Source organism: Pseudomonas sp. Marseille-Q1929 (assembly GCF_017316265.1).
Classification (GTDB): Bacteria; Pseudomonadota; Gammaproteobacteria; order Pseudomonadales; family Pseudomonadaceae; genus Aquipseudomonas.
The window spans coordinates 57,672-114,826 of the sequence record NZ_JAFLWU010000018.1 but is presented as its reverse complement, the minus strand read 5'-3'; the positions used below and the strand labels follow the sequence as shown (position 1 = coordinate 114,826).

General features: G+C 62.5%; 51 protein-coding genes (2 of these 51 cut by a window edge). 26 read left to right on the top strand and 25 right to left on the bottom strand.

Annotated elements, in window-relative coordinates; genetic code table 11:
* Window positions 1-419 carry the 3' portion of a hypothetical protein gene (locus J1G37_RS19315; RefSeq protein ID WP_207044575.1) on the top strand. 247 nt of this gene lie to the left of the window's left edge, so the window shows 419 of its 666 coding nt (coding positions 248-666); its start codon lies off the left edge, out of view; the stop codon is at window positions 417-419.
* Between the two features lie 11 nt (window positions 420-430).
* On the opposite strand, the gene J1G37_RS19310 is transcribed toward J1G37_RS19315, so the two are convergent.
* Window positions 431-1,369, bottom strand: coding sequence for a LysR family transcriptional regulator (locus J1G37_RS19310; protein ID WP_207044573.1), 939 nt, complete (start codon window positions 1,367-1,369; stop codon window positions 431-433).
* 109 nt (window positions 1,370-1,478) lie between these two features.
* On the opposite strand from J1G37_RS19310, the gene J1G37_RS19305 reads away from it, so the two are divergent.
* From J1G37_RS19305 to J1G37_RS19295, 3 genes are all read left to right on the top strand, one after another.
* Window positions 1,479-2,978: a CoA-acylating methylmalonate-semialdehyde dehydrogenase gene (locus tag J1G37_RS19305; RefSeq protein ID WP_207044571.1), complete on the top strand. Its 1,500-nt coding sequence runs from the start codon at window positions 1,479-1,481 to the stop codon at window positions 2,976-2,978.
* 236 nt (window positions 2,979-3,214) lie between these two features.
* The gene (locus tag J1G37_RS19300) at window positions 3,215-3,949 is read left to right on the top strand and encodes a hypothetical protein (protein WP_207044568.1); all 735 of its coding nucleotides are present in this window, start codon (window positions 3,215-3,217) and stop codon (window positions 3,947-3,949) included.
* A 51-nt stretch (window positions 3,950-4,000) separates the two neighbouring features.
* Window positions 4,001-4,333, top strand: a complete 333-nt coding sequence (locus J1G37_RS19295) for a hypothetical protein (RefSeq protein WP_242551650.1) — start codon at window positions 4,001-4,003, stop codon at window positions 4,331-4,333.
* Window positions 4,334-4,476: 143 nt separating this feature from the next.
* Here J1G37_RS19295 and J1G37_RS19290 read toward each other — a convergent pair whose 3' ends face one another.
* Window positions 4,477-5,892, bottom strand: coding sequence for an MFS transporter (locus J1G37_RS19290; protein WP_207044566.1), 1,416 nt, complete (start codon window positions 5,890-5,892; stop codon window positions 4,477-4,479).
* Window positions 5,893-5,980: 88 nt separating this feature from the next.
* Between J1G37_RS19290 and soxR the strand changes: the two genes are divergently transcribed.
* Window positions 5,981-6,433: a redox-sensitive transcriptional activator SoxR gene (gene soxR / locus J1G37_RS19285; protein ID WP_124528739.1), complete on the top strand. Its 453-nt coding sequence runs from the start codon at window positions 5,981-5,983 to the stop codon at window positions 6,431-6,433.
* 5 nt (window positions 6,434-6,438) lie between these two features.
* Here the strand turns inward: soxR and J1G37_RS19280 are convergent, their stop codons facing one another.
* The 4 genes from J1G37_RS19280 to xylA are packed head-to-tail and all read right to left on the bottom strand — an operon-like array spanning window position 6,439 to window position 11,486.
* Window positions 6,439-7,575, bottom strand: coding sequence for a sugar ABC transporter permease (locus J1G37_RS19280; protein WP_124528737.1), 1,137 nt, complete (start codon window positions 7,573-7,575; stop codon window positions 6,439-6,441).
* A complete protein-coding gene (gene xylG, locus J1G37_RS19275; RefSeq protein ID WP_207044564.1) occupies window positions 7,576-9,132 on the bottom strand; it encodes a D-xylose ABC transporter ATP-binding protein in 1,557 nt (518 codons plus the stop codon).
* Window positions 9,129-10,121, bottom strand: coding sequence for a D-xylose ABC transporter substrate-binding protein (xylF, locus tag J1G37_RS19270; protein ID WP_017739483.1), 993 nt, complete (start codon window positions 10,119-10,121; stop codon window positions 9,129-9,131). Before xylF ends, xylG begins: the two co-directional genes overlap by 4 nt.
* Window positions 10,122-10,169: 48 nt before the next feature.
* Complete coding sequence (gene xylA, locus J1G37_RS19265) at window positions 10,170-11,486, bottom strand: xylose isomerase (RefSeq protein WP_207044563.1); 1,317 nt, start codon at window positions 11,484-11,486, stop codon at window positions 10,170-10,172.
* A gap of 139 nt (window positions 11,487-11,625) precedes the next feature.
* On the opposite strand from xylA, the gene J1G37_RS19260 reads away from it, so the two are divergent.
* Window positions 11,626-12,795 (top strand): XylR family transcriptional regulator, encoded by a 1,170-nt coding sequence (locus tag J1G37_RS19260; RefSeq protein ID WP_207044562.1) that lies wholly within the window; start codon window positions 11,626-11,628, stop codon window positions 12,793-12,795.
* Here J1G37_RS19260 and J1G37_RS19255 read toward each other — a convergent pair.
* Window positions 12,792-13,505, bottom strand: a complete 714-nt coding sequence (locus tag J1G37_RS19255; RefSeq protein ID WP_207044561.1) for an autoinducer binding domain-containing protein — start codon at window positions 13,503-13,505, stop codon at window positions 12,792-12,794. The genes J1G37_RS19260 and J1G37_RS19255 overlap by 4 nt on opposite strands.
* A 175-nt stretch (window positions 13,506-13,680) precedes the next feature.
* Here J1G37_RS19255 and J1G37_RS19250 point away from each other — a divergent pair, with 175 nt between their 5' ends.
* Both J1G37_RS19250 and J1G37_RS19245 read left to right on the top strand, forming a co-directional pair.
* Window positions 13,681-14,265 carry an acyl-homoserine-lactone synthase gene (locus J1G37_RS19250; RefSeq protein WP_124528725.1) on the top strand — a complete coding sequence of 195 codons (585 nt, stop codon included), beginning with the start codon at window positions 13,681-13,683 and terminating at the stop codon, window positions 14,263-14,265.
* A 12-nt stretch (window positions 14,266-14,277) separates the two neighbouring features.
* Window positions 14,278-14,976, top strand: coding sequence for a lysophospholipid acyltransferase family protein (locus J1G37_RS19245; RefSeq protein WP_207044559.1), 699 nt, complete (start codon window positions 14,278-14,280; stop codon window positions 14,974-14,976).
* Here J1G37_RS19245 and J1G37_RS19240 read toward each other — a convergent pair.
* The 5 genes from J1G37_RS19240 to J1G37_RS19220 form a co-directional block, all read right to left on the bottom strand.
* A complete protein-coding gene (locus J1G37_RS19240; RefSeq protein WP_207044556.1) occupies window positions 14,973-16,238 on the bottom strand; it encodes a carbohydrate porin in 1,266 nt (421 codons plus the stop codon). The genes J1G37_RS19245 and J1G37_RS19240 overlap by 4 nt on opposite strands.
* A gap of 55 nt (window positions 16,239-16,293) precedes the next feature.
* Window positions 16,294-18,702, bottom strand: coding sequence for a glucose/quinate/shikimate family membrane-bound PQQ-dependent dehydrogenase (locus tag J1G37_RS19235; protein WP_207044554.1), 2,409 nt, complete (start codon window positions 18,700-18,702; stop codon window positions 16,294-16,296).
* Between the two features lie 180 nt (window positions 18,703-18,882).
* Window positions 18,883-19,611, bottom strand: coding sequence for a helix-turn-helix domain-containing protein (locus J1G37_RS19230; protein ID WP_124528717.1), 729 nt, complete (start codon window positions 19,609-19,611; stop codon window positions 18,883-18,885).
* 635 nt (window positions 19,612-20,246) lie between these two features.
* Window positions 20,247-21,575, bottom strand: a complete 1,329-nt coding sequence (locus J1G37_RS19225) for an MFS transporter (RefSeq protein WP_207044552.1) — start codon at window positions 21,573-21,575, stop codon at window positions 20,247-20,249.
* A gap of 65 nt (window positions 21,576-21,640) precedes the next feature.
* A complete protein-coding gene (locus tag J1G37_RS19220) occupies window positions 21,641-22,609 on the bottom strand; it encodes a hydroxyacid dehydrogenase (RefSeq protein WP_207044549.1) in 969 nt (322 codons plus the stop codon).
* 299 nt (window positions 22,610-22,908) lie between these two features.
* On the opposite strand from J1G37_RS19220, the gene J1G37_RS19215 reads away from it, so the two are divergent.
* Both J1G37_RS19215 and J1G37_RS19210 read left to right on the top strand, forming a co-directional pair.
* Window positions 22,909-23,583 carry an RraA family protein gene (locus J1G37_RS19215; RefSeq protein WP_207044547.1) on the top strand — a complete coding sequence of 225 codons (675 nt, stop codon included), beginning with the start codon at window positions 22,909-22,911 and terminating at the stop codon, window positions 23,581-23,583.
* Entirely contained in the window at window positions 23,580-24,806 is a 1,227-nt protein-coding gene (locus J1G37_RS19210; RefSeq protein ID WP_207044545.1) for an MFS transporter, read from the top strand. Before J1G37_RS19215 ends, J1G37_RS19210 begins: the two co-directional genes overlap by 4 nt.
* Window positions 24,807-24,834: 28 nt before the next feature.
* On the opposite strand, the gene J1G37_RS19205 is transcribed toward J1G37_RS19210, so the two are convergent.
* Both J1G37_RS19205 and J1G37_RS19200 read right to left on the bottom strand, forming a co-directional pair.
* Entirely contained in the window at window positions 24,835-25,725 is an 891-nt protein-coding gene (locus tag J1G37_RS19205; protein ID WP_207044543.1) for a proline iminopeptidase-family hydrolase, read from the bottom strand.
* Between the two features lie 82 nt (window positions 25,726-25,807).
* Window positions 25,808-26,566, bottom strand: a complete 759-nt coding sequence (locus J1G37_RS19200) for an autoinducer binding domain-containing protein (protein ID WP_124528705.1) — start codon at window positions 26,564-26,566, stop codon at window positions 25,808-25,810.
* Between the two features lie 138 nt (window positions 26,567-26,704).
* Here J1G37_RS19200 and J1G37_RS19195 point away from each other — a divergent pair, with 138 nt between their 5' ends.
* A complete protein-coding gene (locus J1G37_RS19195) occupies window positions 26,705-28,087 on the top strand; it encodes an APC family permease (RefSeq protein WP_207044541.1) in 1,383 nt (460 codons plus the stop codon).
* 43 nt (window positions 28,088-28,130) lie between these two features.
* On the opposite strand, the gene J1G37_RS19190 is transcribed toward J1G37_RS19195, so the two are convergent.
* From J1G37_RS19190 to J1G37_RS19180, 3 genes are all read right to left on the bottom strand, one after another.
* On the bottom strand, window positions 28,131-30,074 hold the full coding sequence (locus tag J1G37_RS19190) for a methyl-accepting chemotaxis protein (protein ID WP_207044539.1): 1,944 nt from the start codon (window positions 30,072-30,074) through the stop codon (window positions 28,131-28,133).
* A gap of 144 nt (window positions 30,075-30,218) precedes the next feature.
* On the bottom strand, window positions 30,219-31,109 hold the full coding sequence (locus J1G37_RS19185; protein ID WP_207044537.1) for a bestrophin family ion channel: 891 nt from the start codon (window positions 31,107-31,109) through the stop codon (window positions 30,219-30,221).
* 85 nt (window positions 31,110-31,194) lie between these two features.
* Window positions 31,195-31,494 (bottom strand): helix-turn-helix domain-containing protein, encoded by a 300-nt coding sequence (locus J1G37_RS19180; protein WP_050558310.1) that lies wholly within the window; start codon window positions 31,492-31,494, stop codon window positions 31,195-31,197.
* 92 nt (window positions 31,495-31,586) lie between these two features.
* Between J1G37_RS19180 and J1G37_RS19175 the strand changes: the two genes are divergently transcribed.
* Both J1G37_RS19175 and J1G37_RS19170 read left to right on the top strand, forming a co-directional pair.
* Window positions 31,587-32,678, top strand: a complete 1,092-nt coding sequence (locus tag J1G37_RS19175; RefSeq protein ID WP_207044535.1) for an NADH:flavin oxidoreductase/NADH oxidase — start codon at window positions 31,587-31,589, stop codon at window positions 32,676-32,678.
* 199 nt (window positions 32,679-32,877) lie between these two features.
* Window positions 32,878-34,995 (top strand): TonB-dependent siderophore receptor, encoded by a 2,118-nt coding sequence (locus tag J1G37_RS19170; protein WP_207044532.1) that lies wholly within the window; start codon window positions 32,878-32,880, stop codon window positions 34,993-34,995.
* 78 nt (window positions 34,996-35,073) lie between these two features.
* Here J1G37_RS19170 and J1G37_RS19165 read toward each other — a convergent pair whose 3' ends face one another.
* Together J1G37_RS19165 and J1G37_RS19160 are read right to left on the bottom strand one after the other, a co-directional pair.
* Complete coding sequence (locus J1G37_RS19165) at window positions 35,074-35,796, bottom strand: FadR/GntR family transcriptional regulator (RefSeq protein ID WP_017739605.1); 723 nt, start codon at window positions 35,794-35,796, stop codon at window positions 35,074-35,076.
* 48 nt (window positions 35,797-35,844) lie between these two features.
* Window positions 35,845-37,581, bottom strand: a complete 1,737-nt coding sequence (locus J1G37_RS19160; protein ID WP_207044530.1) for an IlvD/Edd family dehydratase — start codon at window positions 37,579-37,581, stop codon at window positions 35,845-35,847.
* 194 nt (window positions 37,582-37,775) lie between these two features.
* Here J1G37_RS19160 and J1G37_RS19155 point away from each other — a divergent pair, with 194 nt between their 5' ends.
* The 7 genes from J1G37_RS19155 to araH are packed head-to-tail and all read left to right on the top strand — an operon-like array spanning window position 37,776 to window position 46,119.
* A complete protein-coding gene (locus tag J1G37_RS19155) occupies window positions 37,776-39,098 on the top strand; it encodes an MFS transporter (RefSeq protein ID WP_207044528.1) in 1,323 nt (440 codons plus the stop codon).
* 16 nt (window positions 39,099-39,114) lie between these two features.
* Window positions 39,115-40,104, top strand: coding sequence for an AraD1 family protein (gene araD1, locus J1G37_RS19150; protein ID WP_207044525.1), 990 nt, complete (start codon window positions 39,115-39,117; stop codon window positions 40,102-40,104).
* A 10-nt stretch (window positions 40,105-40,114) separates the two neighbouring features.
* Window positions 40,115-41,695: an aldehyde dehydrogenase (NADP(+)) gene (locus tag J1G37_RS19145; protein WP_207044523.1), complete on the top strand. Its 1,581-nt coding sequence runs from the start codon at window positions 40,115-40,117 to the stop codon at window positions 41,693-41,695.
* A gap of 39 nt (window positions 41,696-41,734) precedes the next feature.
* On the top strand, window positions 41,735-42,598 hold the full coding sequence (locus tag J1G37_RS19140) for an SMP-30/gluconolactonase/LRE family protein (protein ID WP_207044521.1): 864 nt from the start codon (window positions 41,735-41,737) through the stop codon (window positions 42,596-42,598).
* Between the two features lie 39 nt (window positions 42,599-42,637).
* A complete protein-coding gene (locus tag J1G37_RS19135) occupies window positions 42,638-43,642 on the top strand; it encodes a substrate-binding domain-containing protein (RefSeq protein WP_017739599.1) in 1,005 nt (334 codons plus the stop codon).
* On the top strand, window positions 43,639-45,141 hold the full coding sequence (araG, locus tag J1G37_RS19130) for an L-arabinose ABC transporter ATP-binding protein AraG (protein WP_207044519.1): 1,503 nt from the start codon (window positions 43,639-43,641) through the stop codon (window positions 45,139-45,141). Before J1G37_RS19135 ends, araG begins: the two co-directional genes overlap by 4 nt.
* A 9-nt stretch (window positions 45,142-45,150) precedes the next feature.
* Window positions 45,151-46,119 carry an L-arabinose ABC transporter permease AraH gene (araH, locus tag J1G37_RS19125; RefSeq protein WP_124528674.1) on the top strand — a complete coding sequence of 323 codons (969 nt, stop codon included), beginning with the start codon at window positions 45,151-45,153 and terminating at the stop codon, window positions 46,117-46,119.
* A gap of 108 nt (window positions 46,120-46,227) precedes the next feature.
* On the opposite strand, the gene J1G37_RS19120 is transcribed toward araH, so the two are convergent.
* A complete protein-coding gene (locus tag J1G37_RS19120) occupies window positions 46,228-47,376 on the bottom strand; it encodes an aldose epimerase family protein (protein ID WP_207044516.1) in 1,149 nt (382 codons plus the stop codon).
* A 137-nt stretch (window positions 47,377-47,513) separates the two neighbouring features.
* Here J1G37_RS19120 and J1G37_RS19115 point away from each other — a divergent pair, with 137 nt between their 5' ends.
* Window positions 47,514-48,281 (top strand): SDR family oxidoreductase, encoded by a 768-nt coding sequence (locus J1G37_RS19115; RefSeq protein WP_207044513.1) that lies wholly within the window; start codon window positions 47,514-47,516, stop codon window positions 48,279-48,281.
* Between the two features lie 155 nt (window positions 48,282-48,436).
* Here J1G37_RS19115 and J1G37_RS19110 read toward each other — a convergent pair whose 3' ends face one another.
* Together J1G37_RS19110 and J1G37_RS19105 are read right to left on the bottom strand one after the other, a co-directional pair.
* Window positions 48,437-49,033 (bottom strand): glutathione S-transferase, encoded by a 597-nt coding sequence (locus J1G37_RS19110; protein WP_207044510.1) that lies wholly within the window; start codon window positions 49,031-49,033, stop codon window positions 48,437-48,439.
* Between the two features lie 57 nt (window positions 49,034-49,090).
* Window positions 49,091-49,957 (bottom strand): LysR substrate-binding domain-containing protein, encoded by an 867-nt coding sequence (locus J1G37_RS19105; RefSeq protein WP_207044509.1) that lies wholly within the window; start codon window positions 49,955-49,957, stop codon window positions 49,091-49,093.
* Window positions 49,958-50,091: 134 nt separating this feature from the next.
* Between J1G37_RS19105 and J1G37_RS19100 the strand changes: the two genes are divergently transcribed.
* From J1G37_RS19100 to yghU, 5 genes are read left to right on the top strand one after another with little or no spacing between them, the layout of a single operon-like run.
* Entirely contained in the window at window positions 50,092-51,141 is a 1,050-nt protein-coding gene (locus tag J1G37_RS19100; RefSeq protein WP_207044506.1) for an agmatine deiminase family protein, read from the top strand.
* Entirely contained in the window at window positions 51,138-52,019 is an 882-nt protein-coding gene (gene aguB / locus J1G37_RS19095) for an N-carbamoylputrescine amidase (protein ID WP_207044504.1), read from the top strand. Before J1G37_RS19100 ends, aguB begins: the two co-directional genes overlap by 4 nt.
* Window positions 52,016-53,098 (top strand): extracellular solute-binding protein, encoded by a 1,083-nt coding sequence (locus J1G37_RS19090; RefSeq protein WP_207044501.1) that lies wholly within the window; start codon window positions 52,016-52,018, stop codon window positions 53,096-53,098. Before aguB ends, J1G37_RS19090 begins: the two co-directional genes overlap by 4 nt.
* Before the next feature lie 7 nt (window positions 53,099-53,105).
* Window positions 53,106-54,206: an agmatine deiminase family protein gene (locus J1G37_RS19085; RefSeq protein ID WP_207044500.1), complete on the top strand. Its 1,101-nt coding sequence runs from the start codon at window positions 53,106-53,108 to the stop codon at window positions 54,204-54,206.
* Window positions 54,207-54,250: 44 nt separating this feature from the next.
* A complete protein-coding gene (gene yghU, locus J1G37_RS19080; protein ID WP_207044499.1) occupies window positions 54,251-55,084 on the top strand; it encodes a glutathione-dependent disulfide-bond oxidoreductase in 834 nt (277 codons plus the stop codon).
* A gap of 155 nt (window positions 55,085-55,239) precedes the next feature.
* On the opposite strand, the gene J1G37_RS19075 is transcribed toward yghU, so the two are convergent.
* The 3 genes in view from J1G37_RS19075 to J1G37_RS19065 are tightly spaced (at most 19 nt apart) and all read right to left on the bottom strand, a layout consistent with a single transcriptional unit that may run on beyond the window.
* Entirely contained in the window at window positions 55,240-56,166 is a 927-nt protein-coding gene (locus tag J1G37_RS19075) for a sugar ABC transporter substrate-binding protein (protein WP_017735287.1), read from the bottom strand.
* Between the two features lie 19 nt (window positions 56,167-56,185).
* Window positions 56,186-56,965, bottom strand: coding sequence for a TIM barrel protein (locus tag J1G37_RS19070; protein WP_207044498.1), 780 nt, complete (start codon window positions 56,963-56,965; stop codon window positions 56,186-56,188).
* Window positions 56,962-57,155 carry the final stretch of a Gfo/Idh/MocA family oxidoreductase gene (locus tag J1G37_RS19065; RefSeq protein WP_207044496.1) on the bottom strand. 811 nt of this gene lie beyond the right edge of the window, so only the last 194 of its 1,005 coding nucleotides appear in the window; the start codon falls outside the window, past its right edge — the gene reads right to left on this strand; the stop codon is at window positions 56,962-56,964. Before J1G37_RS19065 ends, J1G37_RS19070 begins: the two co-directional genes overlap by 4 nt.

Genomic DNA, 57,155 nt, shown 5'->3' with positions numbered 1-57,155 from the left:
CGGCGACAACCCAGGCTCAAGTCTTGGCCACTAAACCAAGGGTGACATTTCCGTACCTGTTGGCGCTGCCTTTTTTTGGCCTGGGGAAAGTCGATGTCTATGATCAACCCCCCTTTGGCAGAGGGTATTTTCTTCAGCCCATTCCGTTAAATGCAGTCGCTACTGATTTGAAAATCAATATCGTCTATGCAAGCCCTGGGTCTGCCCCGGATAACTTTGGGGGGACGGATATTCCAACGCGGTTTATCTGGGCAGATGCCAGCGCATTGGTCGAGTGGCACTGTTTTGAAGGAGGGGTTCAAGTCGTTAATGTGCTGTCGTTGTTACCGGCGCTTACCAGTGGGCAGATTTCCTCGATTTCAGCCTTTCTGCAAAACTACGGCTTTCAACCACAGAACCTTATGACGATGCCCTATTAAAAGGCCTGGGTTCACCCGACAAATTTGAACCCCTGCGCCAGTTTCTCCTTGAGAAACCCCACCAACGCACTCACCGCTTTCGGCACATGGGGCGAATACGGCCGGATCAGGTAGATCTCATCGGCAAACGCGCCCTTGAGTGTCCAGCCCTTGAGCACCTGCACCAATTTGCCGCTGGCCAGCGCGGCGTGGGCGCTGAAGTCCGGGAGTAGGGCGATGCCCAGGTGGTTGAGGGCGGAATCGCGCAGGGCTTCGCTGTTGTTGGTGGCGAAGCTGCCGGAGATGGGCACGGTGAGGCGTTCGACGTGTTTGTTGCCGCGTTCGAAGGTCCAGGCGGGCTGGTCGGTGCCGCGTGGATAGAACAGGCAGTTGTGCGCGGACAAATCGCCGGGCTCACGGGGTGAGCCGTGACGTTGCAGGTAATCCTGGGTCGCGACCAGCACCGAGCCGGTGTCGCACAATTTCCAGGCCACATGGGTTTCCGGCACCTGGAAGCCGTGGCGCACCGCGAGGTCGTAGCCTTCGGCCGCCAGCGAACTCAAGGCGTCCGACACATCCAGTTGGATGCGCACCTGCGGGTACAGCTGCAAAAATTCCGACAGATGCGGCACCAGTTGCTGACGAGCAAATGCGACTGGTGCTGTCAGCCGTACCAGCCCGCGAATTTCCCCGACCGAGTCGCGTACCGACGAGAAGCTGCGGGCGATTTGCGCGTAGGCGCTGCGCACTTCGCGGGTCAGCGACAACCCGGCATCGGTCAAGCGCACGCTGCGTGTCGTGCGGGTGACGAGGCTTGTACCGGTGGCCTTTTCCAGGTCGGAAATGCGCTGGCTCACCGCCGACTTGCTCACCCCCAAGCGCGCGGCGGCGGCGGTGTAGGTGCCGTGCTCTTCCAGCACCGACAGCCAATGGATGTGGGTCCAGAGCCCTTCGATCTCAGCCTTTTCCATGATTGGATTGTTCGCATAGGTGGACAATAAGTTCAGGATTCTGCTCTGGTTTGGAACAAAGCGAAAGCCTATCGTGTGTCCAACGCTTATCCACCTGGGATCGACTGCCATGACAACTACAATCGAGCACTACATCAACGACCAGCGCGTGTCCCGCGATGATCGTTATCAGGACGTCTTCAACCCGGCCACCGGTGAAAAGACCGGCCGCGTCGCCCTGGCCAGCCGCCAGACCGTGGCCGAAGCGGTCGCTGCTGCCCAAGCCGCCTTCGACGGTTGGGCCGATACGCCGCCGATCCGCCGCGCGCGGGTGTTGTTCGAATACCTGCACTTGCTGCGTGCACGCAAAGACGACCTCGCGCGCATCATCGTGGCCGAGCATGGCAAGGTGTTTACCGATGCCCAGGGCGAAGTGGACCGTGGCATCGACATCCTCGAATTCGCCTGCGGCATTCCCAACCTGCTTAAAGGTGAGTATTCCGACCAGGTTTCCCGGGGCATGGACAACTGGACCCTGCGCCAGCCGCTGGGTGTTGTCGCGGGCGTGACGCCGTTCAACTTCCCGGTGATGGTACCGATGTGGATGTACCCGATTGCCATCGCGGCGGGCAACACCTTCATCCTCAAGCCAAGCCCGACAGATCCAAGCGCCTCGTTGTTCATGGCCGAACTGCTGCGTGAAGCCGGCCTGCCCAAAGGCGTGTTCAACGTGGTGCAGGGTGACAAGGAATCGGTAGATGCCCTGATCGAACACCCGGACGTCAAGGCCGTGAGCTTTGTCGGTTCCACGCCGATTGCCCAATACATCTACGAAACCGGCGCCCGCCACGGCAAGCGCGTGCAAGGCCTGGGCGGGGCGAAAAACCACATGGTGGTGATGCCCGACGCCGATATCGAAAAAACCGTGGATGCGCTGATGGGCGCGGCCTACGGCAGTGCTGGCGAACGCTGCATGGCCATCTCCGTGGCGGTGCTGGTGGGGGATGTGGGTGACAAAGTCATCGCCGCCCTGACCGAGCGCGCCAAGCAACTGCGCATCACCGACGGCCGCGATTTGAAAGCCGAGATGGGCCCGATTGTGTCCCGCGCGGCCCTGGAACGCATCAGCGGCTACATCGAACAAGGCGTGCAGGCCGGCGCCCAACTGCTGCTCGACGGGCGTGACTACGTGCCGACCGAAGCCGGCCTGGAAAATGGCTTCTGGCTGGGCGCGACGCTGTTCGACCACGTGACCCGGGAAATGAGCATCTACCGCGAAGAAATCTTCGGCCCGGTGCTGGCCTGCGTGCGCGTCAGCGACTTCGGCGAAGCCGTGAAGCTGGTCAATGATCACGAGTTCGGCAACGGCGTCAGCTGCTTTACTCGCGACGGCAACATCGCCCGCGAGTTTGCGCGGCGTATCCAGGTGGGTATGGTCGGCATCAACGTGCCGATTCCGGTGCCGATGGCGTGGCATGGCTTCGGTGGCTGGAAGAAGAGCCTGTTTGGCGACATGCATGCCTACGGCACTGAGGGTGTGCGCTTCTACACCAAGCAGAAGTCGATCATGCAGCGCTGGTCGGAGAGCATCGAGCAAGGCGCCGAATTCGCTATGCCGGTCTCCAAATAACCCCAGGTTGTAGAAGAACCAATGTGGGAGCGGGCTTGCCCGCGATAGCGGAGTGTCAGTCAACCTTTTTGGTTCTGATACACCGCAATCGCGGGCAAGCCCGCTCCCACATTTTTTTACCCGTCGCCAGCAGATGCCCCTGCGCCAGGCGCGCGGCGCTTGCCCTACTTGAAGGAACTTGGCACGCTCACCCAGCGAGCGACCACAGTCAAATCAATCAATAGGGAAATGCCACGTTGAGCTGGGTAAAATTCGGAGTATTGCTGGCCTTGCCGGGGGCACTGCTGTCAATCCTGAGCATGTATATGGTTTTCAAGGACGACAACAAACTCGAAGCCGATCTTTCCTATCAGTACGAAAGTGCGCCACGTCTATTCACTGAGCGCTTGGGGGCGATTTCTGAACACCTCAAGTACACGCGTCTATATGACGACATCAAGAATGCCGGCAACGGTGCGCTCAGCCACGAACAGATCAATAAGATCGTTGACCTCAGCCAGGCACCTTATCTGGCTCTAATCGACGCGCCGTTTGAACGAGGGCCCGACAACTACCCCGTCAGGTTGTTGATCACGCTGAAGAACACCGGCAGCAAGGTCATCAAGGAAGTCCACATCAAGCTGCCTGCCAAAGGCATCGTCCAGATCAGGGACGATTCCCGCATCGATACCCTCAAGCCGGACTTGATGAGCAGCGTGGAGATCCCGTCGATTGTGCAAAACGGCGTCTACACGCTGTGGATTTATTTCCAGGGTGATCTGGAATCGCTCAGGGACAAGGACGTACACATCGGCTACAGCGATGGCGTGGCACAGGTTCGAGTCTCTGAGGATGTCATTGGCCTCGACGCGCATATGGCCCGATACGGCGTTTTCTGGTTGGCCGTCCTGACGCTGGTTTACTTGTTGGTCGCCCTCTACATGCTGATTTCGGCTTATAAAGAAGATGAAACCAGCCCTGCGTCACGATAAATGACTTCCCGGCATGGAATGGATCCCTGCCCCCGTTCATTGGAGAACGCTTTGAAAGCAATCATGGGTATCGCCTTGTTGGGCACGTTGCTGGCCGGTTGTGCGCCGTCTTACTCGGTATGGACGAGCGGTATGAACGCGTTCGTCGGCACGCGCTTCGATGCCCATCTCTATGACGACTGCAGTCGCGGCTGTGGCGATTCCTATTGGTCACCGGTCAACAAGAACAAGGTCTATGACCAGGTTGTGAAGGAGGGCGACAGCCAGCGCTACTTCGTGACCTGGATCCGCGACTGTCGATACTCCGTGCTCGTGTCCGGTGAGGGTATTATCCAGTCGTGGCGCTATGAGAATGAAGACCGTAGCAGCTGTTACGTTTTTTGATCGTTCCCCAAATAACCAAAGCCTGTACGCGGTCAAACTGTGGGAGCGGGCTTGCCCGCGATGAGGGCGTGTCAGCCGGCCTGTTTGGTACTGATGCACCGCTATCGCAGGCAAGCCAGCTCCCACACAAGAATCAGCAGCGACTAACCGATCAGTCGAACCACCCGCCTGGCAATCAGCACACCCACCACCGGTGCCAGCGCAAACACCCCAAACAACCACACCGCAGCGCTTGCCGTGCCTTCGATTCCGCCGGGTTCAGTGAGCCCCGCGATGTTCGCGACCATGCCCGCCAGTGCCGCACCAAACGCGGTGGCGAACAGTTGCACCGTGGTAATGGACGCCGAGGCCAGGTCCTGTTCGCCGGCGGGTGCTACTTGGAACACCCGGGTCAACAAGTGCGGCCATGCCAGGCCCACCCCCAGGCCGATCAGGACAAGGGCCACGCAGATCGGCACAAGCGTCTGCGCATCGCCATGGCTTTCGCCAGGCATGAGCAGCGCCAGCGCCAGCATGCCTACAACACCCAGGATCGGCCCGGCCAGGATCGCCCGGCGAACATTCGCGCCTGTGATGCCTGCGCTGGCGATTGACCCCAGCGTCCAGCCGGCCGCCATCAGTGCGGCAAGATAACCGGCCAGCAGTGGCGACTGGTGGTGCAGGACTTGAAGAAACAGCGGCACAAAGATTTCGCCACTGGTGACGGCGACGGCCAACAACGCCATCGTGGCGTACAGCGCGCCAAGTGCAGTGGTCAGCCGAAAGGCTCCAGCGGGCAACAGTCGATGGCGGGCGCGGCTTTCCGTGATGATCAGCAGCCCAGTGAACAGGGCGGCCGCAGCGAGTCCCAGCAGGTTCAGGGGCAGGGTGGAAGAGACGCTGCCGGCCGACACCGACAGTACCGCCGCTGTCAGCAACCACAACTGCGTGATCGGCAACGGTGTGGGCTCAACGCGGTCTGTACTGCGCCCAGGCAGTACGGCGGCGGCCAGCACCGCGAACACCCCGGCCACTGGAATCAAGGACCAGAACGCCGCCCGCCAGAGGCCCAGTTCGGCAAACACGCCGCCCACCGCTGGTCCGACCAGCGTTGCGACACCCCACATCCCGGAGACCAGCGCCATTGCCCGTGGCCACAATCGTTCATCGAATACCAGGCGAATCATCGCGTAGGACAGCGCGAACAAGAACCCACCGCCCAGGCCCTGAACCAGCCGTCCCACCAGCATCACCGGCATGGAAGGCGCAAACGCACAGGCCAACGCGCCGCCGGCGAACACCAGGCTGGCAGCCAGGTAAGCCCCGCGCGGCCCGAGGCGGCCAAGCAAGCGTGCAGACAACGCCGAACCGAGGATCGAGGCGGCGACAAACAGCGTGGTGTTCCAGGCGTAATAGTCGATGCCGCCGATGTCCTCGACCACGGACGGCAGAATCGTGGTGGCGATGTAGACGTTGATCGCATGCAGCACCACGCCGCCTGCCAGGGCCAGTGAGCGTACGCCGTTTGCACCGGACAGCAAGGCAGCCCAGTTGGAGGGAGAGGTTTGCGCTGTGTTCATGGAGACTCCATGTCAAAGGAATGAAGGCTTGCCAGGACAAGCCGACACTCCTTATAAGACCTCATGTATAGATGAGGTCAAGGCGGCTATGGCAGCGAAAATCGATGTGCACATCCCCCTCGGGGTCGGCGAAGTGGCGCGGCGTAGCGGGGTGACCGTGGCGACGGTGCATTTCTACGAAGCCAAGGGTTTGATCCACGGCCAACGTAGCCCAGGCAATCAGCGGCGCTACCACCGTGACGTGCTGCGCCGCATTGCGGTGATCAAGGTGGCGCAGCGCGCGGGGATTCCATTGGCAACCATCAAGGCCGCACTGGAAGAACTGCCATCAGGGCGACCGCTGACGGCCAAGGACTGGACGCAGCTCTCGACGCGCTGGCGAGACATGTTGAATGAGCGAATCAACAGCCTCACGCAACTGCGCGACCAGCTCGACGGGTGCATCGGCTGCGGGTGCCTGTCCCTGGCCGACTGCCCGCTGCGCAATCCGGGGGATCGGTTGGGGCAGGAGGGCGACGGGGCGGTATTATTGGGGCAATAAAACCCTCAGCGTCGTCCGGTGCGCGTACTCACATCCACCCACACCGCCAACACCAGAATGCTGCCCTTGACGATCATCTGCCAGTAACTGTCCACGTCCAGCATCGACATGCCATTGTCCAGGCTGGTAATCACCAACGCCCCCAGCAACGCGCCATACACCGTGCCCGAGCCGCCGCGCATGGAGGTGCCGCCGATAAAACACGCGGCGATGGCGTCCAGTTCGCCCATGTTCCCCGCCGACGGCGAACCCGCCGCCAGGCGCGCGGTGTTGACCAGCCCAGCGAGGGCGCACATCACGCCCATGATGCCGAAGATCCACAACTTCACCGCCTGCACGTTGATACCCGACAGCCGCGTGGCTTCCATGTTGCTGCCCACCGCATACACGCGGCGGCCAAACACGGTCTGGCTGGTGACGTAGCTGAACACCCCGAGCAACACCAGCAACAACAGCACCGGCACGGGAATGCCGTCGTAGCTGTTGAGGGTGGTGACGAACCCGGCGAGCACGGCACCGATCACCGCGACGCGCAGCAGATCCCGCGCCAGCGAGTGCGCTGCCAGACCGTGCAATGCGCGATTGCGTCGTTGTTTCCAGGTCAAAAAGAGCGTCAGCGCAAACAACAAGACGCCCAGCCCAATGCCCACCGAATGCGGCAAATAGCCCTGGCCCACATACACCAGCGACGGCGACACCGGCGCAATGGTCGTGCCCCCGGTGATCCCCAGCAGAATCCCGCGAAACGCCAGCATCCCGCCCAAACCGACGATAAACGACGGGATGCGCAGATAGGCCGTCATATACCCATTGGCTAAGCCAATCATCAGCCCACACAGCGCCACCAGACTCAGGTTGGCCAACAACGGCACGTGATACACCACATCCAGGATCGCCGCCAACCCGCCCAGCAACCCGAGCAATGAGCCCACCGACAAGTCGATCTCACCGCTGATAATCACCAGCACCATGCCGCACGCCAGAATCCCGGTGATCGACATCTGCCGCAGCAGGTTGGACAGGTTGCGCGGCGTGAGGAACCCGCCCTCGGTCTGCCAGCTGAAAAACACCCAGATCACCGCCACGGCAATCACCAGGGCGAGCATTTTGTAGCGGCTGAACAGTTGTTTGACCTGATTCATCTACGCGGTCTTCCGATCATTATTATTGTTGTGGCTGAGCGCGGCGGCGAGCACCTGTTCCTGGGTGAGCCCGGCGTTGATGAAGTCGCCGCGCAGTTGGCCCTCGCCGATCACCAGCACACGGTCCGACACCCCCAGCACCTCGGCCAGTTCCGACGAAACCATGATGATCGCCACGCCTGCGGCTGCCAGCGCGCCCATCAGTTTGTAGATCTCATACTTGGCGCCCACGTCCACGCCGCGGGTGGGTTCGTCGAGGATCAGCACCCGTGGCTTGGCCATCAGCATCTTCGCCAGCACGGCCTTTTGCTGGTTGCCACCGGACAGGCTGGTGATCGGCAGCAACGGGCTGGAGGTCTTCAGGTGCATGCGCGCGATCTGCTGGTCGATGCTGCCCAGCTCGGCTTCGGCATCGATGCGCGTCAGGTGGGCGTAGGTGTCGAGCACCGCCAGGGTGATGTTCTGGCCCACGCCAAGGTCGGGGATGATGCCTTGACGCTTGCGGTCTTCGGGCACCATGCACAGCCCGGCGCGGATCGCCTTGAGCGGCGTGCGCGTGTCGATCACCTGGCCGTCCAGCCACACATCGCAGCTGTAGCGCCCGGGGTAGGCGCCGAACAGTGCCGACACCAGTTCCGTGCGCCCGGCGCCCACCAGCCCGGCGATGCCGAGGATTTCCCCGCGCTTGAGGGCAAAGGAAATGTCGTCGACGCGCTTGCGCTTGGGGTTGTCCACGTCATAGCAGGTGACGTTGCGCGCCTCGAAAATCACCTCGCCGACAGCGTGCGGCTCGGTGGGGTAGAGGTTGCTCATCTCGCGGCCGACCATCTGCGTGATGATCTGCGCAATGTCCATGTCGGCCATGGCCGTGGTCGCGATGTGCTTGCCGTCGCGGATCACCGCGATGGTGTCGCACACCGCCGCCACTTCATCGAGTTTGTGGGAGATGTACACGCACGCCACGCCCTTGGCCTTGAGGCTGCGGATGATGTCCAGCAGCACTTCGATTTCCGAGCGGGTCAGGGCCGAGGAGGGCTCGTCGAGGATCAACAGGCGCGCCTGTTTGTTGAGGGCCTTGGCGATTTCCACCAGTTGCTGGTAGCCGCCACCGTACTGCGACACCGGCAGCGCGACGTTGATGTCCGGCACCTTGAGCTCGCGCATCAGGGCTTCGGCGCGGTGGAACATCGCCGGGTAGTTCATGCGCCCACCCGGCAAGGTCAGCTCGTGGCCCATGAAGATGTTTTCGGCCACCGAGAGGTCGGGCACCAGGGTCAGTTCCTGGTGGATGATCACGATGCCCGCGGCCTCGGTTTCGCTGATGGACTGCGCTCTGAGGGGTTGCCCGTCCCAGAGGATTTCGCCGTCCCAGGTGCCGTGGGGATACACCGCCGACAGCACCTTCATCAAGGTGGATTTGCCGGCGCCGTTCTCGCCGCACAGGCCGATGCATTCCCCCGGCCGCACCTTGAGGTCGATGCCGTTGAGGGCGTTGACACCGCCAAAGGTTTTGACGATGCCGTGCATTTGCAGCAAGTAGTCGGCCATGGCGGTCATTGCCCGGCGATCTGCTCTTTGGTGTAGAACCCGTCCTTTTCCAGCAGGTCGATATTGGCCTTGGTCAGTGGGGTGGGAGTGAGCAGGATGGTGTCGACTTTTTTGCTGCCGTTGTCGTATTGCGAGCTGTAGGCCGGTTTCTCACTGCGCGCCAGTTGCACCGAAAGCTTGGCCGCTTCGGTAGCGATCAGCTTGAGCGGCTTGTACACGGTCATGGTCTGCGTGCCGTCGATCACGCGCTTGATCGCGGCGAGGTCGGCGTCCTGGCCGGAGATTGGCACCTTGCCCGCCAGTTTCTGCGCGGCCAGGGCCTGGATCGCACCGCCGGCGGTGGCGTCGTTGGAGGCGACGATGGCGTCGATCTTGTTGTCGTTTCGCGTGAGCGCGTTCTCCACGATGCTCAGGGCTTCGGTGGGGTTCCATTCCTTGACCCATTGCTGGCCCACCACCTTGATATCGCCCTTGTCGATGGCCGGTTGCAGCACTTTCATCTGGCCTTCGCGCAGCACCTTGGCGTTGTTGTCGGTGGGCGCGCCGCCGAGCAGGAAGTAGTTGCCCTTGGGCGCCGCTTGCAACACGCCGCTGGCCTGCATCTCGCCGACTTTTTCGTTATCGAAGGAGATATAGGCGTCGATGTCGGCATTGAGAATCAGGCGGTCATAGGACACCACCTTGATCCCGGCCTTCTTCGCTTCGGCGACGGCGTTGGTCAATACGGTGGCGTTGAACGGCACGATGACGATCACATCGACGCCACGGGAGATGAGGTTTTCGATCTGCGAGATCTGTTTTTGCTCGTTGGCATCGGCCGACTGCACGAAGACCTTGGCATCGAGTTTTTCGGCGGCGGCGACGAAGTAATCGCGGTCGCGGGACCAGCGTTCCAGGCGCAGGTCATCGATGGAAAAGCCGATCTTCGGGTGCGCCGGGTCAGCCATCACCGGCAGGGCGAGCAGGGCCAGGGCGGTGGCGATCAGTGTGCGTTTCATGGTTTGTGCGTCCTTTTATTGTTGTTGGAAGACTCAAAACAAACACGGTCAGCGATAGATAAAGCGATTGACGATGCCTTCAAGCATCTCCTGTCTGCCGCTTACGGCTTGGGGGTTCAACTCATGGGCAAACGCATGCAGGGCCAGCGACTCCAGGCTGAACTCGCCGGCCAGCACAGCCTGGCCCAACGGCTGCTGCCAACCGGCATACCGCTGGTCCTTGAACTGTTGCAAGCGATCGTTCTGCACCATCGCCGCCGCGCGTTCCAGGGCCAGCGCCAGGACATCCATGGCCGCCACATGCCCGTGGAACAGGTCCACTTCATCCAGGCTCTGGCGGCGTACCTTGGAATCAAAGTTATAGCCGCCATTCTTGAACCCGCCAGCCTTGAGGATTTCATAGGTGGCCAGGGTCATCTCTTCGACGCTGTTGGGGAACTGGTCGGTGTCCCAGCCGTTCTGCGGGTCGCCACGGTTGGCGTCGATGCTGCCGAAGATCCCGAGGGACACCGCCGTGGCGATCTCGTGGTGGAAACTATGCCCGGCCAACGTCGCATGGTTGGCCTCGATGTTGACCTTGATCTCCTGCTCCAGCCCGTACTCGTGCAGGAAGCCGAATACCGTGGCGCTGTCGTAATCGTATTGGTGCTTGGTCGGCTCCTGGGGCTTGGGCTCGATCAGCAGGTCGCCCTTGAAGCCGATCTTGTGCTTGTGCTCCACCACCATGCGCATAAAGCGCCCGAGCTGTTCGCGCTCGCGCTTGAGGTCGGTGTTGAGCAGGGTTTCGTAGCCTTCGCGACCGCCCCACAGCACATAGTTGGCACCCTTGAGCCGCAGCGTCGCATTCATCGCGCTGTACACCTGGGCGGCGGCAACGGCGAACACTTCCGGGTCCGGGTTGCTGGCGGCGCCGGCGGCAAAGCGCGGGTTGCTGAAGCAATTGGCGGTGCCCCACAGCAGCTGGATGCCGGTCTGTTCCTGATGGCGTTCCAGGTGGTCGACCATCTGCGCGAAGTGGTTGCGGTATTCCTTCAGCGAGCTGCCTTCAGGGGCCACATCGGTATCGTGAAAACTGTAATAGTCGATGCCCAGTTTGGAGAAAAACTCAAACGCCGCCTCGGCCTTGCCGATGGCCACTTCCATTGGGTCGCCGCTGCGCTGCCACGGGCGCTTGAAGGTGCCGACACCAAACATGTCCGCCCCCGGCCACACAAACGTGTGCCAATAACAGGCCGCCATGCGCAGGTGTTCGCGCATGGGTTTGCCGAGGATCAGCTTATTCGCGTCGTAGTGACGAAAGGCGAGGGGAGCGTCGCTGTTGGGGCCTTCGAAGCGGACCTTCTCGACACCGGGGAAGTACGGCATGGCGTTTTCCTTATTGTTCTTGGCGGTGGCTCGATACTAGCAACGGCGTTGGCCCCGGCGATTATGAAAATCACCAACGGGTGGTGCGATTTTGCGTGGCGAGGGCTAGTCTGTGGCGACCGGCCCCAGGATAAAAACAATGAAAACCCTACCGCCCGTGCACCGCATTGCCTTGCTGTTCAACGGCAGCAAGATCTACGACCGCGGCATCATCGCCGGCATCGGCAATTACCTGAGCAGCACCCGCGCGTCCTGGGACTTGTTCCTTGAAGAAGACTTCCTGTGCCGCCTCAAAGGCATCGAGCGCTGGCAGGGCGACGGCATCATTGCCGACTTCGATGACCCGCTGATCGGCGAAGCGTTGGCCGGGATCAAGGTGCCGGTGGTGGCGGTGGGTGGTTCTTACGCGGATGCGCGGGCCTATCCGCAGGGCATTCCCTATGTGGCCACCGATAACCATGCCTTGATGAAGCTGGCCTACGAGCACTTGATCGAAGCGGGGCTTACGCGCTTTGCCTGTTTCAGCCTGCCCGAGGCCCAGGCCAACCGCTGGGCCCAGGAGCGCGAGAAAGCCTTCCGCCGCCTGTTGCAACGCGATGGCTTGCACGTCGAGGTCTATCGCGGCCTGGGCACCAGCGCGCCGCTGTGGGACAGCGCCGTCGAGCAACAGATCGCCTGGCTGCAAAGCCTGCCCAAACCCATCGGCATCATCGCCGTCACCGACGCCCGCGCCCGGCAGTTGCTGCAAGCCTGCCTCACCGCCGGCATTGCGGTGCCGGAAGAGGTGGCGCTGATCGGCATCGACAACGACCCGCTGACCCGCACGCTCACACGGGTACCGCTGAGTTCGGTGATCCAGGGCACCGAGACCATGGGCCGCACCGCCGCCGCGCTGCTGCACCAGATGCTGCACGGCAAGCCCTGCGCGGGGGAGCAGATCCTGGTGCCGCCGGATGCGATCAACGTGCAAGCCTCCAGCCTGCATCAACCCTTGGGCGATCCCTACGTGATGCAGGCGCTGCTGTTTATCCGTCAGTACGCCTGCCAGGGCATCAAGACTGCCCAGGTGGCGGCGTATGTGGGCATCTCGCGCTCGTCCCTGGAGTCGCACTTTCGCCTGGTGCGCGGTTGCAGCGTGCATGACGAGATCTTGCGTTTCAAACTCGCCGCAGCCGCCAAAGGCCTGCAGAACCGCGCACTGGCGATTGCCGACATCGCGGCGAGCTGCGGCTTCAAGTCGGCGCAATACCTGCACACGGTGTTTCGTCGCGAGTTTGGGTGTACGCCAGGGGAGTACCGCCAGGGTTAAAAAAGCAGCCCCAGCAGGGCCGCTTTGACGGCCGCTTCGGCCTTGTTGCTGGCCTGCAGTTTGCGCATGGCGTTGACCAGATGAAACTTCACCGTGCGGATGTCGATGGTCAGGATCATGCCGATCTCGAAATAGGTCTTGCCCAGCGCCGTCCAGCGCAGGGTCTCTTTTTCTCGCACGGTCAGCGCCTGGTCGATTTCAGGCAGGTACTTGTCGGAGAAAAACCGCGTCATGGACTCATGCGCCAACTGCGTCAGCCAGATCAGCTTGTTTTCGACGCTTTCCAGCTCCAGTGCAGAAATATATTCATTGGAGCGGGACACCGAAAGCAGGCCAATCGCGTTGGGCCCGCGCTGTGAAGACAGGCACCAGCCGTGGTTCAGTTGGTAGTGCCGGGCTTCCTCCCAGAAGGCCAATTGTTTGTGCTGTTGCGCGGCGGACCAATGCAGGGGAATGGAGCGGGTCAGGCCATGCTCGACGGTAGGGTCTTGGGAGAAATAGTTCTCGCTGACGTATTTGTTTTCCCAGGAGGTCGGATAGTTCGACAGCAACACAAAGTGGGGGGCATTTAACGGTAACGGAATTCTTAATCCGTAAGAGCAGAATTCGAAGCCCAAGTGGGACGTTATCGTATTAATTCTATTGAACAGTTCATGTTCGGTCGTGCAGCCCGAAACTGCCTCGACTAACGTTTCGCGCCAGTCATTCACCAGGAATACCTTCCGTGCTCAACGCCCGTGATTGCAGGGCGGAGCCGAATTATACAGGCTGTTCCGGGCGGTGGATGCATAGCGTCTGGATTTAGTCCACCTGCCCATTCGGGCAGCTACTCACACAATCATCGGTTTGCTGTACTCGGCTGATTGTATTGGCTGGGTGGTTGGCATGCTTACGGCAGTAACGGGGACAGGCGGTGAACTATTGCCGGGCATGGCAAGTGCCCTGGCAAAGTATCGGTATGAGGTCTTTGTCAAAACCCTGGGCTGGCCTTTGCCGTGCGAAGAGGGGCTTGAGCTGGATGCGTTTGATCGCCCGGATACCGTCTATGTATTGGCCTGCGACCGTGATCGCGAGATCTTCGGCTGCGCCCGGTTGCTGCCCACCAATGGCCCGTATCTGCTGGGCGAAGTGTTTCCGCATCTGATGGGGGAAAGCCCGCCGCCGTTCTCTGCGGATATTTGGGAGTTGTCGCGGTTCGCCATCAGCCAGCCCAAGGGGCAGGTGTTGAGCGCCGAGCAATCGTGGCAGAACACGGTGAAGCTGGTTCGCGAAGTGATTGATGTGGCGCGCTCCAAGGGCGCCTTTCGCCTGATTGCGTTCAGCGCGGTGGGCAACGAGCGGCTGCTCAAGCGGATGGGCGTCACCACGCGCCGTATCTCGGCGCCGCACCTCATCGACAACCAACGCATCGTGCCCTTCTGGATCGACATCGACGACACCACCACCCGCGCCTTGTGCCTGGCGGCCTGAAGCGGGTTATTTATGATTGCGTTGGCCAGAGGCTTGTTGGTACTGCTATTGATCGTGTTGAGCTTTCCGTTTTTATGCCTCTACATGTTGATCAACCCCTCGAAGAACCGAAACCTGTACGTGGCCTGTCGAGTCTACGCGCTGATCAATCGCCTCTGCGCGGTGCGTGTCGATGTGCATGGCTTTGACCGAGTGCCCACGACCCAGCCCTATATTTATGTGGCCAACCACCAATGCAACCATGACGTGCTGATCGTGGCGCAAGCGCTCAACCCCGGCACGGTGATTGTCGCCAAGCACTCACTCAAATGGTTGCCGCTGGTAGGGCAGTTGTACTGGTTGACCGGCAGCCTGTTCATCGATCGCAGCAGCCCGAGGGCGTCTATCGAAGGTTTGCGCAAGCTCGCCAGGCGGGTGGTGGCCGACAACACATCGTTGTGGATCTTCCCGGAAGGCACACGCACCCATGGTGAGAAGATGCTTGCGTTCAAGAGCGGCGCCTTTCGGCTGGCCAAGGAGATGGGGGTGGGGATCGTCCCGGTGACGATCAGCCCAGCGGTCAACCATATCGCTTACAACGCGTGGCGCAGGACGGATGTCAGCATCATCGCCCATCCGCCCATCGAGGCGGATGAGGTCGCGGCGATGAACGCCAAGCAACTGGCGAACTACGCGCGCGAGATTATCAATAATGCGCTGCCGGTGGTTTAGAACGTCGCCTTGACCTGCAGGCCCAGCACAAGCGCGTTGTCGATGTTGTCCCCGGAAAACGCCCCCGGCTCGATGATGTATTGCACATCCGGGCGCAAGGTCAGCCAGGGCGTGGCCTGGTAGCCGTAGCTGAGTTCGATCAACTGCTCGGCGTTGTTCAGGTTGGGGTAGTCGGTGCCGGCATTGAACGCCGCCAGCTCCTGCACATCGCGGCTGCGCGGGTTCGGCACGGCACGGCCATAACCGAGGGCGACGGTGTCACGCGGGCGGCCGTCGAACGGTTTGTACAGCACCACGCCCGTGCCGTACCACTTGGTGAACGGCGAGGCGGCGGTGCTGGCTGCCGAGTATTGGCCGAAGGCGTGCAGCACGCGGCCCGCGGATGAATCCGACGCCCACACGGCTTGGTCGATCAGCAGGTAATGCCCGCTGCGACCGCTGACTTCCTGGCTGCTGCCGATGCGTTTGACGTCGGAGCTGTCGTAGTAATAGCCCAGCTTGTATTCACCCGGCAGGCGGCCCGCCTGTTTGTACACCAACTCGATGGGCACCACGGTGCCGGTGGTGTGCTTGGGGGTCAAATGCCAGGCACGGCTGGAATTGCCGTTGCTTTCCGGGTCGACGTTGAACGCCGCCACGCGCAACTGCCAGTTGGGCGCGAAGTCGTATTTGACCCGCGCACCGAGGCGCGCATTCGGGTAGTTGGTCCAGCCGCTGCCACCGGACATGTTCAACGGGTGGCCGCAGAAACCGGCGTTCATGAAGTTGCACAGGATGCCGCTGTCGAGGCCGCCAAGGTCGTTGCCCATGGCCATGTAACCCAGCTTGACGTTCAGCGCCGGGGTAAACAGGGTGCGCTCGTAGCTCAGCTCGGTGAGGCGGGTGTACAGGCCGCCATAGTTTTCCTGGATCGGCAGGCGGTTGCCCACCAGGTCTTCGGAGGCGCTGTTGCCGCGCCGGTCGTTGATGGTGAGCTGGATGCGGTCGCCATTGTTGAAACCGTAGAGCTTGCCCAGGTCGAACTGCACACCAAGCTTGAGGTTTTGCGAGTAGCGCGCCGAGCGGTGTTGGCCGCCGTGGGCGTTGTAGGCGGTCTCGCCGCTGTAATCGCCGGTGAAGCGGATACCGGTGTCTTCCAGTTCGCGGCGCAGGCCGCCCCAGTCGCCGGTCAAGGTGCTGTCATCGGCTTGCACGGGCAGGGCGGCACTCAGGGCAACGCCCAGCAACAGGCGCCCGAAGGGGATGTGAGAAGTGGGGGGCATGCGGGTTCTTCCAGACAGAAAGCGCGGTGCGGGGGCACCGCGCTTGATCGAGGGGTTAAGGCAGGGCGTAGGCGATCACGTAGTCGCCACGGTCAGTGGACTGGCGTGCGCCGCCAGCGGTGATGACTACATACTGCTTGCCGGTTTTCGGCGACACGTAGGTCATCGGCCCACCCTGGCTGCCCACGGGCAGGCGGGCTTTCCAGACTTCATCACCATTGCCGCTGTTGAAGGCGCGCAGGTAGAAGTCCTGGGTGCCGGCGATAAAGATCAGGCCGCCCTGGGTGGACAGCGTGCCGCCGAGGGTCGGCAGGCCGATCTTGATCGGCAGGTGCATGCGGATCCCCAGTGGGCCGGTGTCTTCAACGGTGCCCACCGGCACTTGCCAGGCGACTTTCTGTGTCTTCATGTCGATGGCGGTCAGGGTGCCGAACGGCGGCGCCTGGCACGGAATGCCGGCCACCGAGAGGAAGCGGTTTTTGTTCACCGCATACGGCGTGCCCTTGAGCGGTACGGCGCCCATGCCGGTGTTCAGCGCTTCGCCACCGGACGAGGACTGCGCCTTGTTCTGCGACGGCACCATCTGGATCCACAGGCCCAGGCGCATGTCGTTGACGAAGATAAAGCCATGCACCGGGTCGGTGGAAATGCTGCCCCAGTTCATGCCGCCCAGGGAACCCGGGAAGCTCAGGGATTTATCGGTGCCCGGCGCGGTGTACAGGCCGTCGTAGCGCATACCCTTGAAGTCGATGCGGCACAGCAGCTGGTCGTACGGTGTGGCGCCCCACATGTCCGATTCGGTCAGGGTTTGCGCGCCGATCTGCGGCATGCCGAGGGATTTCGGCTGGGTGGGCGAGTACGGTTCGTTGGGGATGTTGGCGGCCTTGACCGGCACTTCCTGCACGTCGGTCAGCGGCTTGCCGGTGGCGCGGTCGAGCACGTAGATCTGCCCGGCCTTGGTGCCGATCACCACCGCAGGCACGGCTTTGTCGGTGCCCGGCGCGGTGAAGTCGATCAGGCTTGGCTGCATCGGCAGGTCGAAGTCCCAGAGGTCATTGTGGACGGTCTGGTACACCCACTTTTCCGCGCCGGTGGAGGCGTCCAGCGCCAGCACCGAGGCGCCGTATTTGTGGTTCAACTGTGTGCGCTCAACCCCGTAGATGTCGGTGGACGAGCTGCCCATCGGCAGGAACAGGGTGTTCATCAGCGGATCGTAGGACATCGGCGCCCAGCTGTTCGGCGTGCTGCGCACATAGGTGCTGCCGTCGGCCGGGGCGTTTTTGTCTTCCGGGTTGCCCGGGTCGAAGGCCCAGCGCATGTGCCCGGTGATCACGTCGAAGCCACGGATCACGCCGCCTGGCATGTCGGTCTGCACGTTGTCGGCAACGCGGCCGCCAACAACCACGGTGGTGCCGGCGATCAGCGGGGCAGAGGACAGTTGGTAGTAGCTGTCCGGGACGTTACCCAGGCCGGCTTTCAAATCCACTTGGCCGTGGGTGCCGAAGTCTTCGCAGAACTTGCCGGTATCGGCGTCTACGGCGATCAGGCGCGCATCGATGGTGTTGGTCAGCAGGCGACGCTGGCACTGCGCACCGGCGGGAACGCTGGCGGCAATGATCGGCGAGCTGTTTGGCTGGCTCGGCTGGGCAATCGGCGCGGTGGCGTCGAAGTAGGCCATGCCCCGGCAACGCTGCCACACCGCCGACTTGGCGTTGACTTCGTTCTTCCACAGCTCTTTGCCGGTGTCGGCGTCGAGGGCGATCAGGTTGTTGTGCGGGGTGCAGATGAACACCTTGTTGCCGATCTGCAAGGGCGTCAGCTGGTCTTCGGCGCCGTTGCCGTCGCTGATGGCGACGTCACCGGTGTGGTAGGTCCACGCCACTTTCAGCTTGTTAACGGTGTCGCGGTTGATCTGGTCCAGCGCGGCGAAGCGGCTGCCACCTTCGGTGTTGCCGTAGTGCGCCCAGTCTTTCTGTGCATCGGCCGGGTTTACCGGGGTGATGCCAGGGCCGGCACCGGTGGGCGACACGCTTGGGTGGGCGACAAACATATTGCCCGCCGCGACCACCACGCCGACGGCCAGCACGCCGGCCACGCCATAGGCGGCGCGTGCCGGGCGGCCGACCAGCCAAGGGTAGACCAGGGCCACCACCATGCCGATGGCCGCGAACATGAACACCCGCGAGAACAGCGGCCAGAACACCAGGCCCACATCCGCGACGGCCCAAATGGCCGTGCCGACCAGGAAGGCGGCGAACAACCACGCACCGGCCGGCTTGCGGCAGGCGATCAGCAGGCCGGAAAGGGCCATGGCCAGGCCGCCGATCAGGAAGTACAGCGAGCCACCGAGGCTGGCCAGTTTGACGCCGCCAACGGCCAGCGCCACGCCGAGCAGGGCGATGATCACGCCCAGGCCCAGCAGGATAAATCTAGGGACGCCAGCGGCGCGCGATGCTCGTTTCATATCGATAAATGCTCGAAGGTGAGAGGGCAAAGACGCGATTTTAGCAAGATAAGTAACTAGTTAGTACATTGGAGTCCTGCAATAGACTATTACAGTTGCTGCGATGATGCGGTGTGGCCAAATGTCGCCCAGGGTGCGATGTGCATCGCACCCACCTGCTGCACGCGTCTGCTAAAGACTCTAGACGGATTTTTTGCCGTGTGGGGCGGCGTCATCGGCGAGGGCATCGCCACCCAGGCTGCGGGTTAGCTCGACGGCGGCTTGCTGGAACAGCGGGTGCAGGGTCTGCGCTTGCTCGGCGGTCAGGCGGCTGGCGGGGCCGGACAGCACCAGGGCGCCGATGAGGTTTTCGCCGGGGCCGAAGATCGGCAGGGCCATGGACGCGGCGTGGGGGTCGGTGGCGCCGTGGGAGAAGATCGGCTTGATCATCTTCGCGGCCAGCGAATACGGCGTGCGCAACGCTTCGGCCCCGGCGGCGCCGTCCATGGGGCGGGTGTCCCCCGGTTGCAGGTGCAGGCGCAGGTGGTGGGGCGAGTTTACGCGGTACAGGCACATGCGATAGGCGCCGTGGCGTACATAGAAGGAGGCGGTTTCGCCGGTTTCCTGGGTCAGGCGGTGCAGCAGCGGGGTGATGTGGCGTTCAAGGTCGAGGCCGTCCTGGTAGACGGTGTTCAGGCGCATGATTTCGGTGGCCAGTTGATAACGACCGTCCGCCAGGCGGGTGATCAGGCCGTGGTCTTCCAGGGATACCATCAGGCGCATGATGGTGCTTTTGACCAGCCCGGTGCGTGCGGCCAACTCGGCCAGTTCCAGGGCGGTGTCGCCCATCTTGAAGGCGGTGAGCACGGTGAGCACCCGATCGGCCGAAGCCACCCCGGTGACTGCGGGGCGTGGGCGGGTTTTTACCATGGGGTGCTCCTTGTTGGGGGTAGGCTGCAAAATACTGGTATTGGCGGGTGGGGGCAATCTTGGGTGTTCTCGGTGACTGCGCGATCCCATTGTGGGAGCGGGCTTGCTCGCGAAGGCGGCCTGTCAGGCGACTGAGTTTTTGTTGGCTACACATCGCTTTGAGGTGGGAGCTGGCTTGCCTGCGATGGCGGCTTGGCGGTGTACATATCCGTTATTTAGGTAACGGCGACTTAGGGTTCCGCCCTTACGGCGGCTCACTTTGGAAAAGCCCCAAGGTAAGCAAAGGGCTCTTGCCCCAACACTCGGCACCTCGCCTAGGCTCGGTGTGCCCGTAATCCGACATGGATTTGGGGGGCCGCCGCCACGCGCCATCCATGGCGCGGGGCGGCTAAACCGGCATCCCTGCCGGTTTACCCCCCAAATCCATGTCGAATTCCGGCCAGCGTGTTTAACGGGGCGCCTAAGATCAAGATCAAGATCAAGATCAAAAGCAAGAGCACGGCGGCCTGACAGCCGACCTGAGTGGTGTAGATCAAGAGCGCTTCCCTGTGGGAGCTGGCTTGCCTGCGATGGCATCAACTGGGTGTGCCTGATGTACCGAGGTGCCTGCATCGCAGGCAAGCCAGCTCCCACAGTCAGCTGGCGTTGGCAGCCTTGTTGAACTCCACGGTTTCCTTCATCTGCTTGCGCCCCATCAACAACACCATCACCGCCCCCGCCGCACACAGCGCCGCCAGTGGCAGCAATGCCAGCGCATAACTGCCGGTGGCGTGATGAATGGTCCCGTACACATTGACCATGATCCCACCACCAATCAGGTTGGCCATCGCGCCCACGGCGGCCAAGCCAGCGGCCGCGGTGGAGGAGGAGAGCCAGGTCGACACCAGCGCCCAGAACGGCCCTTTCATGGAGTACGCGCCGATCAGCACCATCGACAACATGAACACCGTCGCTACCAACGAAGAAGTCACCAGCGCCAGCAGCAAACCTGCGGTGATCAGCAGCAAGGTGGTCGCGGTGTGCCAGCGGCGTTCGCCGGTCTTGTCGGAGCTGCGGCCCCACAGGATCATCAGGATCGACGCCAGCCCGTAAGGAATGGCGTTGACCATGCCGATTTCCAGGTTGCTCAGGCCAAAGGTCTTGAGCAGTTGCGGGGCCCACACGCTCATGGTGCTGCCCGCCGCCGAGGCGCCGGAGTAGATCAGTGCGAGCACCCAGATGTGTTTATGGCGCAGCAATTTCCACAGTGAGATGTGCCCGATGGCTGTCTTGCGGCTGCGCTCTTCGTCGAGGCGGCTGGTGAGCCAGTGGCGTTGTTCGTGGCTCAGCCATTTGGCTTGTTCGGGGCGGTCAGTCAGCACGAACAGGCAGGCGATGCCCAGCAGTACGGCGGGAATCCCTTCGATGATGAACAGCCAGTGCCAGCCGCGCATGCCGAACCAGCCGTCCATGCTCAGCAGCAGGCCGGACAGTGGCGAGCCGATGAAGTTGGCGCCGGGAATCGCCACCATGAAGATCGCGACCATGCGCCCACGGTAGGCCGCCGGCAGCCAGTACGTGAGGTAAAGCAGCACGCCGGGGAAGAAGCCGGCCTCAGCCGCGCCCAGCAGAAAGCGCATCACGTACAGCGAGTTGGCGCCGGTGACAAACGCGGTGCCGGCGGAGATCAGGCCCCAGGTGATCATGATCCGCGCAATCCACACCCGCGCGCCGAAGCGTTGCAGGGCCAGGTTGCTCGGCACTTCCACGAGGAAGTAGGAGACAAAAAACAGGCTGCTGGCAAAACCGAAGATCGCCGGGGTCAGGCCCAGGTCCTGGTTCATCTGCAACGAAGCCATGCCGATATTGCCGCGATCGATGATCGCCAGCAGGTAGCAGAGGATCAGGAACGGCAATAGCCGCCACGCCACCTTGCGCATGGTTGAGCGCTCGATGGCGCTGATGTCGGTAGAACTGATGGACATGACTCTCTCCCGTTTTGTTTTTTTTGGAGAAGCGTGATGGGCCCGCGCTTGCAACGCGGGCGATGTCAGTGTGCGTAGAGATGGCGGTTGACCACCGCACGCGGCGGCGGCGCGGTGCCGTCCCAGAAATCGATGATCTGTTGCAGCGCCAGCAGGCCCACGCGGTCACGGGCCTCGGCGGTGTTGGCGCCGACGTGGGGCGTCGCGACCAGTGTCGGCAAACCCCACAGCGCCGAGTCCGCCGGCGGTGGTTCGGGGTTAAACGTGTCGAGGCCCGCGCCGGCGATTTGCCCGGTGCTCAGGGCGTGGACCAGCGCTTCGGTGTCGATCAGTTCTCCGCGCGCGGTGTTGATCAGGATCGCGCCCGGGCGCATGCGCTTGAATTGCGCGGCGCCAAACAGGTTGCGGTTCTGCTCGGTCAGCGGGCAATGCAGGCTGATGATATCGCAGCTGGCCAGCAGCTCATCCACGCTGTTGGCCCGTTCTACATTCGGCAGGTCCGCCAGGTACGGATCAAACACCTTGATGGTCATGCGCAGCGGGGCCACCAGGTCCATGAGGATCTGGCCGATGGCGCCCAGGCCGACCAGGCCGAGGGTCTTACCGGACAGTTCGATGCCCACCGAGGTGGCTTTGTCCCAATGCCCGTCACGCATGCGCGCATCGAGCAGGGCAGTCTGGCGCGCCACGCTGAACATCAGGGCCAGGGCGTGCTCGGCCACCGATTGTGCGTTGGCACCGAGGGCGATGGTCACCGGGATCTGGCGCTCGGCGGCGGCGGCGATGTCGATGGTGTCGTAGCCCACGCCGTGCTTGGCGATGATTTTCAGCGCGGCCGAGGCGTTGATCATCTCCCGGGTCAGCTTGCCCTGGCGCACGATGATCGCGTCCGGTTGTTCGCGGGCAATGATCGCCGTGAGTTCATCGGCGGGTGCGTAGGGCGTGGTAGGGATGACGCGTACGCCGTGGGCAGCGGCGTGGGCCATGGCGTCGGCGGTCAGTTCCGGGCCGGTCAGCAGGAGGGTTCGGGTCATTGTGCGCACCTTGGTTTTCTTGTCTGTGTGCAGTTGGCGGCCGTTTGCGGCGCTCAACAGTGGTTGAAAACTAGCATAATGAAACGGCGTTGCAATAAATAAATTCAGCCGGACTGTTTTGAACGGCGTTGGATCAGTGGGAAATCCCAATGGAATCTAACGTTTATTCAGATTTAATTTTTTTTTCAGCGCGGAGTGTTGGGTTTTGAATCCGGTTTGAGCCTTGCTGGTTGCAAATCATGATGTTAATTTTGAAATGGCGTTTCAAAAAAACACAAAAACCAGCAGAGGAATACCCCATGTCCATCGGATTCAGAGTGCTCAAGCAACAGCGCAAGGTCGCCGCCGAGTGGGTCGAGCGCTACCGCAGCGTGCCCGTCGCCAATATCAGTGATTCGATGAACCGCATGACCGCCGGCGGCGCGAGCTTGAAACCGATGCACCGCACCGGCGTCCTGGTGGGACCAGCGTTGACCGTCAAGGCGCGCCCAGGGGACAACCTGATGCTGCATCACGCGCTGGATATCGCCCAGCCGGGCGACGTCATCGTGGTGGATGCCGGCGGTGACCTGAGTAACGCGCTGATCGGCGAAATGATGGTGGCGTATGCGATCAAGAAAGGCGTGGCAGGCATTGTCATCAACGGCGCGATTCGCGATGCGGCGAGCATCGGTGCCGGGGAGTTCCCGGTGTTTGCGGCGGGTATCACCCATCGCGGCCCGTACAAGGACGGCCCGGGCGAGGTCAATGTGCCGATTGCCCTGGCGGGCATGGTGATCGAGCCGGGTGACCTGGTGATCGGCGATGAAGACGGCTTGCTCTGCGTGCCGTTCGACCAGGTCGCCGAGGTGTATGATCGCGCCTACGCCAAACATGCCGCCGAACAGCAGCAACTGGAACAGATTGCGCTGGGCGAAAACGACCGTACCTGGGTCCTTAAATCCCTTATACAAAAGGGCTGCGAGTTTATTTGAATCCTGCGTCTACCACCCGCTGGCCCACGCCGATCCGCGCGCTGCGCCATCGTAATTTCCAGATCTACTTTGTCGGCCAGGGCCTCTCCACCCTGGGCAAATGGGTGCAACAGGTCGCGCTGTCGTGGCTGGCCTATCACCTGACGGGCTCGGCCGTGCTGCTGGGGGCGATTGCGTTTCTGACGCTGTTGCCACAGTTGCTGGTCGGGCCGCTGGCGGGCGCCTGGTCCGACCGCCATGACAAGCGCCGCCTGCTGATGGCGGTGCAGGCCACCCTGGCCGTGCAATCCCTGCTGCTGGCGGTGCTCACCTGGCAGCAGTGGATGGGCCGCGAGGTGATCATCGCCATGGCACTGTTGCTGGGCTTGCTCAATGCCCTGGAAACACCCCTGCGCCAAGCCTTGATCGCCAGCTTCGTCGATGAGCCCAAGGACCTGCCCAACGCCCTCGTGCTCAATGCCATGCTGATCAACGCCGCGCGCTTTATCGGCCCGCCGCTGGCCGGTTTGCTGATCACCTGGAGCGGCGAGGCCGGTTGCTTCCTGCTCACGTCCATCGCCTTTGGCATGCTGTTGATCGGCTTGGGCAAGGTGCAAAGCCGCGCACAGGTTAGGGCGCAGGGTTCTACCGGGGAGATCTTCCGAGAAGGTCTGCGCTATTTGTGGAATACCCTGTCCATCCGCCGCCTGTTGGTCAGCGTGGTGATGGTCAACCTGCTGGCGTCCTGCTACACGGTGCTGTTGCCGATCCTGGCCAAGCACGCCTTCAGCGGCGATGCCCAAACCCTCGGATGGCTGTGGGGCGCGGCGGGAGCCGGCGCGTTTTTCGCGACGATCTTCCTGGCATTCGCCGGCAGTTCATCGAGCCTGAGCCGCATCATTGTGATGGGCACGGTGGTGTGCGTGGTGTCGTTGTGTGCGGTGGCGGCGAATCTGCCGTTGGGGTTCACCCTGGCCGCATTGGCTGGGTTGGGATTCGGCATTACGGTGAGCAATGTCAGCAGCAACATGACCCTGCAAAGTGCCGCGCCGGAAGCGCTGCGCGGGCGGGTGATTGCCTTTTACATCGCCATGCGTTTCGGTTTTGAAGCGATTGGCGGCTTGTTGGCCGGGCTGTTGGCGGCGGCGCTGAGTGTGCAGTGGACCTTGTTGCTGGCCGGTGCCCTGCTGGGGGTGTATCAGTTGCTCAGTGGGTTGAGCAGCCGTGGGCGCGATCCGAAGTGACCGCTGACCCACGGCCCGATCCGCTGTTTTAGTCCAGGCGTTGCTCCAGAAATTGCGCCACGCAGGCCATGCACGCTTCACGCTCTTCAACGTGGGGCATATGGCTGGAGCGCTCGAAAATCTGCCATTGCACGTCGCTGATGCCGTCGGCAAACGGCTGCACCGTCTCGGGTGTGGCTTCGTCGTAGCGGCCGGAGATCAGCAGCGTCGGCACCTGGATGCGCGACAGGCGATCGATGATGGTCCAGTTGCGCATGCTGCCGATCACATGAAACTCGGTGGGGCCGTTCATGGCGTGGTAGACCGTGGGGTCTGCGTCAATGGCGGCGAACGTTCGCGCGACTTCGGCGGGCACCGGTTGGATACGGCACACATGCCGGGCGTAGAACACGTCCGACGCTGCGCGGTATTCGGCACTGTCGGTGGTGCCGGCCTCTTCGTGGCGCAGCAAGGTGGCCTGTACTTCGGCGGGAAGCGCCAGGCGCAAGCGGTCCGCCGCCTCGGACCACAGCGCCATGGACGCCGGTGAGTTGGCGATGATCAACGCCTTGAGGCCAACTGGCTGGCGCACCGCATGTTCGGCGCCGAGGATGCCACCCCAGGACTGGCCGAGCAGGGCGTAATCGTGGATGCCCAGGTGAGCGATCAGGTTGTTCAGTTCGGCCAGGAACAGGTCCACCACCCAGTACTCGGTGGGCGCATCCGGCAGGTGGGTCGAGCGGCCGTTGCCGAGTTGGTCGTAGTGCACCACGGCGCGGCCAGTGGCGGCCAGGTCCTTGAAGCTGTCGACGTAGTCATGGGTGCAACCGGGGCCGCCGTGGGCAATGATCAGGGGCGGGCCCCCGGCGTTCAGATCACCCGTGACCCGGAACCATGTCCGGTGGCCACGGAAACTGGCATAACCTTCGCGAACCTGCATGCTGTGTACCTCGTTGGGGGGCGATAGGTGCACAGGCTAGTCAAGGTGATTGCTCAAGGGCACTGGCAAAAATTATAGGTTCTCAGATCTCCACCAGCCGGTAATGCAGGCCACGTACCACCGCTTCCACGCGGTTGCGTGCGCCCAGCTTGCGCGCGGCGCCAACCAGGTGCAGGTTGATCGTCGCCTGGGAGCGGTTGAGGGTGGCGGCAATGCCCTTGGCCGTCAGCCCTTTGGCCGAGTGCTGCAGGCACTCGCGTTCGCGCGGGGTGAGATGAATATGGGTGCAGCGGCGCTCCGCTGGCGCCAGCAGCTCGCTGGCCTGGGCCTGGAACGCATGGGCCAGCACCAGCATCTCGCCGAGGTTGCGTTGGGCCTGTTGTTCGGCGTCGGCGGGCGTGCCGTCGACAATCGCGGTTAGCGTGGCAAAGCCGCCGTCGGGCAGGTGCAGTGGCACGGTCAGCCCGGTACTCAGGCCGTAGTCGCGGATGTAGTGGGCCACCGGGCGATGGGCATCGGTGAGGGCGCCGTTCCAGTGTGTGTCCGTGCAGAACGACCAGACAAACGGCAGGGTTTGCCGCGCCGCGCGTTGCTGCACCGGGTCGATCTGGTAATAACCGCGCTCGCACCACAAGGCGTGCATGTCGCCCGGCGCATTCAGGGCCTTGAACACTGACGGGGTGATCAGTGCGCCTTCATGGCTCATGGGGACGGGCGCGTAGTCATAGATCAGGGTTTTGAAACCCAATTGGTTGGTGGCTGATTGAACCTCGGCCAGGCACGCATCCAGCGTCGTAGTGTGGGCGAGTTGCTCGCTGAACGTGATCAGGTCGGTGTGCATGGCGCCTCCGGGCGTTGGGCTGCAGCATTTTGGAAGCAAACAGTCTGCCAATGCCAAAACCTAGTACTTTTCAGGATAGAGCCAGTGCCTGCGTCGCCCTAGAGTGAGGCTTCTGTTCAACCCTTGCGGAGCGCCATCATGATCGACCCTTCCACACCCGGTGACAGCGCGCAGCTCGCGCGTTTCGGATATACCCAACAACTCAAGCGCCAGCTCAGCCTGGGTGACCTGTTGATCTACGGCATGGTGTTCATGGTGCCCCTGGCGCCGTTCTCGATCTTTGGCGGGGTGTTCGACGCCAGCCACGGCATGGTGCCACTGACGTACCTGATCGGCTTTGTCGCCATGCTGTTCACCGCGATCAGTTACCAGCAGATGTCCCACGCGTTTCCGGTCGCCGGCTCGGTATATGCCTATGTGGGGCGCGGCCTGAACAGCCAACTGGGGTTCCTCGCGGGCTGGGCGATCCTGCTCGATTACCTGCTGGTGCCGACCCTGCTTTACGTGATTGGCGCCAATGCCATGGCCAACGTCATCCCCGCTGTGCCGCAGCCGCTGTGGATCGTGTTTTTTGTGGTGCTCAATACCGTGGTGAACCTGCGCGGCATCCAGACCACGGCCCGCGCCAACCGCTTGTTCCTCTATGGCCAACTGGTGGTGCTGGGGGTGTTTGTGGTGCTCGCCAGTGTCGCCATCAGCAACGGCGTCAATGGCGCCAGTTGGACCTTGAAGCCGTTGTACAACCCGGCTGAATTTTCCTTGCCGCTGATATTCAGCGCCCTGTCGGTGGCAGTGTTGTCGTTCCTCGGTTTCGACGCCATCTCCACGCTGTCGGAGGAGACCCGTGGCGGCAGCCGTGCGGTCGGGCGCGCAACGTTATGGTCGCTGGCGCTGGTGGCTGCGCTGTTTATGGTGCAGACGTGGCTGGCGGCGCTGTTGCAACCCAACCTTGTGCAATACCCGGATGCGGATGCGTCGAACAATGCCTTCTACGAAATCGGCCGCCTGGTCGCCGGGCCCTGGCTGCAAGTGGTGATCGCCTTGGCCGTGGCCATCGGCGCTGCAATCGCCAACTCCCTGGTAGCCCAGGCCGCGACGTCGCGGTTGTTGTTCGCCATGGCGCGGGATCGCCAGTTGCCGCAGTTTCTCAGTCAGGTGCACGCGGTCACCGGTGTGCCGCAACGCGCGACTTTTCTGGTGGCGGGCTTGAGCCTGGTGCTGGGTCTGTTTTTTGTCGGGCAGATCAACCTGCTGGCGTCGATGTGCAACTTTGGTGCGCTGACCGCGTTCCTGCTGCTGCATGTGGCGGTGGCCTGGCACTACCGCAGCGCCGGTCGCCGGCTGGTGCACGGGCTGGTGCCGCTGATCGGTTTTGTGATCATCAGCTACGTGCTGGTCAATTCCGACATTTACGCCAAGGTCGGCGGCACGTGCTGGATTGTCCTGGGGATTGGCGTGTTGATGTTTTTCAAGGCCACCGGGCGTTCGACGGAACTCAAGGTGGATGCGTCGCAGGGGTAGGCGAGCGAGACGGTGAATGGCTCACCGTCTCGAACCTGGCAGGCTAGAACTTGAACCGACCCACCAACCCCTTCAGCTGACCGGAAATATCCGTCAACCGACCCGAGCCGGTCTGCGCCGAGTGGGCAAAGCCTTCCACCAGTTGCGCATCGGCATGGATCTGCGCGATGTGCCGGTTGATCTCTTCGGCCACCTGGTGCTGCTCTTCGGCGGCGGTGGCGATCTGGGTGTTCTGGTCGCGGATCGAGTCCACCGAGCCGCGGATCTTGTCGAAGCTGTCGCGGGCCTGTTGGATGCGTTCCACGCTGGTGTGGGACACCAGCAGGCTGCCCTGCATCTGCTGGGTGACTTCCTGGGTGCGCCGGGCGAGGTTGCCCAGCAGGCTGTCGATCTCGCCGGTGGAGTCGGCGGTGCGGCGGGCGAGGGCGCGCACTTCGTCGGCCACCACCGCAAAACCACGGCCCTGATCGCCGGCGCGCGCGGCTTCGATTGCCGCGTTGAGCGCCAGCAGGTTGGTCTGCTCGGCAATCGAGCGGATGGTGTCGAGGATGGTGTTGATGTTCTGGCTGTCCTGCTCCAGCAACTGCATGGTCTGGGTCGACTTTTGCAGGTCTTCGCTCAACTTGAGCACGCTGCCGGTGGCTTCGCCGATGTGCTGCTGGCCGTCGTGTACGTCGCGGTAGCCTTCGTCGGCACTGGTGGCGGCGGCGCTGCACGAACGCGCGACTTCGTTGGCGGTGGCGACCATTTCGTTGAACGCGGTGCTCACCAGCTCCACGGCTTCACGCTGGCGGCCAGCGGCCTGGTTCATGTTGTTGGCCACGGTGCTGGTGTCGGCGGCGGCGCTTTGCAGGTCGGTGGAGGCGCTGCCGATGCGTTGCACCAGTTGCGCAATCGCGCCGAGAAACTGGTTGAACCAGCCGGCCAGCGTCGCGGTTTCGTCCTTGCCCTGCACGGTGAGTTTGCGGGTCAGGTCGCCTTCACCTTCGGCGATTTCCTGCAGGCCGTCGGCAACGCTGCGGATGGGGCGCACGATCATGCTGGCAAAACTTGCACCGACCAGGGCGAAGACCACGGCGAGGGCCGCGGCGATGGCGGCGATCAACCAGGTCAGGCTCGACGCGCCGGCCATCACCTCGTCGCGCTTGATCAAGCCGATAAAGCGCCAGCCGAGGTCTTTGGAGCTGACCACGTTGGCCATGTAGGGCACGCCGTTGATCTCGATCTGGGTGGCGCCGTCGGTGCGCTTGGCCAGCTCGGCGTATTGCGGGCCGAGGTCGGCCAGGGGCTTGAAGTTGTGCTTGGCATCGCTGGGGTCTACCAACACGTTGCCGTTGGCTTCCACCAGCATCAGGTAACCGCTGTCGCCGAGCTTGATGTTGCGCACCAGTTCGGTGAGTTGCTTGAGCGACACGTCCAGGCCGACCACGCCGAGGATATTGCCGGTGGCGTCGGCGACGGTGCGCACGGTGCCGATCAGCACCACGTCATCCGGTGCCCAGTAATAAGCACCGGTGCGCACGGTGTTGCCCGGCGCGGCCACGGCGGCCTTGTACCAGGGGCGTTGGCGCGGGTCGTAGTTGTTCAGCTTGGTGTCGTCGGGCCAACTGGCGTAGCCGCCGTCGCTCAGGCCCAGAGACAGGTAAGCGGTGCTCGGGTGGCTTTTGGCGAACTGGTCGAAGATGTCCAGCAGCGCTTTGTTGGTCGGGGTCAGGGGGATTTGCGCGGCATCGGCACCGGCGTAGCTTTTCAGGTCTTTGGCGGCGGCGATGCGTGGGTCTTTGGCGACGAATTCGACGTTCTGGCTGATGCCGTCGAAGAATTGCTTCATGCCGTTGTCGATCTGGCGGATTTCACGGCTGCTGCTGTCGACGAAATTGGCCTCGGCCGCATCCCGCAGGTTCAGTACCACCAGCACGGCCACCAGGATCACCGGCACGCAGGCGACAGCCGCAAACGCCCAGGTCAGCTTGTGTTTGATATTCATGACATCTCCCGCAGGGTACTTATTAGAGTTGGCAAGGCGGAGGAAAGCGAAGAGCGTCGCATGTGTTGTTTTTAGAGGGGATAGCCCATGCGTACCCCCGGTATATCGACCGGTGGGTCACGCACTTTAGGCCGTTGGCAGGGTTTAACCGATGCGCTCGCCACCCAAGGCATCACGCTGCATCGATTGCAGGTTTTTCTCGATGGTTTCGCAGATGGTGTCCATCTGGATCTGGTGCTCGCTGGAGTTGAACGGGCTTTGCAGGTCGGTGCCGATGCGCTCGATGGCTAGCAGCATAAAACCCACCACCGTCGAGGCCAGCGGGGTGAACCAGCCGAGGGATTCCACCAGGCCTATCGGTACGATCAGGCAGAACAGCGAGATAAACAGCCGTGGGAAATACACGTAGGGGTAGGGCAGCGGCGTGTTGGCGATACGCTCCATGCCGCCCTGGGCGTTGGACAAATCCACCAGGGTCGATTCCAGCCGCGCCAGGCGGATGCTGTCCAGGTGGCCGGCCTTGTATTCCTTGGCCAGCAACGCTGCCGAGCCGGTGAGGATGTCGTTGGCAAAATTATTGGTGGTGCCGTTGCGCGCGAACTCGTCGGTGGGGATGAACGCACGCACCTCATCGGGGCAGGGTTGGCCCTTGAGGTGGGCCGCCAGGCAGTTCACATAGGCCACATGCCGGCGCAGCAGGGTGGCCTTGACCGGGTTGACCTCGCTGTCGGGGTCATCTAGCAGTGTCAGCACCTGGCGCGCAAAACTGCGCGAATTATTGACCATCGCCCCCCACAGCGTGCGCGCCTCCCACCAGCGGTTATAGGCGCTGCTGTTGCGAAAACTGATCAGCACCACCAGCGCCGAACCGAGCAACGTCAGGGGCATCAGCGGCAGGTTGATCTTGTAGGTGAGGAACAGCATGAAATCCACCGTGACGGCGACATCCCACAGCAACAGCCAGAACAAGGCCCAGCCTACATAGCCCATGGTCTTGATGATCAGGCGGTATTTTTTGATGATGGCGGCTTTCAAACGACGACCTCGCGGCGAGCAGTGGGCAAGAGTGCCTTAGCTCGGACGCGGGTTTGGGGGGAAAGGTTCGCTGCTGAAACGTTTCTTAGTGCTGGGCGAGGATGCTGTGGAGCAGGCCGGGGAAGCGACTTTCAAGCACATCACTGCGCAATGAGTTCATATGGGTAGTCCCCACACTCCGCGTCTGCACCAACCCCGCATCACGCAACACGCGAAAGTGGTGGGACATGCTCGACTTGGGCCGCCCGCCATCCAATTCGCCGCACGTGGCTTCGGCTACGCCGGCCAGGCAGCGCACGATTTCCAGGCGCACCGGGTCGCTCAGCGCGTAGAGCACGCGTTCGAGGGTGAGGTCTTGGACTAGGGGGTGTTTGAAGGCTCGCATGAAACGAATGATAACAGGGGGGTATCGCTGAATACTATAGTTCGATTACCATCGAACTATCGAATCAACCATCACTTTGCCGGAGTTGTCCCATGGCCGCTTTGTTCGAACCCTACACACTCAAAGACGTCACCCTGCGCAATCGCATTGCCATCCCGCCGATGTGTCAGTACATGGCCGATGACGGCATCGTCAACGACTGGCACCACGTGCACCTCGCGGGCATGGCCCGTGGTGGGGCAGGGCTGGTGGTGGTCGAGGCCACCGCCGTCGCGCCGGAAGGCCGCATCACCCCGGGCTGCACCGGTATCTGGAGCGATGCCCACGCCGCGGCGTTCGTGCCAATAGTCAAGGCCATCAAGGCCGCGGGTTCGGTGCCGGGCATCCAGATCGGCCACGCCGGGCGTAAAGCCAGCGCCAACCGCCCGTGGGAAGGTGATGACCATATGGCCGCGTCCGACCCGCGCTCGTGGGAAACCATCGCGCCGTCGGCGATTGCCTTTGGTGCGAACCTGCCGCAGGTGCCACGTGCCATGACCCTGGACGACATCGCCCGTGTTCGCCAGGACTTCGTCGATGGTGCGCGCCGTGCCCGTGACGCCGGTTTTGAATGGATCGAGCTGCACTTCGCCCACGGTTACCTGGGCCAGAGCTTCTTTTCCGAACACTCCAACCAGCGCACCGACGCCTACGGCGGCAGCTTTGACAACCGCAGCCGCTTCCTCCTGGAAACCCTGGCCGCCGTGCGTGAAGTCTGGCCGGAAAACCTACCGCTGACCGCCCGTTTCGGCGTGCTGGAATACGACGGCCGCGACGAGCAGACCCTCGCCGAATCCATCGAACTGGCCCGCCGCTTCAAAGCTGGTGGCCTGGACCTGTTGAGCGTCAGCGTTGGCTTTACCATTCCCGACACGAATATCCCGTGGGGCCCGGCATTCATGGGGCCGATTGCCGAACGTGTGCGCCGTGAAGCGGGTATCCCGGTGACTTCGGCGTGGGGCTTTGGCACGCCGCAACTGGCAGAAGGCGCCTTGCAGGCCGGGCATCTGGACCTGGTGTCGGTTGGCCGTGCCCATTTGGCTGATCCGCATTGGGCGTACTTTGCGGCCAAGGAGCTGGGTGTCGAGAAGTCGTCGTGGACCTTGCCGGCGCCTTACGCGCACTGGTTGGAGCGTTATCGCTAAGGCTTGAACCAGCGTTTCAGGAGCCACTCACGCGAGTGGCTTTTTTGTGCCTGGCGTTTATCAATTCGATACAAAGCGGTTACCCAAAAAATAGTGAATGAGAACGCATATCAATAATGGGCGGCGTGATATACCATCGCGCCGCGAAAATCTGGCAGCTATGCCGCCCCATTTGGCCCATTCACTAGGTTCATCATTCATGCGTCGTACCCTGGTTTCCATCTGTGTGCTTCAGGCGTTTTCCCCTTTGACCTGGGCCGAAGTCGCCCCCGCCGACAAGGCCAGCCTGGAGTTGCAAGCCACCTCCATCACCGGCACCGCGGACTACGAGACCGCCCAGGGCCCGGTCAAGGGCTACCTGGCCACACGTTCCGCCAGTGCGACGCGCACCGACACCTCGATTCATGAAACCCCGCAGTCCATCAGCGTGGTGACCAAGGACGCCGTCGAAGACATCGGCGCCACCCGCCTGCAAGACGCGCTGGACTACGCCGGCGGCGTCGGCCGTGCCAATAACTTTGGCGGCCAGGGCCTCACCACCTTCACCGTGCGTGGCTTCACCACCGGCGAGTTCTACCGCAACGGTTTCCCGATCAACCGTGGCTACCCGAACATGCCGGACGCCAACACCATCGAACGTCTCGAAGTGCTGCGCGGCCCGGCCACCATGCTCTACGGCCGTGGCGATCCAGGCGGCACCTTCAACGTGGTGTCCAAGCAACCGCTGCCTGAGCGCACCGTGACGCTGGGCAGCCAGTTGAACGACCAAGGCATGAAGCGCGGCACCCTGGATGCTTCCGGCCCGCTGGATGAAGAAGGCCGCCTGGCTTACCGCCTGAACGTGGTGGGCGAGGGCGGCGAGACCTTCCGCGACCACGTCGAAACCGAACGCTACGGCATCACGCCGGTGATCACCTGGCAAGCTACCGACGCCACTAAGGTGATCTTCGAAGGCGACTTCATGCGCAATAATCACCCGTTGGACCGTGGCCTGACGCGCTTTGCCACGCAAAAAGGCAGTGCCTCGCGCGACACGTTCTGGGGCGACAAGGATGTGGGCAAGCTGCACAACGACAATACCGTGGCCCAGTTGCGTTTCGAGCACCTGCTCAATGACAACTGGACCTTGGGCGGCGGCTTCCAGTACTTGGACGGCACCCTGCAAGGCAACGGCATCGAAGCCAATAGCCTGGCCACCGACGGGCACACCCTCAACCGCAACTTCAACTACCGCAAGCTGGAGTGGACCGACAAGGACACCCAACTCAACCTCACCGGGCGTTTCTCCACCGGTGGGTTCGAACACACCTTGCTCACCGGCATCGAGCTTGAGGACTACGACTACAAGTCGATCATCCAGCGCTCCAGCGCGCCTTACACCAGTGACATCTTCAACCCGGTCTATGGCAAGCCGCGCCCGGCGTTGGTCAACACGCCAACCCACGACACGGAAAACCTGAAGACCTACGGGGCGTTTATCCAGGATCAAGTGGCCCTCACCGATCGCCTGAAAGTATTGGCGGGTGCGCGTTTCGAACGCTTTGAACATGAATACCGCAGCTATGTCGCCAAGGTCGCCCCTTGGGATGCCAGCCACAACGCCGTTACCCCCCGTGTGGGCGTGACCTACGACCTGACGGACACCCTCGCGGTCTACGCCGACGCCGCGCGTTCGTTCAAGCCGAATACCGGTGCCTCGCTTCAAGGCAGCGGGTTTGAGCCGGAGAAGGGTAAATCCTATGAGATGGGCATCAAGTGGGAGGCCCTTGATCGCCAGTTGAGTGTGGACGCCGCGATCTACCAGATCGACAAGAAAAACGTGCTCACCACCGACCCTGCGGATTCGAACTACAAAGTCGCCGCCGGCCAGGTGCGCAGCCGTGGTTTTGACCTGAACGTGGCCGGTAATATCACGCCTGAGTGGCGCGTAATCGGCGGGTATGCCTACGTGGATGCCGAAGTGACCAAGGACAACACGCTGCGTGTCGGTACACACCTGGCCAACATTCCACGCAACAGCTTCAGCCTGCTCAACGTGTATGAATTCCAGGATGGCAGCCTCAAGGGCCTGGGCCTCGGCGCGGGCGCCAAGTACGTCGATGAACGTGCCGGCCTGACCTCCAATACGCCGTTCATGATGGACGCCTACACCGTGGTGGACTTGCTCAGCTACTACAAGGTCAACGACAAGGTGCGGCTCAACCTGGACGTGAAGAACCTGTTCAATCGCGATTATGAAGAAGGGGCGTTCGGTAACTTCTATGCTTACCCGGGCGCGCCGCGCACGGTACAGCTCGGCATTGCCTACACGCTTTAATAATCTGGAGCACTACAAATCAAAATGTGGGAGCGGGCTCCCACAGTTGAAATGTCTATGCCTGATAACGCTCGGTTGTCAGAGCGGCGTCAACACATTCATCACCGTATCCAACGCCACCCGCGTGTCATCCAACTGCACCAGCGACGCATGCCGCGCACCCAGTGCATCGCGGTTCTGGATCGCGGTGAGGATCGCCTTGTGCCGAGGCAGGCTAAGCCCCTGGATATCCGGGCGGCGGTTGGTGATGTTGATCGACTCGCGCAGCGGCAGCGACAGCATGTTGCACATATAGGCCAGCAAGTCGTTGCGCGTGGCGTCGGCAATCGCGCGGTGGAAGTCCAGGTCGGCCTGTAGCAGCTCTTCGTGGGTCTTCGCCGTTTCCATGCCCAGGTAGGCTTTTTCGATGGTGGCGATGTCTTCATCGGTGGCGGTGGTCGCGGCCATGGCTGCGATCTCCGGTTCGAGGATGCGCCGCACACCGGCCAGGGTGTTGAAGAATTCGCTGTGGGGCGTGGACTGCATCAACCAGGACAGCACGTCCGGGTCGAGCAAATGCCATTTCAAACGTGGCCGCACCACCGCACCCACCCGTGGCTTGGAATACACCAGGCCCTTGGCGCTGAGCACCCGCGTGGCTTCGCGCAACACCGAGCGGCTGACCTTGTACTCCTCGCAGAGCGTGGCCTCCAGGGGCAGCTTTTCTTCGGGCTTGAAGCGCCCGGAAACGATGTGCATGCCCAAGTCCTGAACGATCTGGGCATGCATGCTCTTGCGCGGCTTGGGAGGCTGGTGATCCATAACGACGGAGAGGCTCTGACTTAAAGACCCGGCATCATAGCATCCCAATTAGTGGGAATGCCGGGGGACTTCCGCCCCACGGCAACCCACCAGGAAGTCAAAGTCGCAACCCTGGTCCGCCTGCAATACGTGGTCGATATACAACTGGCGATAACCGCCGACGATCATTTTTTGCGGTGGCGCCAGATCCGCCATGCGTGCCGCCAGCTCGGCGTCGGGGATGTCCAGGTGCAGGCGACCGTTGGCGCAGTCCAGTTCGATCCAGTCACCTTCCTTTACCGTGGCCAACGGCCCGCCGGCTGCGGCTTCCGGCGCCACGTGCAGTACCACCGTGCCGTACGCCGTGCCGCTCATGCGCGCGTCGGAAATGCGCACCATGTCCGTCACACCCTGGGCCAGCAGCTTGGCAGGCAGGCCCATGTTGCCCACCTCGGCCATGCCCGGGTAACCCTTGGGCCCGCAGTTTTTCATGACCAGGATCGAGTTGGCGTCCACGTCCAGCTCCGGGTCGTTGATGCGCGCCTTGTACATGTCGAAGTTCTCGAACACCACCGCACGGCCGCGATGTTGCATCAGCTCCGGGCTGGCAGCAGACGGCTTGAGCACCGCACCCAACGGCGCCAGGTTGCCGCGCAGTACGCAGATGCCGCCGTCGGCGCGGATCGGGTTGTCGAGGGTGCGGATCACTTCGTCCTGACCGTAGATCGGCGAATCCTGGGTGTTCTCGCCGAGGGACTTGCCGTTCACCGTCAGCGCATTCGGATGGGGGATCAGGTTGGCCTCACCGAGGCGGCGCAACACCGCCGGCAGGCCGCCGGCGTAGTAGAACTCCTCCATCAGGAAGCGCCCCGACGGCTGCAAGTCGACGATGGTCGGCATGCCACGGCCCATGCGGGTCCAGTCGTCGAGGTCGAGTTCCACACCGATGCGCCCGGCGATAGCCTTCAAGTGGATCACCGCGTTGGTCGAACCGCCGATGGCCGCATTCACGCGGATCGCGTTTTCAAACGCCTCTTTGGTGAGGATCTTCGACAGCTTCAAGTCTTCGCGCACCATCTCCACCGCGCGCATGCCGGACATATGCGCCAGCACATAACGCCGCGCATCCACCGCCGGAATCGCCGCGTTGTGCGGCAACGAGGTGCCCAGCGCTTCGGCCATGCACGCCATGGTCGAGGCCGTGCCCATGGTGTTGCAGGTGCCCGCCGAGCGCGACATGCCGCCCTCGGCCGCGAGGAAGTCATCCAGGGTAATGGTGCCGGCCTTGACCTGCTCGCTGAGCTGCCACACCACGGTGCCCGAACCAATGTCCTGGCCCTTGTGCTTGCCGTTGAGCATCGGCCCACCGGTGACCACGATCGCCGGCACGTCGCAACTGGCGGCGCCCATCAGAAGGGCCGGGGTGGTCTTGTCGCAGCCGGTCAGCAGCACCACGCCGTCAATCGGGTTGCCGCGAATCGCTTCTTCCACGTCCATGCTCGCCAGGTTGCGGGTGAGCATGGCGGTGGGGCGCAGGTTGGATTCGCCGTTGGAAAACACCGGGAATTCCACCGGAAAGCCACCGGCCTCGATCACGCCGCGTTTGACGTGCTCGGCGATCTGGCGGAAATGCGCGTTGCACGGCGTCAGCTCCGACCAGGTATTGCAGATGCCGATGATCGGCTTGCCATGGAACTGATGGTCGGCAATGCCCTGGTTCTTCATCCAGCTGCGGTACATGAAGCCGTTCTTGTCGGCGGTACCAAACCACTGGGCGGAGCGTAGGCCGGGCTTTTTATCAGACATGATCGATTCTCTTATTGTATGACTATATGTTCTATCTGTGCTTAAACATAAGCGCAAAATCGCTGCTTTGGAAGAGTTGTTTTGCAAATAGTCCTACTATATAGTCCGTCTTAACTGAGGTATGACCCTGGCGGATTTTCGCGAGAGGCGTCCCCCGAGCTTCTATAAAAACAACAATGTGGAGATCGACCCCCATGAGCCAGGAACTGCGGCTTATTCGGCGCATTACGCTGAAACTGATTCCCTTCCTGATCCTGCTGTACCTGATCGCCTACGTGGACCGTTCCGCCGTGGGCTTCGCCAAGTTGCACATGGGCGCCGACATCGGCATCGGTGATGCCGCCTATGGCTTGGGCGCAGGCCTGTTCTTTATTGGCTACTTCCTGTTCGAGATCCCCAGCAACCTGATGCTCGACCGCTTCGGCGCGCGGCGCTGGTTCGCGCGGATCATGATCACCTGGGGCGCGATCACCATCGGCATGGCCTTTGTGCAGGGGCCGCACAGCTTCTATGTGATGCGCTTTCTGCTTGGCGCGGCGGAGGCGGGGTTCTTCCCGGGCGTGCTGTACTACATCACCCAATGGTTCCCGGTGCGCCATCGCGGCAAGATCCTCGGGCTGTTTATCCTGTCCCAGCCGATTGCGATGATGATCACCGGCCCGGTGTCCGGTGGCTTGTTGGGCATGGACGGCATCCTCGGCCTGCACGGCTGGCAGTGGTTGTTCATCGTGATTGGCACCCCGGCGATCCTGCTCACCTGGCCGGTGCTGCGCTACCTGCCGGACGGCCCCAAGCAGGTCAGCTGGATGAGCGATGAGGAAAAAGCCTGGCTCACCGGCGAACTCGCCAAAGACCTGCAAGCCTACGGCCAGACCCGCCACGGCAACCCGTTGCATGCCCTCAAGGACAAACGCGTGTTGCTGCTGGCGCTGTTCTATTTGCCAGTGACCCTGAGTATCTACGGCCTGGGCCTGTGGCTGCCGACCCTGATCAAGCAGTTCGGCGGCAGTGACCTGACCACCGGCTTCATCTCCGCCGTGCCCTACATCTTCGGCATCATCGGCCTGCTGATCATCCCGCGCAGCTCCGACCGCTTGAATGATCGCTACGGCCACTTGGCAGTGCTTTATGTACTGGGCGCCATCGGCCTGTTCTTCAGCGCCTGGCTGAGCGTGCCGGTGCTGCAAATGGCCGCGCTGTGCCTGGCCGCATTCGCGTTGTTTTCCTGCACCGCGGTGTTCTGGACCTTGCCGGGGCGTTTCTTCGCCGGTGCCAGTGCGGCGGCAGGTATTGCGCTGATCAACTCGGTGGGCAACCTCGGCGGCTACATCGGCCCGTTTGTGATTGGTGCGCTCAAGGAATACACCGGCAACCTCGCCTCGGGCCTGTACTTCCTGTCGGCGGTGATGGTGTTCGGGCTGATCCTGACCTTCGTGGTGTACCGCGTGCTGGAACGCAAGCACGTGCTGCCCGCCGACCAATTCGCCGCCAGCGCCCGTGGCGCTTCACGTACTTGATTCAAGGAGAAGTTGCATGCGTTTAGTTCAGTTTGAATTGCCCAACGGTGAGCGCCGGGTGGGCGTGGTGGACGGCAACATAGTGCGCGAGGTGCAGACGGCGCGCAGCGTGCGTGAATTGGCCCTGGCGGCCATCGAAGCCGGTGTTGGCCTGGCCCAACAGGTCGACAGCCTGGGCCTGGGCGCCAGCCATGACTACGCGGCACTGCTTGCCGACTTGAAGATCCTGCCGCCGCTGGACCATCCCGACCCAGCCCATATGCTCATCAGCGGCACCGGCCTGACTCACCTCGGCAGCGCCTCGGCCCGCGACAAGATGCACCAGGCCGGCGACGAAACCGCGCTGACCGACACCATGCGCATCTTCAAATGGGGCGTGGAGGGCGGCAAACCGGCAGCGGGCGTTGCCGGCGTGCAGCCCGAGTGGTTCTACAAGGGCGACGGCAGTATCGTCGTGCGCCCCGGCGCCGCGTTCCCGGTGCCGCCGTTTGCCGAAGACGCCGGTGAAGAGCCGGAGATCGGCGGCTTGTACGTGATCGGCCCGGACAGCCAGCCCTATCGCGTCGGCTTTGCGGTGGGCAACGAGTTTTCCGACCACGTCATGGAGCGCAAGAACTACCTGTACCTGGCCCATTCCAAGCTGCGCAGTTGCAGCTACGGCCCCGAATTGCGCGTCGGTGAGTTGCCGCAGCATCTGGCGGGCAGCAGCCGCATCCTGCGCGACGGCGAAGTGATCTGGCAGAACGAGTTCCTCAGCGGCGAAGCCAACATGTGCCACAGCCTGGACAACCTCGAATACCACCACTTCAAATACCGCCAGTTCCTCAGGCCGGGCGATGTGCACATCCACTTCTTCGGCACCGCCACGCTGTCATTCGCCGACGGTATACGTACCCAGCCGGGGGATGTGTTCGAGATCAGCCAGGCCGAGTTCGGCGCGCCGCTGGTCAACCGTGTCGGCAGCAGCGACGCAGCGTTCGAACCCGGCCACGTCATCACCCTTTAAGGAGCCCTTCATGTCCCAGTTTCTCGGCCACAACTACATCGGCGGCGAGCGCAGCGCCAACGGCAGCGTGACCCTCAAGAGTGTCGATGCAAGCACCGGCGAAGCCTTGCCCCAGGATTTCTACCAGGCCACCCCGCAGGAAGTTGACGCCGCCGCCAAGGCCGCTGCGCAGGCGTATCCAGCCTATCGCGCCCTGAGTGCGGCGCGGCGGGCGCAGTTCCTCGATGCGATCGCCGATGAGCTGGACGCCCTGGGCGATGATTTCGTCGCACTGGTCTGCCGTGAAACCGCGCTGCCCGCCGCCCGTATCAAAGGCGAGCGCGGGCGCACCAGCGGCCAGATGCGCCTGTTCGCCAGCGTGCTGCGGCGCGGGGACTTCTACGGCGCGCGCATCGACAAGGCCCTGCCGGAGCGCCAGCCATTGCCGCGCCCGGACCTGCGTCAATACCGCATCGGCCTCGGCCCGGTGGCGGTGTTTGGGGCAAGCAATTTCCCACTGGCGTTTTCCACGGCGGGCGGTGACACCGCCGCTGCGTTGGCGGCCGGTTGCCCGGTGGTGTTCAAGGCCCACAGCGGGCATATGGCGACGGCCGAATGCGTGGCCGATGCAATTATTCGTGCCGCTGAAGCCAGCGGGATGCCGGCCGGTGTGTTCAATATGATCTTTGGCGGCGGCGTCGGCGAGGCGCTGGTCAAGCACCCGGCGATCCAGGCGGTGGGCTTTACCGGTTCGCTCAAGGGCGGTCGCGCCTTGTGCGATATGGCGGCAGCGCGCCCGCAGCCGATCCCGGTGTTTGCCGAGATGTCCAGCATCAATCCGGTGATCGTCTTGCCCCAGGCGTTACAGGCCCGCGCCGACACCATCGCCCGCGACCTTACCGCGTCGGTGGTGCAAGGCTGCGGCCAGTTCTGCACCAACCCGGGCTTGGTGATCGGCCTCGCATCGCCTGCATTTACCGCGTTCACCCAGCAGGTGGCGCAATTGATCGGCGACCAACCGGCGCAGACCATGCTCAACGCCGGCACCCTGGGCAGCTACGGCAAGGGCCTGGAAAAACTCCTCGCCCATCCGCGCATCGAGCATCTGGCGGGCAACCCGCAGGCGGGCAATCAAGCCCAGCCGCAGCTGTTCAAGGCCGATGTGCGCCTGCTGATCGATGGCGATGAAGTGCTGCAGGAAGAAGTCTTCGGCCCCACCACGGTGTTTGTCGAAGTCGCCGACCAGGCCCAGCTCAGCGCCGCCTTGCACGGCCTGCACGGCCAGCTCACGGCGACGATCATTGGCGAGCTGAATGACCTGCAACAGTTCGCCGAACTCACGCCACTGCTGGAGCAGAAAGTCGGGCGCATCCTGCTCAACGGCTACCCCACCGGCGTCGAAGTCTGCGACGCGATGGTGCACGGCGGCCCTTATCCTGCGACCTCCGATGCCCGTGGCACCTCGGTCGGCACCCTGGCCATCGACCGCTTCCTGCGCCCGGTGTGCTTCCAGAATTACCCTGATAGCCTGCTGCCCGATGCGTTGAAAAACGCCAACCCGTTGCGTATCCAACGCCTGGTGGATGGCACGCCGTCGCGCGATCCGTTGTAAAACGCAGACCTGAGAACAACAAAAAATCCAGGAGGCACCATGTCGTTTCATGCCGTTACCGAACACCGTGCGCAACTGGGGGAGGGCCCGTTCTGGGACGTGCCGACCCAGGCGCTGTACTGGGTGAATATCGCCGGCAAACAGGCGCTGCGCCTGATGGGCGGGCAGTTGCGGGTGTGGCAGTTGCCCGAGCATGTCTCGGCGTTTATCCCGTGTGAACGCGGTGATGCGCTGGTGACCTTGAGCAGCGGCGTGTATCGCCTCGACCTCGACAGCGAAGCACTGACCCTGCTGTGCGTGGCCGACCCGCAACCGGGCAACCGGGGCAATGAAGCGCGCTGCGATGCCCAGGGCCGCCTGTGGCTGGGCACCATGCAGAACAATATCGGCGCGCAGGGCGAAGACCTGCCGGTGACGCGGCGTTCCGGCGGCCTGTTTCGTATCGATGCCGACGCGCGGGTCACGCCGTTGCTCAGCGGCCTGGGCATTCCCAACACCTTGCTGTGGAACGACGACGGCAGCCTTGTGCATTTTGGCGACAGCATGGATCGCACGCTCTACCGGTTTGCGATCCAGGCGGACGGCCAACTCGGCGCCGCCGATGCCTGGTTCGGCCCCCACGAACGCGGCGGGCCGGACGGCTCGGCGATGGACGTTGAGGGCTATATCTGGAATGCACGCTGGGACGGCAGCTGCCTGCTGCGCATCGCGCCGGATGGCGGGGTCGATCGCGTCATCGAGCTGCCCGTCAGCCGGCCCACCAGCTGCGTATTTGGCGGGCCAAACCTCAGCACCCTTTACATCACCAGCGCCGCCAGCCCTTTGGATCACCCCTTGGACGGCGCCGTGCTGGCCATCGAACTCGACCTGCCAGGCAAGCCCTGTCACCGCTTTGCCGGTTAACCCCCCCAAGACTTAAAAACAACAACAAGGAGTCACCGTATGAATCGTCGTCGTGGTATCCGTTCCCTGTGCTGCGCCGCTGTGGCGGTCTCGGCCATGAGCTTGAGCGGGCTGTTGCTGGCCGCTGAAGAAGTGAAGATCGGCTTCCTGGTCAAGCAGGCCGAAGAACCGTGGTTCCAGACCGAATGGGCCTTCGCCGAAAAAGCCGGCAAGGAACACGGTTTCACGGTAATCAAGATCGCCGTGCCCGATGGCGAGAAGACCCTGTCGGCCATCGACAGCCTGGCCGCCAATGGCGCCAAGGGTTTTGTGATCTGCCCACCGGACGTGTCCCTCGGCCCGGCCATTGTCGCCAAGGCCAAGGCCAACGGCCTCAAAGTGATCGCGGTGGATGACCGTTTTGTCGATGCCAAGGGCAACTTCATGGAAGACGTGCCGTACCTGGGCATGGCGGCGTTTGAAGTCGGCCAGAAACAAGGCGCGGCCATGGCCGCCGAAGCGAAAAAACGCGGTTGGGACTGGAAGGACACCTACGCGGTGATCAACACCTTCAATGAACTCGACACCGGTAAAAAACGCACCGACGGCTCGGTCAAATCCCTGGAAGAAGCGGGCATGCCCAAGGATCACATTCTCTTCACCGCCGCCAAGACCCTCGACGTGCCGGGCAGCATGGACGCCACCAACTCGGCCCTGGTCAAGCTGCCCAGCGGCGCGAAAAACCTGATCATCGGCGGCATGAACGACAATACTGTGCTCGGCGGCGTGCGCGCCACGGAAAGCGCCGGCTTCAAGGCGGCCAATGTGATCGGCATCGGCATCAATGGCACCGACGCCATCGGCGAACTGAAAAAGCCCAACAGCGGTTTCTTCGGCTCGATGCTGCCAAGCCCGCACATCGAGGGCTACAACACCGCGCTGATGATGTACGAGTGGGTCACCAAAGGCACGGAACCGGCGAAGTACACCGCCATGGATGAAGTGACGCTGATCACCCGCGACAACTTCAAGGAAGAGCTGACCAAAATCGGGTTGTGGCAATGACCGCTGCGGCCCTGCGCTTTGACGGCATCGGCAAGACCTTTCCCGGGGTCAAGGCGCTGGACGGCATCAGCTTCAGCGCCCAACCCGGGCAGGTGCACGCGCTGATGGGGGAGAACGGCGCGGGCAAGTCGACGCTGCTGAAAATCCTCGGCGGCGCCTATATCCCGAGCAGCGGCACGGTGCAGATTGGCGAGCAGACGATGGCCTTCAAATGCGCCGCTGACAGCATCGCCAGCGGCGTGGCGGTGATTCACCAGGAGCTGCACCTGGTGCCGGAAATGACCGTGGCCGAGAACCTGTTCCTCGGGCACTTGCCGTCGCGGTTTGGTGTGGTCAATCGGGGGCTGCTGCGCAAGCAGGCCCTCGCTTGCCTCAAGGGCCTGGCGGATGAAATCGACCCAGCGGAGAAGCTCGGGCGCCTGTCCCTGGGTCAACGGCAGTTGGTGGAAATCGCCAAGGCGTTGTCCCGTGGCGCCCATGTGATTGCCTTCGACGAACCCACCAGCAGCCTGTCGGCGCGGGAGATCGACCGCTTGATGGCGATCATCACGCGCTTGCGCGATGAGGGAAAAGTGGTGCTCTACGTGTCCCATCGCATGGAAGAGGTGTTCCGCATCTGCAACGCGGTGACGGTGTTCAAGGACGGCCGTTTTGTGCGCACCTTCGACGACATGAGCGCCCTGAGCCATGACCAGTTGGTGACCTGCATGGTCGGTCGCGATATCCAGGACATCTACGATTATCGCCCGCGTGAGCACGGCGAGGTGGCGTTAAAGGTCGACGGTTTACAAGGTCCCGGCCTGCGTGAGCCGATCAGCTTCAACGTGCGCAAGGGTGAAATCCTCGGCCTGTTCGGGCTGGTCGGGGCAGGGCGCACCGAGCTGTTCCGGTTATTAAGCGGTTTGACCCGCAGCACCGCCGGGAGCCTGGAGCTCTGTGGGGAAAAACTGCACCTGCATTCACCGCGCGACGCCATCGCCGCCGGCGTGCTGCTGTGCCCGGAAGACCGCAAGAAGGAGGGCATCATCCCGCTCTCCAGCGTCGCCGAGAACATCAATATCAGCGCCCGTGGTGCCCATTCCGCGTTCGGCTGGCTGTTGCGCGACGGCTGGGAGAAAGGCAACGCCGACCAGCAGATCAAGGCGATGAAGGTCAAGACGCCCAATGCGCAACAGAAAATCATGTACCTGTCCGGTGGCAACCAGCAGAAGGCGATCCTCGGTCGCTGGCTGTCGATGCCGATGAAAGTCCTGCTGCTGGACGAGCCGACCCGTGGCATCGATATCGGCGCCAAGGCCGAGATCTATCAGATCATCCATAACCTCGCGGCCCAAGGCATTGCGGTGATCGTGGTGTCCAGCGACCTGATGGAAGTGATGGGCATCAGCGACCGCATCCTGGTGCTGTGCGAAGGCGCGCTGCGCGGCGAACAAACCCGCGCCCACGCGACTGAATCCAACCTGCTGCAACTGGCCCTGCCGCGCAGCCTGGCGAACTGAGAGAACGTTATGACCATTCAACAAAACGCGTTGCCCACGGCACGCAAACCCCTGGACCTGCGCGCACTGCTCGACAACTGGGCGATGCTGCTGGCGGCGGTGAGCATCTTTTTGCTCTGTGCGTTGCTTATCGACAACTTCCTCTCACCGCTGAATATGCGCGGCCTGGGCCTGGCGATTTCCACCGTCGGCATCGCCGCGTGCACCATGCTGTTCTGCCTGGCCTCGGGGCACTTCGACTTGTCGGTGGGCTCGGTGATTGCCTGCGCCGGGGTGGTCGCGGCCATCGTGATGCGCGATACCGACAGCGTCATGCTGGGCATTGGCGCGGCACTGCTGATGGGCCTGACCGTTGGGCTGATCAACGGCATTGTGATTGCCAAGCTGCGGGTCAACGCGTTGATCACCACGCTGGCGACCATGCAGATTGTGCGCGGCCTGGCCTACATCTTTGCCAACGGCAAAGCGGTGGGCGTATCCCAGGAGCAGTTCTTCGTGTTCGGCAACGGCCAACTGCTGGGCGTGCCGGTGCCGATCCTGATCACGATCCTGTGCTTCCTGTTTTTTGGCTGGCTGCTCAACTACACCACCTACGGGCGCAACACCATGGCCATCGGCGGCAATCCGGAAGCGGCGTTGCTGGCGGGGGTGAATGTGGATCGCACCAAGATCCTGATCTTCGCCGTGCACGGCCTGATCGGCGCGCTGGCCGGGGTGATCCTGGCGTCGCGCATGACCTCGGGCCAGCCGATGATTGGCCAGGGGTTTGAGCTGACGGTGATCTCGGCGTGTGTGCTGGGCGGGGTGTCGTTGAGTGGTGGGATTGGCATGATTCGGCATGTGATTGCGGGCGTGTTGATTTTGGCGATTATTGAGAATGCGATGAACCTGAAGAATATCGATACGTTTTATCAGTACGTCATTCGTGGCTCGATCCTCTTGCTGGCCGTAGTCATAGACCGCATGAAACAACGCTGATCCCTGTGGGAGCTGGCTTGCCTGCGATAGCATCACCTCGGTACACCTGACTCACCGAGGTGCCTGCATCGCAGGCAAGCCAGCTCCCACAAAAGCCAGCTCAGGGCTCTAGTCCGTGGTGAACTTGAAGATTGTGTTCTGCGTGTAAGTCTGCCCAGGATTCAGACGGGTGGACGCAAACCCCGGTTGGTTCGGCGCATCCGGAAAATGCTGGGTCTCCAACGTAAACCCACTCCAATGCTGATACGTCTTCCCAGCCTTGCCCGTCACCGTCCCATCGAGGAAGTTGCTGGTATAAAACTGCACCCCAGGCTCCGTGGTAAACAGCTGCAAGCGCCGCCCCGACTCGGGGTCATGCACTTCGGCGGCGAGTTTTTTTACGTCACCTTTGCTATCCAAGGCCCAGTTGAAATCGAACCCACCTTGTTTGGGCTCGGCAAATTTGAGCTGCGGATGATCCTCCTTGATGTGCTGGCCAATCGGCGTGGGCTTGAGGAAGTCCATCGGCGTGCCCTTCACCGGCGCCAGTTCACCGGTGGGAATCAACGTGGCATTCACCGGCGTGTAATGGCTGGCGTGCAGGGTGGCGACGTGCTTGAGGATGTCGCCATTGCCCGCGCCGGCAAGGTTGAAGTAGCTGTGGTTGGTCAGGTTGAGCACCGTGGGTTTGTCGGTGGTGGCGGTGTAGTCGATGTGTAATTCGTTGTTGTCGTTGAGGCGGTAGGTGACTTCGGTCTTGAGGTTACCGGGGAAGCCCATCTCGCCGTCCTTGGACAGGTAGGTGAGGGTCACGCCCACCGAGTCCTTGGCCTTGACGGGCGTGGCTTTCCACACGTGCTTGTCGAAACCCTGGGCGCCGCCATGCAGGGAATTGGGGCCGTCGTTGAGCGGCACCTGGTAGCGTTTGCCATCCAGTTCAAAGGCGCCGCCCGCCAGGCGATTGCCGAAGCGGCCGATGGTCGCGCCAAAAAACGCGGTGCCGGCCTGATAGCCTTGCACGTCGTCGAAGCCGAGCACCACGTCTTCGACCTTGCCGTGTTTGTCCGGCACCTTCAGCGACTGCAACACGCCGCCGTAGGTAATCACCGTGGCTTGCATGCCATGGCTGTTGCGCAGCACGTATTGCTCGACGGCGGTGCCGTCATTGGTTTTACCGAAGGGTTTGTGCTCGCTGCTGAGGCCTGCCGCCTGGGCGCCGCCGCTGGCGACCAGCATGGACATCGCCAGGCCCGAGAGCAGGTAACGAGGGTGCTTCATGATCGAACTTCCTTTTGTTGTTTTGAGTGGAATAGTTCTACTAATGTGCGATATTTTGTCGATACGACAGCAGATTTATAGCCTTAAACGCCTTTTATGCAAAATAAAATAAGACTAATTAAGCGAGGCCACACGTTATGACGACTCCACACGCCGTATACCCCGACCTTGAAGGCAAGACCGTACTGATCTCCGGAGGGGCATCGGGGATTGGCGAGTTCATGGTGCGCGCCTTCGCCGCGCAGGGCGCCAAGGTCGGTTTTGTGGACCGTGCGCAAAGCCAGGGCGAACGCCTGGCGGCGCTATTGAGTTCCAAGGGGCACACGGTGGAGTTCGTGCAGTGCGATATCACCGACGAGATCGCCTACAAGGCCGCCATCGCGCGTTTCGAACATTCCCTGGGGCCGATCACCGTGCTGGTGAACAACGCCGCCAATGACGTGCGCCACACCCTCGAAGAAGTCGATTCGGACACCTTCGACAAGCTCATCAGCGTCAACCTCAAGCACGCCTTCTTTGCCGCCAAGGCCGTGGTGCCCATGATGAAAAGCGCGGGTGGCGGGGCGATTATCAACCTCGGCTCGGTCGGCTGGATGATGGCCTCGGCCGGCTACCCGGTGTACGCCGCCAGCAAGGCCGCCGCCCACGGCATGACCCGCGCCCTGGCCCGGGAACTGGGGCCGAGCCAGATCCGCGTGAACACCTTGGTGCCGGGTTGGGTGATGACCGAGAAACAACTGGCGATGTGGGTCGACGATGACGCCAAGGCCCTGATCGCCCGCAGCCAATGCCTGCCGGGCAGTGTGCTGCCGGAACATATCGCCGATATGGCTTTGTTTCTGGCTTCGGATGCATCGGCTATGTGTTCGGCGCAGAACTTTATTGTGGATGGTGGGTGGGTCTGAGCCAGGCTCAATCCTTCATGCAACACTGGTCGAATGTGGGAGCTGGCTTGCCTGCGATAGCGGTGCTTCAGCAACAGATGCATCAACTGACACACCGCAATCGCGGGCAAGCCCGCTCCCACAGAAAAACGCACTCCACAGGTAAACTGTGGTGTTTATTCGATGGGGTACTTTTTGAAAGCTGGATGCTGCTCCAGTCGCTCCGCCAGGCGTTGCAGGTTGGGAAACGCCTCAGCCTTGACCACCGACGCCACCGTGTACTGGCTGAACGACCACGCCACAGCGGCAGTAATGCTTGCCTGATTCAGCGTGTCATCGCCCGCCACAAGCTTCTCCAGCAACCCATAGGCCGCCAGCAGTTGCCCGCTGATGCGATCAAGCCACGGCGCATGCAGTTTCTCGGCCGGGCGCAGGTTGTGCTCATAGACGATCTGCACGCTCTTCTCACAGGCCGCCAGCGCCAGGCCCAGCACTTGCAGGTCGCGGGCGCGTGCAGCGGGGGCCTGGGGCAGCAGTTTTTTATCGGCCGGGGCGAGGGCTTCCAGGTAGTCGAGGATCAGGCTGGAGTCCATCAACACCGTGCCGTCGTCCAGCACCAGAGTGGGGGCCTTGACCACCGGGTTGATCTGCGAAAATTCGTCGAAGGTGCGGAACACCGACAACGATTGATGCTCGAACGCCACCCCGTACAGGTCCAGGGAGATAGCCACGCGGCGTACGTAAGGCGAGTCCAACATGCCGACCAGTTTCATGAAGCCTCCATTGCTCTCAACGTCATTGGCCCAAGAGAGTAATTGCACTGGCGCGGCTTATGCCACGTCTATTTGCAAATGGCTCAGCAACCACGCGGTAAAGCTGCGCGCCAGTGGGTCGTGTTCACTGTCGCGGTGGGTCAGCAGCGCCCAACTCGGCCCGCGAATCGTCGCGTCCACCAAGGGCGTGAGCACGCCATCGGCGCGGGCCTGGTGGCTGAGCAACTGGCTGACCAGGCCGATCCCCAGGCCCGCGCATACCGCATCCAGCAACAGGCCGGGGTCGGAAAAGTTCAGGCCCTGATCCTGCTGGCCCACATCGATCCCGGCGTCTACTGCCCAGTGGCTCCAGTCCATTTCCCGCTCGCCGTGCAGGGTAGTGCGCTGCGCGGGCGGCGTGTGCAACAGGCGCGGGTGGCACGCCGGGAACAGGCGGTCGGCATGCAGCACCTTGAAGCTGCATTCGGCCTGGGAACTGATGTCGTCACGCACTGCCAGGTCGATGGTCTGGCTGGCCATGTCGGGGACTTCGTCGGTGCTGAAAATCCACAGGTCCACCTCCGGGTGCTGCTGGCGAAAGTCAGCCAGGCGCGGCAACAGCCAGTGTCGCGCAAAGGTCGGCGTGGTGTTGAGCACCAGTTGATTGGGCTTGCGGTACTGCCCCAGGCGCCGCACGCCCACCGCCAGTTGTTGCAGGAGCGCCTGGGTGGTGCTGAGAAAGTCGTGGCCGGCGTCGGTCAGGCTGACGCTGCGCCCACTGCGCAAAAACAGCGGCTGTTCCAGGTAGGCCTCGAGGCTGCGGATCTGTTGGCTGATGGCCGATTGGGTCAGGTGCAGCTCTTCGGCGGCCTTGTGGAAACTGCCCAGCCGGGCGGCCGCTTCGAAGCCGCGCAAGGTGCCGAGTGGCGGCCAGTGGTTAAGCATGCTGATAAGTTCCTCTAATCAGTTTTCTACAAAATTCATCGTTTGTTCGGCTTTATGTGCCTACGTAGCATGTGTGACACAACGCCGTGGGCAGTTTTCGCTGAACACAATGACTTAACTGATGGGGGCTTGTCATGCAGCAAACTACAATTCCTGACAGCATTGGATGGATGCCCGCGGAGTGGTCGCAGCACGCGGCGACCTGGATGGTCTGGCCCCATAACCAAGCCTTGTGGGAGACCACCTGGGGCGTGACCCTGGCCCAGGTGCAGCAGGACTTTGCCCGGGTCGCCAACGCCATCGCGCGCTTCGAACCGGTGAAGATGCTGGTGGACCCGTCCGCGCTGGCCAGTGCCACGGCGTTGTGCGGCCCCGGCATCGAGCTGATCCCGCAGGCGGTCAACGACAGTTGGTGCCGTGATTCCGGCCCGACCTTTATCTGCCTCCCGCAACAGGGCGTGGCCGGGGTCAGCTGGCGCTTCAATGCGTGGGGCGGCAAGTCGGCCCATGACCTGGATGAAAGCCTGGCGCGCCGAGTGCTCAACCACCTGGGGCTGGACTGCTTCGGTACCGCGTTGAGCAACGAAGGCGGTGCCATCCATATCGACGGCGAGGGCACGCTGATCACCACCGAGTCGGTGCTGCTAAACCCCAATCGCAACCCGGGCATGAGCAAGGCCGAGATCGAGGACATCTTCGCGCGCCTGCTGGGCGTCCGCAAAACCATCTGGCTGCCCGGCGACCCGGATCACGTCACCGGCGACATGACTGACGGCCATGTCGATGGCGTCTGCGCCTTCGCCCGTCCTGGCGTACTGCTGGTGGACGCTACCCGCGACCAGGGTTCGGTCTACGCCGACGTGGTGCGCGAGAACCGCCGCGCCCTCGAACTGGCCACCGATGCCCAGGGCCGGCGTTTCGAGCTGATCGAACTGTTCGAAGCCAGCGACGCCGTGGACAGCGCCGCCGACGTGTTCTGCGCCTCCTACACCAACTTCTATATCGCCAATGGCGCGATCATCATGCCGGCCTATGGCATTGCTGCTGACCATGAGGCAGCGCAGGTGCTGGCCCAGGCGTTCCCCGCTCGCGAAATCGTGCCGGTGCAGATCAACCACCTGGCCCATGGCGGCGGCGGTGTGCATTGCATCACCCAACAACAGCCCGTGTGGGTGAAGCCATGAGCCTGCTGACGATTGCCACCACCCAAATGCCCTGCACCTGGGACCTGCCCGCCAACCTCGACCGCGCCGAACAGCTGGTGCGGGACGCGGCAGCGCAGGGCGCGCAAGTGATCCTGTTGCAGGAGCTGTTTGCCACGCCGTACTTTTGCATCGAGCAGCACCACAAGCATTTGGCGCTGGCCGAGGAGTACGCCCACAGCCGCGTGCTGCAACGCTTCGCCGCCCTGGCCAGGGAACTGGGGGTGGTGCTGCCGTTGAGCTGGTTCGAAAAGGCCGGCAACGCGTTCTTCAATTCTCTCAGTGTGGCGGACGCCGATGGGCGCCTGCTGGGGGTGTACCGCAAGACCCACATCCCCAACGCCATCGGCTATCAGGAGAAGGAATATTTCAGCCCCGGCGACACCGGTTTTCGCGTGTGGGACACGGCCTTCGGGCGCCTGGGCATCGGCATCTGCTGGGACCAGTGGTTTCCCGAAACCGCGCGCTGCCTGGCGTTGCAAGGCGCCGAGGTGCTGCTGTTTCCCACTGCCATCGGCTCGGAGCCGGGCTGTGCGACGCTGGATTCGCGGGACCATTGGCAGGTGACCATGCGCGGCCATGCAGCGGCGAATATCCTGCCGGTGGTGGCCGCCAACCGCGTCGGCCGCGAAGTGGCGACCACCGATCCGGCGCTGCAAATGGCCTTCTACGGCTCGTCGTTTATCTGCGACCACAAGGGCAAGTTGCTCGCCGAAGCGGACCGCGACAGCACCGGCGTGCACGTGCAGCGCCTGGACCTGGCGGCGATGCGCGAAGAGCGCCTGACCTGGGGCATCTTCCGCGACCGTCGCCCGGAGATGTACGCCAGCCTGCTCACCCTCGACGGTCGCCCATCATGAAAATATTCTTGAGTTGTGCGCTGCTACTCACCAGTGCCTGCGCGTCGGCCGATGACAAAACCCTCAAGCTCTACAACTGGGCCGACTATTTCGCCGCCGATACCCTGGCCAACTTCACCGCCGAAACCGGCATCCAGGTGATCTACGACGTGATGGACGGCAGCGAAACCCTGGAAGCCAAGTTGATGGCCGGCGGCAGCGGCTACGACCTGATCTTCCCCGGCGACACCGTGGCCGAGCGCTTGATGCGTGCCGGCAGCCTGCAAACCCTGGACGCCGCCAAGCTCACGGCGCTGGCGGATATCGAGCCGGGCCTGCAACAGCTGCGCACCCACTATGTGCATTCCAACCAGGCCACGGTGCCGTACACCTGGGGCACCATCGGCCTGACCTACAACACCCGGCAGATTGAACAGCGCCTGCCGAACGCGCCGGTCAACAGCCTCGACCTGCTGTTCAAGCCGGAACTGGCGGCGAAGTTCGCCGATTGCGGCATCTCGCTGATCGACTCGCCGGACGAAGTCCTCGCCGTGGTCCTCAACTACCTGGGCCGCGACCCGCGCAGTGCCAAGCCCGAAGACCTGGCGGCGGCGAGTGAATTGCTGCTTAAGGTGCGTCCCTATATCCGCAAGTTCCAGTCACAACCGGTGACCGACCTGGTCAACGGCAACCTGTGCCTGTCGCTCGGCTACAGCGGCGACATGACCCAGGCCCAGCGCGCCGCCGACGCGGCCGGCAAGCCGGTGACGTTCGGCTATCACATCCCCCGCGAAGGCACCACGGTATGGATGGACACCATGGCCATTCCCGTCGACGCCCAGCACCCGGAATACGCCTACGCGTTCATCAACTTCGTGATGCGCCCGCAGAACATGGCCGCCATCACCAACCTCACCGGCTACCCCACGTCGAACGCCAAGGCCCGTCCGGACGTGGAAGCGAGCCTGCGCGACAACCCCGACATCTACCCCGATGCGGCCACCTTCACTCGGTTGATCGCCGGCAAGGACATCCCCCAGGCCGATATGCGTGCACGCATGCGTGTGTGGACTAAATTCAAGACAGCAACCGTCAAGTGAGCCGCTTATGCCAACCCGTCGCACCTTCATCAAACAAGCCAGTGTGGTCTGCGCCATGACCCTGATTGCCCCGCACATCCGCGCCGCCACGCGCGGCGGTTTCTACATGCCCGACGAAGGCGAAACACACCGCCAGGCCTTTATCGCCTTTGGCGCCCAGGACGCGATCTGGGAGGACTTCACCGCCGATGTGCAAGCCGCCCTGGGCCGCATCGCCCGGGCGATTGCCGCATATGAACCGGTCACCGTGTTCTGCCGCGAAGACGAACGTGCACTGGCCGAAAAACACTGCGGCACGCGCAATATCACCTTTGTCGAAACCGCGCTGGACGACATCTGGATGCGCGACACCGGCGCCAATTTTGTCATCGACGGCGCCGGCGGCCAGCGTGCGGTGGACTTCAACTTCAACGGCTGGGGCAACAAGCAGCAGCACGCCGATGACGCGTTGCTGGCGGCGCTGGTCGCTGAAGAAACCGGAGCCAAGCTGGTTCGCAGCGAACTGGTGGGCGAGGGCGGTGCCATCGAAGTGGATGGCCTGGGCACCGGCATCATGACCGAAAGCAGCTGGATCAACCGCAACCGCAACCCCGACTGGAGCAAGGCCGAGGTCGAAGCCGAACTCAAGGAGCGCCTGGGCCTGCGCAAGATCATCTGGCTGCCGGGTATCAAGGGCAAGGACATCACCGACGCCCATGTGGATTTTTACGCACGCTTCGTCGCGCCGGGCGTGGTGCTGGCCAACCTCGACACCGACCCCGAGTCCTACGACCACAAGGTCACCCTGGCGCATTTGGAGATCCTCAAAAACGCCAGCGACGCCGACGGGCGCCCGTTGCAGGTGCACACCGTGTCGCCGCCGCTCAAGCCGCGCAAAAACCGCTTCAGCCAGGGCAACCCGGACTTCGCTGCGGGCTACATCAATTACTTCGTGATAAACGGTGCGGTTATCGCCCCGGAGTTCGGCGACCCGCTGGCAGACCGCAAGGCACTGGACTTGCTGTCCCGGCTCTACCCGGAGCGCAAGGTGCTACAGCTCAATATCGATGCGATTGCGGCGGGTGGCGGCGGCATTCACTGTGTGACGAGCCATCAACCTTTGGTTTAGTCTGGAGCGCTTCGTTGATCGCAAGCGCCTCTGGAGCAGTAAGCATGACCGACTACGTACCCCCGACAGTGTGGACCTGGGACACCGAAAACGGCGGCACCTTTGCCAGCATCAACCGGCCCATTGCCGGTGCCACCCATGACAAAGAGCTGCCGGTCGGCAAGCACCCGTTGCAGCTGTATTCCCTGGCCACGCCCAATGGGCAAAAGGTCACGATCCTCCTCGAAGAGCTGCTGGCCCTGGGGCACAGCGGTGCCGAATACGATGCCTGGCTGATCAAGATCGGCGACGGCGACCAGTTCGGCAGCGGCTTTGTCGGGGTCAACCCGAACTCCAAGATCCCGGCGTTGCAGGACCGCAGCGGCGCCACGCCGATTCGCGTGTTCGAGTCCGGCGCGATCTTGCAGTACCTGGCAGAGAAGTTCGGCGAGTTTTTCCCCACAGAGCCTGCGGCCCGTGCGGAGTGCCTGTCGTGGCTGTTCTGGCAGATGGGCAGCGCGCCGTACCTGGGCGGCGGTTTCGGGCATTTTTATGCCTATGCGCCAAGCAAGATGGAATACGCGATCAACCGCTTCGCCATGGAGACCAAGCGCCAGTTGGACGTGCTGGACCAGCGTTTGGCGGTGAGTGAATACATCGCCGGGGATGAATACACCATCGCCGATATTGCCATCTGGCCTTGGTACGGTGGGTTGGTCAAAGGGCGCTTGTATGGGGCGGCGGAGTTTTTGTCGGTGCATGAATACAAGCACGTGCTGCGTTGGGCGGAGGCGATTGAAGCGCGACCGGCAGTGCAGCGGGGGCGGCGGGTGAATCGGGTTTCGGGGCCGGTCGAGGAACAGTTGGCCGAGCGGCACGACGCCAGCGACCTGGACTGACGCGGTAGAAAAATGTAGGAGAACCCCTGTGGGAGCGGGCTTGCCCGCGATTGCGGTGTGTCAGTCACACATCAGTCGACTGACACTCCCTCATCGCGGGCAAGCCCGCTCCCACAGTTAGATCTCCCACAGTAGTTGTATCTGTGTACTCCAGACTATTTGTAGCGCTGCTCAAACACCGCCACCTGCTCCGGCTTGATCAGTTCAAACGGCACCCACACCTCCGACTCGATCGCTTCCCCCTTGATCATCCGAATCGCCGACTCCACTGCCTTGGCCGCCTGGGCTTTCGGGTCCTGGAACACCGACGCGGCCAACAACCCACGCTTCACCGCCGCCAACCCATCCGGCAAGCCGTCGATGCCGACAATCGCCACATCGCCCTTGGCCTTGCCCGCCTGTTGCAACGCCATCCCGGCGCCGATGGCCATTTCGTCGTTGTTGGCGACAATCGCATCGAACTGGGTGCCCGCCAGCAGCCAGTTGCTGGTCAGGTCCATGCCTTTGCTGCGTTGCCATTCGGCGCTTTGCTGCTCGACCACCTTGATCCCGGGAAAGTCCTTGAGCACCTGCTTGGCGCCTTCGGTGCGGTCATGGGTAGCGTTCTGTGCGAGGTCGCCCATGATGATCGCCACGTTGCCTTTGCCGCCGAGTTTTTCCGCGAGAAAGCGCATCTGCAATTGCCCGGCCTCGATGTCGTTGGAGGCCACGGTGACCACGCCCTTGGGCAGGGTGCGCTCATCCGGGTGGCGGTTGACGTACACCAGAGGGGTCTTGGCGGCCACGGCGGCGCGGGTCATGTTGGCGGTGGCAGAAGTGTCCACCGGCAGCACGATCACCGCGTCGACTTTCTGGTTGAGAAAGCCTTCGACCTGGTTGAGTTGGCGCACCACATCGCCTTGGGCGTCTTCGAACTGGATCTTCACGCCTTGCTGCTTGGCGGCCGTTTCCAGGCCGTTGCGCACGTAGGTCATGAAGTTATCGTCGACCCGCGCAATGCTCACGCCGATGCGGTAATCGGCGAGCGTCCACGGGCTGAACAGCAGTAACAGCGAGGCAACAATCAACGAATAGCGGTTCATAAGGGTGTTCCTTTTATTGTTATAGGGTGAACGCTTGACGGAATCGCTCCAGGGCCAGTTCGCTGTCGCCGCTGGCCCAGCCTTCAAGGCCGACCACGCCGGTGTAGCCCATGGCATGCAAGGCCCTGGCAATCGCAGGGTAGTGGATTTCACCGGTGCCGGGCTCCTTGCGCCCGGGCACGTCGGCCACCTGGATTTCGCCGATGGCGCTGCCGGCGCGCTGGATCAGTTCGATCAGGTTACCTTCGCCGATCTGCGCGTGGTACAGGTCCAGGTTCATTTTCAGGTGCGGGCTGCCCACGGCTTCGATCAGCGCCAGGGTGTCGTCGGCGCGGGCGAACGGGGTGCCAGGGTGGTCCACCTCGGTGTTGAGGTTTTCCAGCAGGAACACGCGGCCAGCGTCTTCCCCCAGGCGGGCGATTTTTTCCAGGGTCTTGCAGGCGCTCAGCCACATGCGCCCGGTGGTGTGGCTGACCGGTTGCACCGGTAGGCCGCCTTCACCGAGGCCAGTGCCATGCAGGTTGAGGCTGGGGCAATTCAGGCGTTCGGCAACGCCGAGGGATTCGCGGGCGCTGTCGAGCAACTGGCGGATGCCCTCCGGGTCGGTGAGGGTGCCGCTGATGTAGCCGGTCATTGAGGTGAAATCAGCGCCGGTCGCGGCCAGGGCGCCGATGTCCTTGTCGGTCCAGTTCCAGATTTCTGCGCTGAAGCCCAGCTCATGGATGCGCTGGACCCGCTCGATGAACGGCAGGTCGAGAAACACCATCTCGGCACTGATCGCCAGTTTGAACGGGCTCATACGGCCACCGCCTTGCCTTGCTGGAACGACTCGATGCACGCGCGGGCAATCGCCAGGGCGGCACGGGCGTCTTCGCCGCTGGCCATCGGTTTGGCGCCGGTGCGCAGGCAGTCAGCGAAGTGGTTGAGTTCGGCAATGTAGGCGTCGCGCAAAAGATCAGTGTCCAGGCGCTGGGTATCGGCCTGGATGC

Coding starts and splice junctions, on each gene's coding strand:
- J1G37_RS19290 (WP_207044566.1), bottom strand. CDS start 5,892: ATGAACACAGCGCAAACCTCTCCCTCCAACTGGGCTGCCTTGCTGTCC.
- soxR (WP_124528739.1), top strand. CDS start 5,981: ATGGCAGCGAAAATCGATGTGCACATCCCCCTCGGGGTCGGCGAAGTG.
- J1G37_RS19205 (WP_207044543.1), bottom strand. CDS start 25,725: ATGCAGGTTCGCGAAGGTTATGCCAGTTTCCGTGGCCACCGGACATGG.
- J1G37_RS19105 (WP_207044509.1), bottom strand. CDS start 49,957: ATGCTTAACCACTGGCCGCCACTCGGCACCTTGCGCGGCTTCGAAGCG.
- J1G37_RS19170 (WP_207044532.1), top strand. CDS start 32,878: ATGCGTCGTACCCTGGTTTCCATCTGTGTGCTTCAGGCGTTTTCCCCT.
- J1G37_RS19075 (WP_017735287.1), bottom strand. CDS start 56,166: ATGAACCGCTATTCGTTGATTGTTGCCTCGCTGTTACTGCTGTTCAGC.
- J1G37_RS19220 (WP_207044549.1), bottom strand. CDS start 22,609: ATGACCCGAACCCTCCTGCTGACCGGCCCGGAACTGACCGCCGACGCC.
- J1G37_RS19195 (WP_207044541.1), top strand. CDS start 26,705: ATGATCGACCCTTCCACACCCGGTGACAGCGCGCAGCTCGCGCGTTTC.
- J1G37_RS19180 (WP_050558310.1), bottom strand. CDS start 31,494: ATGCGAGCCTTCAAACACCCCCTAGTCCAAGACCTCACCCTCGAACGC.
- xylF (WP_017739483.1), bottom strand. CDS start 10,121: ATGAAACGCACACTGATCGCCACCGCCCTGGCCCTGCTCGCCCTGCCG.
- araH (WP_124528674.1), top strand. CDS start 45,151: ATGACCATTCAACAAAACGCGTTGCCCACGGCACGCAAACCCCTGGAC.
- J1G37_RS19310 (WP_207044573.1), bottom strand. CDS start 1,369: ATGGAAAAGGCTGAGATCGAAGGGCTCTGGACCCACATCCATTGGCTG.
- J1G37_RS19225 (WP_207044552.1), bottom strand. CDS start 21,575: ATGTCCATCAGTTCTACCGACATCAGCGCCATCGAGCGCTCAACCATG.
- aguB (WP_207044504.1), top strand. CDS start 51,138: ATGAGCCTGCTGACGATTGCCACCACCCAAATGCCCTGCACCTGGGAC.
- yghU (WP_207044499.1), top strand. CDS start 54,251: ATGACCGACTACGTACCCCCGACAGTGTGGACCTGGGACACCGAAAAC.
- J1G37_RS19100 (WP_207044506.1), top strand. CDS start 50,092: ATGCAGCAAACTACAATTCCTGACAGCATTGGATGGATGCCCGCGGAG.
- J1G37_RS19135 (WP_017739599.1), top strand. CDS start 42,638: ATGAATCGTCGTCGTGGTATCCGTTCCCTGTGCTGCGCCGCTGTGGCG.
- J1G37_RS19240 (WP_207044556.1), bottom strand. CDS start 16,238: ATGCCCCCCACTTCTCACATCCCCTTCGGGCGCCTGTTGCTGGGCGTT.
- J1G37_RS19175 (WP_207044535.1), top strand. CDS start 31,587: ATGGCCGCTTTGTTCGAACCCTACACACTCAAAGACGTCACCCTGCGC.
- J1G37_RS19200 (WP_124528705.1), bottom strand. CDS start 26,566: ATGCACACCGACCTGATCACGTTCAGCGAGCAACTCGCCCACACTACG.
- xylA (WP_207044563.1), bottom strand. CDS start 11,486: ATGCCGTACTTCCCCGGTGTCGAGAAGGTCCGCTTCGAAGGCCCCAAC.
- J1G37_RS19070 (WP_207044498.1), bottom strand. CDS start 56,965: ATGAGCCCGTTCAAACTGGCGATCAGTGCCGAGATGGTGTTTCTCGAC.
- J1G37_RS19145 (WP_207044523.1), top strand. CDS start 40,115: ATGTCCCAGTTTCTCGGCCACAACTACATCGGCGGCGAGCGCAGCGCC.
- J1G37_RS19305 (WP_207044571.1), top strand. CDS start 1,479: ATGACAACTACAATCGAGCACTACATCAACGACCAGCGCGTGTCCCGC.
- J1G37_RS19245 (WP_207044559.1), top strand. CDS start 14,278: ATGATTGCGTTGGCCAGAGGCTTGTTGGTACTGCTATTGATCGTGTTG.
- J1G37_RS19190 (WP_207044539.1), bottom strand. CDS start 30,074: ATGAATATCAAACACAAGCTGACCTGGGCGTTTGCGGCTGTCGCCTGC.
- J1G37_RS19120 (WP_207044516.1), bottom strand. CDS start 47,376: ATGAAGCACCCTCGTTACCTGCTCTCGGGCCTGGCGATGTCCATGCTG.
- J1G37_RS19250 (WP_124528725.1), top strand. CDS start 13,681: ATGCTTACGGCAGTAACGGGGACAGGCGGTGAACTATTGCCGGGCATG.
- araD1 (WP_207044525.1), top strand. CDS start 39,115: ATGCGTTTAGTTCAGTTTGAATTGCCCAACGGTGAGCGCCGGGTGGGC.
- araG (WP_207044519.1), top strand. CDS start 43,639: ATGACCGCTGCGGCCCTGCGCTTTGACGGCATCGGCAAGACCTTTCCC.
- J1G37_RS19215 (WP_207044547.1), top strand. CDS start 22,909: ATGTCCATCGGATTCAGAGTGCTCAAGCAACAGCGCAAGGTCGCCGCC.
- J1G37_RS19090 (WP_207044501.1), top strand. CDS start 52,016: ATGAAAATATTCTTGAGTTGTGCGCTGCTACTCACCAGTGCCTGCGCG.
- xylG (WP_207044564.1), bottom strand. CDS start 9,132: ATGACCGCCATGGCCGACTACTTGCTGCAAATGCACGGCATCGTCAAA.
- J1G37_RS19230 (WP_124528717.1), bottom strand. CDS start 19,611: ATGGTAAAAACCCGCCCACGCCCCGCAGTCACCGGGGTGGCTTCGGCC.
- J1G37_RS19140 (WP_207044521.1), top strand. CDS start 41,735: ATGTCGTTTCATGCCGTTACCGAACACCGTGCGCAACTGGGGGAGGGC.
- J1G37_RS19280 (WP_124528737.1), bottom strand. CDS start 7,575: ATGAATCAGGTCAAACAACTGTTCAGCCGCTACAAAATGCTCGCCCTG.
- J1G37_RS19260 (WP_207044562.1), top strand. CDS start 11,626: ATGAAAACCCTACCGCCCGTGCACCGCATTGCCTTGCTGTTCAACGGC.
- J1G37_RS19165 (WP_017739605.1), bottom strand. CDS start 35,796: ATGGATCACCAGCCTCCCAAGCCGCGCAAGAGCATGCATGCCCAGATC.
- J1G37_RS19235 (WP_207044554.1), bottom strand. CDS start 18,702: ATGAAACGAGCATCGCGCGCCGCTGGCGTCCCTAGATTTATCCTGCTG.
- J1G37_RS19160 (WP_207044530.1), bottom strand. CDS start 37,581: ATGTCTGATAAAAAGCCCGGCCTACGCTCCGCCCAGTGGTTTGGTACC.
- J1G37_RS19115 (WP_207044513.1), top strand. CDS start 47,514: ATGACGACTCCACACGCCGTATACCCCGACCTTGAAGGCAAGACCGTA.
- J1G37_RS19085 (WP_207044500.1), top strand. CDS start 53,106: ATGCCAACCCGTCGCACCTTCATCAAACAAGCCAGTGTGGTCTGCGCC.
- J1G37_RS19155 (WP_207044528.1), top strand. CDS start 37,776: ATGAGCCAGGAACTGCGGCTTATTCGGCGCATTACGCTGAAACTGATT.
- J1G37_RS19110 (WP_207044510.1), bottom strand. CDS start 49,033: ATGAAACTGGTCGGCATGTTGGACTCGCCTTACGTACGCCGCGTGGCT.